Raw genomic sequence first — 45605 nt, forward strand, 5'->3', positions numbered from 1 at the left:
ACCCTCAGAGGTCATCACCGACCTCCTGTTGCACTGACCGCCCGAAAGCGCCCCGGTCAGCCGGGGAAACTCCGACTTGTCAGGCAATGCTTGCTGTGCCAAGCGGGAGTTTCCCCTGACCAGTCGGGCCGCCGGGGGACCGGATGGCCGCTGCTCGTGGCCCCGGGCGATGCCGTTGCACGGCATCGGGCACACTCGGCGGATGGACGCAGCCGCCGGAGTCGCCGAGACCGCCACCGCCGTCGCCTCGGGGGAGGTGAGCGCCGCCGCGGTCACCTCCGCCGCGCTCGATCGCATCGCGGCCCGCGACCGCGCGCTCAACGCCTTCACGGTCGTGCTCGATGCAGCTGCCCGCGCCGAGGCTGCTGCGGTCGACGAGGCGCTCGCCGACGGGGCGACGGCCGGACCGCTGGCGGGCGTCCCGATCGCGATCAAGGAGGAGCTCGCGGTCGCGGGCACCGTCACGACCTTCGGTGGTCGCGGCAACACGACGCCGGCCGGTACCGACTCCGAGGTCGTCCGGCGGCTGCGCGCGGCAGGTGCGGTCATCGTCGGCAAGACCACGATGCCTGAGTTCGGGGCCTGGCCCTTCACCGAGTCGCGCGCCCACGGCATCACCCGCAACCCGTGGGACGCCGACCGCACGCCGGGCGGCTCGAGCGGCGGGACGGCGTCCGCGGTCGCCGCCGGACTGGTGCCGGTCGCCATCGGCGGTGACGGCGGCGGGTCGATCCGCATCCCCAGCGCCTGCTGCGGACTCTTCGGCCTCAAGCCCCAGCGCGGACGCGTCACCAGTGCCCCCGAGCCGCACCTGTGGTGGTCGCTGGGCACCTGCGGTCCGCTGGCCCGCAGCGTCCTCGATGCGGCGCTGGTCTACGACGTGATCCGCGGCAGCACCACCGGCGATCTGTTCCAGGCCGGTGAGACGGGCTCGTTCGTCGAGGCAGCCGGACGCGAACCCGGGCGGCTGCGCATCGGCTGGTCGCTGAAGCCCGTCGCCCGCGGCGTCACCCCCGACCCGATCGACGTCGCCGCCGTGCGCGACACCGCCCGGCTGCTCGCCGACCTCGGACACGACGTCCGCGAGATCGACCCGCACTACCCCGACCCGACCGCGGCGTTCGTGCCCCAGTTCTTCGCGGGCATCCGCAGCGAGGCCGACGCCGTCGAGCACTTCGACCGGCTCGAGCGCACCACCCGGCAGACCTACCGCATGGGGTCGTGGGTGACGCCGAAGGTGCGCGACTGGGCTATCCGCCAGGGCGGCGCCATCGCGGTGAAGGCCAACCGGGTGTTCGACGCCGTCGACGTGCTGCTCACCCCGACCCTGGGCACCCGGCCGCCGCGGGTCGGCCAACTCGACGGACGCCTCTTCGGCGCCGGCACCCTGGCGATGAGCCTGCGCTCGATGCCGATGATCGCCTACGCCGCGCTGTGGAACGTGGCCGGCAACCCCGCCGCCGCCGTGCCGGTCGGCATCGGCCCCGACGGCCTGCCGCTCTCGGTGCAGTTCGTCGGCCCGACCGACGGCGAGCCGCTGCTGCTCTCGCTCTCCGCCCAGATCGAGGCGGCCCAGCCCTGGCAGAAGCTGGCGCCGGTCTGACCGGTGGTCGGCGTGGCCGGGCTGACCGGCGGTTGAGGTGCCCGAGCCCCTGGGCGAGGGCCGCAGAACACCCGGTGAGGCGGCAGGCGTTCCTGTGGTCTGGCCGTACCACCGGCATCACTGGTCACATCGGACAGGCGAACCTGCCCGATTCTGGCGCTTGGAGGCCGGATTTCGGCCAGTTTCCCCGGCCGGCCGGGGAAACTGGCCCCCGCCCCGGGCCACCCCAGCCCGCCCTGCCCCCGCGCACGCCCCGGTGCCACACTTCAGGGGTGTCGAGCCTCAAGTTGCCCTCCGTGCGTGCCGTCGTCGCCGCGCCGATCACCCTGAGCCGCACCACGCCGCTGCTGGCCGGGCCGCGGGCGCTGGCCCGCAGGGCCGTGGCCGGACCGCTCGGCCTGCCCAGTCCGTTGCACGGACGCGTCGTGGTGGTCACCGGTGCCTCCTCGGGCATCGGGGAGGCCACCGCGAAGGCGGTCGCGGCGGTGGGTGGCCGGGTCGTGCTGGTCGCCCGTCGCGCCGAGGAGCTGGAGCGGGTGGCGGGCGAGATCGAGGCCGCCGGCGGCGAGGTCACCTGGCACGCCTGCGACCTCACCGACGCCGAGGCGATCGACGCCCTCGTCGCCACGCTGCTCGCCGAGCACGGCACGGTCGACTACCTCGTCAACAACGCCGGTCGCTCGATCCGCCGCAGCCTCGCGCTCAGCACCGACCGCATGCACGACTTCGAGCGCACGATGGCGATCAACTACCTCGGCCCGGTGCGCCTGACCCTCGGCCTGCTGCCGGCGATGCGCGAGCAGCGGTTCGGGCACGTGGTCAACATCGTGTCGTGGGGTGTGCAGATCAAGGCGCCGAAGTTCTCCGCCTACCTGGCCTCCAAGACCGCGCTCGACACCTTCAGCCGCATCGCCGGCCGGGAGACGTTCGGTGAGAACGTCACCTTCACCAACGTGCGGGTCTCGCTGGTGCAGACCCCGATGACGGCGCCCACGGAGGCCTACGCGGGCCGCGGGGCGACGCCGGAATCGGCCGCCCGCCGCATCCTGCGGGCGCTCGAGGACCGCCCCATCACCCAGGACACCCTCGCCGGGCGGGTCGGCGAGATCGCCAACCTCGCCGCACCGCGCCTCATGGATGCGCTCTTCGCCGGCTTCGACGCCCTCTTCCCCGACTCGGCGGCCGCGAAGGCGACGGTCGCCCCAGCGACCGCCGACCCCGTGTCCGACCCCGCGGGCGAGGCCGCGCCTCAGGAGTCGGCCACCGCCTGGGCGAGCTTGAACTCCGCCCCGGCCGGGTCGAGCAGCACCGCCAACCGGCCGTAGGGGGTGTCGTGGGGCGGGTGCACCGCACTCGCCCCCGTCTCGAGCGCGTGGGCGAACGACGCGTCGACGTCCGCGACCATCCAGTAGACCTGCCAGGCCGACCGGGCGCCCTCCCACAGTGAGGCGTCCATGACGCCGGCGCGGACGTCGTCGGCGTCGCCCCCGGTGCCCAGCATCTGCGTGTAGCGGAACTCGGGGGTGTCGGACATCGTGGCCGTGCGCCAGCCGAAGACCTCGCGGTAGAACGGCAGCACGTCGTCGTAGTGAGCCGCCGCGTGCAGCTCGAACCAGTACGGCGCCCCGATCTCGCGGACGGCGGCGAACCCACGGTGGGTGCCCGGCTGCCAGGCGCCGACCGCGGCACCGCACGGGTCGATGAACTGCGCGAACCAGCCCAGGTCGCCGACCTCCGCCGGCGCGACGATCGTCGTGGCGCCGGCCGCCTCGGCCCGCTTCGCGAGCGCGTGGATGTCGTCGGTCTGGAGGTAGACGGTCCAGGACGCCGGGATGGCCGGGTCGACGGTGTTCTCCATCAGCCCGGCGATCCAGCCCTCGCCGCGGGTGAAGTTGGTGTAGCCGCCGAACTGCTCCTGGGGCTCGGTGCTGCCCCAGCCCAGCAGGCCGGTGTAGAACTCGCGGGCGCGCGGCGCCCCGACGGTGAACAACTCGGCCCAGACGGGCTGGCCGGTGACGAACTCGCTCATGGTGACTCTCCGGGAGGAACGGTGGCGGTGCCGACGTGGACGGCGTCCGCGTCGGTGATGGGTCGACACCACCACCGACCACCGACACTTCGCGGATTCATCGGTGGAGAGGTCAGCTGGCCTTCTTCTTCGCCGCCTTCTTGGCCGGCGCCTTCTTCGCGGCGGTCTTCGCGGCGGTCTTCTTCGCAGCCGCCTTCTTCGCGGCGGTCTTCTTCGCCGGCGTCGTGGCCGGTTCGTCGGCGCTCTCCCCGCGTGCCTCCTTGGCGGCCGCGACCGAGCGCTGGAGCGCGGCGAGCAGGTCGACGACCTCGCCGGAGCTCTTGGTCGAGGTCTCGGTGCGCTGCACCTCGCCGCCCTCCACCTTCGCCTTCACCAGGGCGTGGACGGCGTCGGCGTAGTCGTCCTCGAACTCGGCGGGGTCGAAGTCGCCGGCGAGGGTCTCGACCAGCATGCGGGCCATCGCCATCTCGGACTCCTTCAGTCCGCCGAGCTCGTCGAGGGAGACCGAGAAGTCGGGGGTGCGCACCTCGTCGGGCCACATCATCGTCTGCAGCACGATGACGTCGTCGCGCACCCGCAGCACCGCCACGGTCGTGCGCTGGCGCAGCGCCACGGTCACCACGGCCACCCGGTCGCTCTCGGCCAGCGCCTCGCGCAGCAGCGCGTAGGGCTTGGCGCCGGCGCCCTCGGGCTCGAGGTAGTAGGACTTCTCGAAGAGGAGCGGGTCGATCTGCTCGCTGGGCACGAACTTCTCCACCGCGATCTCCCGCGAGGACGCCGAGGGCAGCTCGGCCATGTCGTCGTCGGTGAGCACGACCATCTCGCCGTCCTCGGTCTCGAAGCCCTTGGCGATGTCGGCGTAGGGCACCTCCTCGCCGTCGATCGAGCAGATGCGCTGGTAACGGATGCGGCCGCCGTCCTTGGCGTGGACCTGCCGGAACGACACGTCGTGGGACTCCGTGGCGGCGTACAGCTTCACCGGCACGCTCACCAGACCGAAGGAGACGGCGCCTTTCCAGATGGCTCGCATGCCCCCAAGGATGGACCCATGCGTCCGATGCTGGCCACCAAGGGCACCCGCCCGCCCGAGGGGGAGGGGTGGTGGCACGAGGTGAAGTGGGACGGCGTCCGCGCCCTCGTCGAGGTCGATCGCACCGGCACCACCCGCATCACCAGCCGCAACGAGAACGCCATCACGCCCGCCTGGCCCGAGCTCGCCGACCCACCCACGGGCGCCCGCGACCTGCTGCTCGACGGCGAGATCATCGCCCTCAACGACGCAGGCGTGCCCGACTTCCGCACCCTCCAGGACCGCATGCACGTGCGCAACGCCGCCTCGGCCGCCCGCTGGTCGCAGCGTCGTCCGGCGCTGCTCATGGTCTTCGACCTGCTGCGTCTCGACGGTCGCGACCTCACCGGCCTCCCGCTGACCGAGCGCCGCGAACGGCTGGAGGCGCTGCGCGAGGAGGGCCTCGGCGGCGCCTGGCAGCTGCCCGAGGTGTACGCCGAGGGCGCGATGCTGTGGGAGGCCACCCTCCAGCAGGGCCTCGAGGGCGTGGTGAGCAAGCGGGTCGACTCCCGTTACCGCCCCGGCGAGCGCAGCCCGCACTGGTTGAAGATGCCGCACCGGCATCGGGCGTCGTACGTCGTGGGCGGCTGGCGTCCGCAGGAGGGCACCCGCGACCGGCTCGCCGCGCTCCTCGTGGGCGAACCCACCCCCGAGGGCCTGCTCTACCGTGGCCGCGTGGGCAGTGGCATCGGCGCGACGTGGAGCACCCGGTTGCGCGACCTGCTCGCGCCGCTGCACACGACCATCAGCCCCTTCGCGGACGACGTCCCCGCGGTCGACGCGCGCGGCACCACGTGGGTCGAGCCGGTGCTCGTGGTGGAGGTCGAGACCCACGGGCACGGCCATCGGCGGATGCGCCAACCCTCGTTCCAGGGTGTGCGCACCGACGTCACCGCGGGCGACCTGTGAGCCCCGCCGAGAGCAGCGAGGTGCGGGTCGAGGTCGAGGGCCGCACCCTCACCCTCACCAACCTCGACAAGGTGCTCTACCCGCGCACCGGCACCACCAAGGGCGAGGTGCTGCACTACTACGCCACCATCGCCCCGGTGCTGCTGCCGCATCTGGCCGACCGGGCGGTCACCCGCATCCGGTGGCCGCACGGTGTGGGCGGGGAGAGCTTCTTCGAGAAGAACGTGCCGGCCGGGACGCCGTCGTGGGTGCGCACCGTGGAGGTGCCGACCACCGGGTCGCGGGCCACGGGGGAGCGGCCCGGGAAGGCCGACACGCTGCGCTTCCCGATCGTGGAGGATCTCGCGACCCTCACCTGGCTGGCCAACCTCGCGGCCCTCGAGCTGCACGTGCACCAGTGGACCGTCACCCGCACCGGACGCCCGCGACACGCCGACCGGCTGGTCATCGACCTCGATCCCGGCGAGCCGGCCACCCTCCACGACTGCTGCCGCGTCGCCCTGCTGGTGCGCGACCGGCTGGCCGAGCACGGCCTGGCGGCGCGGCCGGTCACCAGCGGGTCCAAGGGCCTGCACCTGTACGCCGACCTGCCGCAGCGGCGTCCGGCCGAGGAGACCACGGCGCTGGCCAAGGACATCGCCGAGCAGCTCCAGCGCGAGGATCCCGCGCGTGTGACCGCCACGATGACCAAGCAGCGGCGCAGCGGGAAGGTCTTCTTGGACTGGTCGCAGAACGCCGCGTCGAAGACCACCGTGGCGCCGTACTCGCTGCGTGGCCGTGAGATCCCGACGGTCGCGACGCCGGTGACGTGGGCCGAGGTCGAGGCCGGCGCCGAGGACGAGATGGCGCTCGAGCAGTTCCGGTACGCCGCCGTCCTGGAGCGAGTCGCGGAACTCGGAGATCTCTTCCTGCCCTGACACGGGTCAACTTATGGATAGTCTCTGGCCCATGCCCACCGTCTTGGTCGTCGAGGATGAGGAGGACATCTCCTTCCCCCTCGTGCGCACGCTCGAGCGCGACGGCTACGAGGTGCGGTCGGTGGAGTCCGGTGCGGCGGCGCTGCGCGAGATCCAGCTGCAGCCCTCCGACCTCGTGATCCTCGACCTCGGCCTGCCCGACATGGACGGTCTCGACGTCTGCAAGCAGGCCCGCGAGAGCGGCTACGGCGGCGCGATCATGATCGTCACCGGCCGCTCGGCCGAGCTCGACCGCGTGGTCGGCCTCGACTACGGCGCCGACGACTACCTGGTCAAGCCGTTCGGGGTCGCCGAGCTCCAGGCCCGGGTGCGGGCACTGCTGCGTCGCGTCGGCGGGGCGGCCGCAGTGGAGAACCTCGACCCCGACGGCCTGCGCATCGACGTCGACGCCCGCCGGGTCTACTCCGGCGACCGCGAGGTGCCGCTGACCGGCAAGGAGTTCGACGTCCTGGCCATCCTGGCCTCCCACCGCGACAAGGTGGTCTCCCGCGGCCGGCTCATGGCCGACGTGTGGGACGAGAACTGGTACGGCTCCACCAAGACCCTCGACGTCACCATCGGCCGGCTGCGCCAGAAGCTCGAGAGCGTCGGGGTGCGCGAGAAGGTCGTGGCCGTGCGCGGCGTCGGGTTCCGGCTCGAGGGCGCGAACTCGGGAGCCAGCTCCGGGGCCAACTCGGGGGCCGATTCGCAGCCGTGACCGATCGCCGCCATGATGTGGCCGTGGTGATCCCCGTCACAGTGCGCGACGCCGTCGCGCCGCTGCTCGCCGAGCTCTCGCCCGACCGCCGGCGCACCTTCGGGCTGCGCCTGGAGCGGTGGTGGAGCGATCTGCGCACCGCGGTCGCCGCCGTCCACGCCGAGCCGGACGCCGTGGCGCAGCGCCTGGTCGAGATCGCCGCCGCGGGCTTCGCGGCCCGCCCCGAGGAGTTGCACGAGCTCGACGAGCGGCGGCTGCTCCAGCCCGACTGGCTGCTGCGCCCCGACCGGTTCGGCTACGCCTGCTACACCGAGCGCTTCGGCGACGACCTCGCCGGCGTCGCGAAGCGGCTGGACTACCTGCGCGAGCTCGGCGTCACCTACCTGCACCTCATGCCGCTGCTGAAGCCGCGCGAGGGCGACAACGACGGCGGCTACGCGGTGGCCGACTACCGCTCGGTGCGGCCCGATCTGGGCACCTTCGACGACCTCGCCGGCCTGGCGCGCCGGCTGCGCGAGCACGACATGAGCCTGGTCGTCGACCTCGTGCTCAACCACGTGGCCCGCGAGCACGCCTGGGCCGAGGCGGCCCGTGCCGGCGACGCCCGCTACCGCGACTACTTCCACGTGTTCGCCGACCGCACGCTGCCCGACGCCTACGACGCGACCGTCCCCGAGGTGTTCCCCGACTTCGCCCCCGGCAACTTCACCTTCGAGGAGTCCCTCGACGCCTGGGTCTGGACGACGTTCAACTCCTGGCAGTGGGACCTCAACTGGGCCAACCCGGCCGTGCTCGCGGAGTTCGCCGAGATCGTGCTGATGCTCGCCAACCAGGGCGTGGAGGTGCTGCGCCTGGACGCCATCGCCTTCTTGTGGAAGCGCCTGGGCACGCAGTGCCAGAACCAGCCCGAGGTGCACGCGCTCACCCAGGCGCTGCGTGCGGTGGCCCGCATCGCCGCGCCCGCGCTGGCCTTCAAGGCCGAGGCGATCGTCGGCCCTCGCGACCTCGTGGCCTACCTCGGCACCGCCGAGCACGCGGGCCGGGTCAGCGACCTGGCGTACCACAACTCGCTCATGGTGCAGGTGTGGTCGATGCTCGCGGCCCGCGACACCCGGCTGGCCCGGCAGGCGCTGGCCTCCTTGCCCGCGACACCGCAGGGCACCACCTGGATCACCTACGTGCGTTGCCACGACGACATCGGCTGGGCCATCGACGACCACGACGCCGCCGCGGTCGGCCTCTCCGGCCCGGCCCACCGCGCGTTCCTCTCCGACTGGTACGCCGGCGAGTTCCCCGGCACCTGGGCCGACGGCCTGGTCTTCCAGCACAACCCGGCCACGGGTGATCGCCGCATCAGCGGCACCTCGGCGTCCCTGGCGGGGTTGGGACGCCGTCGTCCCGACGCCGACGGCGCGTTCGCCCGCATGTTCCTCGCCCACGCCATCGTGGCCGCGTGGGGCGGCATCCCGGTGGTGTGGAGCGGCGACGAGCTCGCGCTGCCCAACGACCCCGACTGGGCCGAGGAACCCGGGCACGCCGACGACAACCGGTGGGCGCATCGTCCGCGGGTCACCGACGCCGATCGCGAGCGCCGCCTGCGCGCCGGCACCGACGCCCAGCGCGCCTTCGACGGCCTCGCCCACCTCGCGCGCACCCGGGCGGCGCTGCCGCAGCTCCACGGCGCGGCCACGACCGAGGTGCTGCTCGACACCGATCCCGGGGTGCTCGCCGTCGTCCGGCGGCATGCGGCGGGTTCGTTGGTCGGCCTCTACAACGTCACCCCCGAGCCGCGGCCCGTCACCCGGCACCGCCTCGAGCACCTGCTGCCGGGTGGGACCCGGGCGGGCCTGCGCGACGCGCTGAGCGACCACCCCGTCACCAGCGGTCCCGACGGGCTCGTCTGGCTGCCGCCCTACGCGGCCTGGTGGGTCGTGCGCGACCCCGAGCCGACGGCGCCGTCCGACTCGGCTGCCGCCGCTGTCGGCACCGTCATCGGCGGCTGAGCGCCAGCACCGCCGTGGCCACCGCCCCGGGGGTCATCGTGGTCGGCCCGACCAGGGCCTGGCTGGCGCCGAGGGCATAGAGCAGGGCGAAGGCGTCCTCGGCCCCGGCGGGGCTCGCCCCGAAGCGCCGCACCAGCCAGTCGACGACGACCGCCCGGATGCTCGCGGTCACCTCGGCGTTGCGCGCCTCGACGGCCGGGTCGTCGGCGACCTCGACGAGGAAGGCACGCAGGGCGGCGCGGTGGCGGCCGAAGATCGCCAGAGCGGCCTCGGCGAGGTGGCGCGCGGCCTCCTCGTCGTCGGTGAGGGCGTCGGCGTCGCGGAAGGCCGCCGCGGTCTCCTCGAGCATCGCGGTGAAGCTGCGCTCGTGCAGGGCGCGCACCAGGCCGGCGCGGTCGCCGAAGCGGTGGTAGAGCGAGCCGTTGGAGGTGCCCGCACGGTCGGCGACGGCGGCGACGGTGACGGCGGCGAGGCCGCCGTCCTCGAGCAGGGCCGCGGCGGCGTCGAGCATGCGCTCGGCCGACTGCTCGCTGCGGGACTGCTGGGGACGGCGCACGCGCACACCCTAGGGGCCGCGGCCCTTCCCGTATTGGAGGACTCGCTCTAGTATGCCGTCATGCGGAGCTTCAGCTGGCGGGGACACCGGTACGGCGGCGTCGGGCGCGACCACTGGTGGCGTGCCAACCTGGCCCTCGACCCCGAGACCGACTTCGTGGCGATGTACCGCCACCTGCTGCAGTACGAGTTCCCGTGGGACTACAACCAGGCGCTCTCCTTCGCGCTGTTCCGCACCTACGCCGTCCCCGGGGTGGGGCGGCTGCTCTTCGAGACCGGCGCGTTCACCGAGCAGGTGCAGAAGCGCTACGACGACACCACGCTGCTGCTCGAGCCGCCGCTCGTCCACGGCTTCGAGCACCCCGAGGCGCGCACCGCGATCCGCCGCATCAACCGGATGCACCGCAGCTACGACATCCCCAACCACGAGATGCTCTACGTGCTCTCGACCTTCGTCGTGGTGCCCACCCGCTGGATCGCCGACTACGGCAAGCGGCCGCTGACCGAGGCCGAGGTCGTGGCCTCGACGAACTACTACCGCACGCTGGGCAAGCACATGGGCATCGCCGACATCCCCGCCACCTACGCGGAGTTCGCGACCCTCATGGACGACTACGAGGCCGAGTACTTCGCCTACGACGAGGGCGGCCGCGCGGTCGCCGACGCCACCCTGGCGCTCATGCGCACCTTCTACCCGGCCGCCGCCGGCGACGCCGTCGAGCTGTTCGCCCGGGCCGTCATGGACGCCCCGCTGCGCCGCGCGCTGGGCTACCCGGCGCCGCCGGTCGCCGTCCAACGGGCCTCGCGGGCGGCGCTCAAGGCCCGGGCCCGGGTGCTGCGCGCCTTCCCGGCCCGCACCAGCCCGCTGCTGGTCGAGGACCTGCCCTGGATCCGCTCCTACCCCGACGGCTACCGCGTCGCCGACCTCGGCACGTTCCCGGTGCCGGGGGTGCGCGGCTGCCCGGTACGGCACGGTGCCGGGGACGCTGTGGAGCCCGGGGACGCTGTGGACGCCGTGGAGCCCGGGGACCTCGCGACCGCCGACCACCCGGCGGTACCGGCTGCGCCCTCGCCGGTCGGCTGACGGTGCGCGCCGGATCCCTCCGGAGCCGGCGCTGCCCGAGTTTTGCTGAGATTCCTCTCAGGTAGGGCATGTGGCCCCCGATTGCTCCTCCAACGTGATCGCGCCGTACCGACGGCGCGGGTTGAGCGCCAGGGGAGAAAGCGCGCATGACCGAACTCAGCGACCGTACCGACGCGCCTGCGGGCCGGGCGGCCACCACCGGGACGACGTCCCGTATCGAGCTGCGGCACCTGCCCGACGTGCTCGACCAACTGCCGACCCGCGTCATGCTGGCCGACCGCGACTTCGTCATCACCTACGTCAATCCCGCCTCCATCGAGGCGCTGACGGCGTTGGCCGACTGGCTGCCTGTTGCGCCCGACAAGGTCGTGGGGTCGAGCCTCGACATCTTCCACAAGAACCCGAACTACCAGCGCGGGCTGCTCAGCGACCCGGCCCGGCACCTGCCCCGCCAGGCGCACATCCAGCTCGGGCCGGAGACGCTCGACCTGCGCATCGGCGCCCTCTACGACGACGGCGAGTACGTCGGCGCGATGGCCACGTGGGACATCATCACCGAGAAGCTCGTGCTCGAGGCCGAGGTGGCCCGCATGACCTCGATGATGGAGCAGGCGCCGACGAACATGATGTTCGCCGACCGCGACTTCGTGATCACCTACATGAACCCGAAGTCGCTGGAGACCCTGCGCAGCCTGGAGGCCTACCTGCCGGTGCCGGCCGACAAGGTCGTCGGCTCCAGCCTGGACATCTTCCACAAGAACCCCGCCTACCAGCGCGGCCTGCTCAGCGACCCGCACCAGCACCTGCCGCGCCGGGCCAACATCCAGGTGGGGCCGGAGATCCTCGACCTCAACGTCTCCGCCATCACCGATGCGCGCGGCGAGTACGTCGGCGCGATGGCCACGTGGGAGGTCGTGACGAGCGCGGTCGCCCTCGAGCAGGACCGCGTCGAGGCCGAGGCCGACATGGTCGCCGCCAACCGGGTGGAGGCCGGCGTCGCCGCCGCCGACACCGAGGACGAGGCGATCATGACCGTGCTCGACCGCATCCGTGCCGAGTTCGGATGGGCCTACGGCTCGTTCTGGCGGGTCGACCCGGTCGACAACGTGCTGCGGTTCGCCGCCGAGTCCGGCGACGCCGGGCCGGAGTTCCGCCGGGTCACCCTGGAGGCGAGCTTCGCCGAGGGCGTCGGCCTGTCGGGCCGCGCCTGGAAGGCCCGCGACATCTTCTTCACCCGCGACCTCGGCGAGATGACCGACTGCGTGCGGGCCCCCGTCGCCCAGAAGGTCGGCGTGAAGTCCGGCCTGTGCTTCCCGATCATCGTGGGCGGCCAGGTCGTGGGCACCATGGACTTCTTCACGATGGAGACCATCGAGCTCTCCGAGCGCCGCCTCAGCGTGCTGCGGACGGTCGCCCGCCTGGTCAGCAACGCCTTCGAGCGCATCGCCCTGGAGACCGCCGACCGGTTGAAGCAGGAGGACCTACGCGACAAGGTCGGCCAGATCCTCGACGTCGTCCGGAAAGCCGCCGCGGGCGACCTCACGTGCAGCGTCCCCTTCGAGTCCGACGACTCCGCCGGCCAGGTCGCCGCGGGCCTCAACGCGCTGCTCGACCGGCAGCGGCACTCGATGGCCGAGATCGGCGCGACCGCGGCGCAGCTCGCGGTGGCCGCCGAGCAGTTGACGATCCTCGCCCAGGGGATGGACGAGGGCGCCGGGCAGACCGCCGGGCGCGCGGCGTCCGCCTCGGAGGCCTCGGGTCAGGTGAGCGCCTCGATCCAGACGGTCGCGGCGGCGGCGGAGGAGATGACCGCCCCGATCCGTGAGATCGCGCAGAACGCCACGGAGGCGGCCTCGGTCGCCACCGGCGCGGTCGCGGTCGCCGGGTCGGCGCAGGAGACGGTCTCGAGCCTGGGGGAGTCCTCGGCGGAGATCGGCCAGGTCATCAAGGTGATCACCTCGATCGCCCAGCAGACCAACCTGCTGGCGTTGAACGCCACCATCGAGGCCGCCCGCGCAGGCGATGCCGGCAAGGGCTTCGCCGTCGTCGCCGGCGAGGTGAAGGAGCTGGCGAAGGAGACCGCGAAGGCCACCGAGGACATCGGTCGCAAGATCGAGGCGATCCAGGGCGACACCCAGGGGGCGGTCACCGCGATCACCGAGATCACCGACGTCATCGCCCGCATCAACGACATCCAGACCACGATCGCCTCGGCGGTGGAGGAGCAGACCGCCACCACCAATGAGATCGCCCGCAACGTCACCGACGCCGCCTCGGGTGCGACCGGCATCGCCGACGACGTCGTCCAGGTCGCGAGCGCCGCCGACGACACCCGGCAGGGCGCGCAGAACACCCTGGAGTCGGCGACCGAGCTGTCGACCATGGCCGCCACGCTCCAGCGCCTGGTGGGTCAGTTCACCTTCTAGCGCCGTCCCCTCGGCCCGGCGTGTGCGCTACCGGGCCGGGGCGGCTCCAGAGGAGGAGTCATGCACAGCACCGTCGTCGTGGTCGCCCTGTGCGACCCGACCGCACTGCGTGACCTCGTCACGCTTGCCCTGGTGACGTGGGCGCGCTCCTTCGGCGAGCCGGCCCACGGGCATCGGCTCTACCTCGCCTGCGCCGAGCCGGGTGCCTGGCCGCGCGAGAAGTCCGCCGTGCTGGTCGAGGTCGACGGCCCAGGGCCCACCGGGCTCCCGGGCAGCGAGGCGGACGGCGACGCACCGGATGATCGGGTGAGCCTCATCGTCACCGAGGACCCCGGCTGCCAGACCCTCCACGGCTACCTCGGCCGGCTCACCTACGAGCCCGTGGCCTGAGGGACGGCGTCCCGGGTCAGCCCGCCGCGTCGGTCCCGGCGATGCGGGCGGCGAGGTAGGAGCGGGTCTCGTCGACGAGGAACATGCTGACGTCGTCGCGCGTGCTGCCCTCGGAGCGGAACGGCGTGCTGATCACCTGGAGCAACAGCACGAGGTAGACCAGGATGAAGGTGACCATCGCCGAGAGCAGCACCCCGCCGAGCAGCGGGCGCACGTCGGTGAGTACCAGCAGCGCCACGACGATCGGGATCACCGAGCGCACCAGCAGGGTCGCCGAGGGGATGAACCGGATGCGCTGGATGTAGGAGACCCGCATGAGCAGGCCGGCCAGGGTGGCCTGCTGCTGCTTGAGCTTGACCAGGAAGTTGGCCGGCGTCCCGGCCCGCTCCATCGCGACGAAGGTCGGCGTCAGGCCGTGCACGGCGATGCGTGTGGTGTGCGCCTCGGAGCGCACGTCGCGGGCGAAGGCGTCGACGACGTCGAGCAGGGCCCGGCCGAAGCCGGGCAGGTCGAAGTCGGCGTAGTTCTGGTGGATGCCGACGGCGTCCTCGTACATCGACTCGACCGTGGAGCAGAAGGTCGAGGGGATGCGCTCGCTCTCCTTGTAGTCGGCGATCGTGGCCGAGAGCAGGAAGCCGAGCACGAAGAAGACGCCCGAGATCGCGCCGGTGTGCAGCGAGCCGAGCTCGATGGGCGCGATGTCGGCGGCGTTGAGTCCGAGCTTGATCGCGACCGTCGCCGCGGTGGCCGCCAACGCCAGCCAGAGGATGCGGTAGCGGGAGGTCGGCACGTCGTCCTTCGGGCGGCTGGCGAGGGGAGGGATGCGGATGGTGGTGCGCGTGCGGGCCGCCCGAGCGCGACCGGCAGGACCGTAGCGACGCAGGCCCGGAGGCCGCCGGGTCTGCGGTGACGGGTGGGTGAACTCCGGGTGCACAGCGGGTCGGGGGTGTCGCCGCCCCGAGCCGCCGCCCCGCGCCGCGGATGAGCCCCGCAGCCGTCAGGGCGCCTCCGGACGGCGGGCCCGCGCGGCCAGGAAGGTGTAGCTGAAGACGCCGTCGGGCGCTGCGGTGCGGCGCAGCGCCGCGAGCCCCGCGTCGAAACGGACGTCGTCGGTGAGGCCGGCCGCGACGGCCGGCTCGCGGACGCCCGCGATCATCGCGGTGAAGGTGCGCAGGATGAAGCTCTGGGCCAGGTCGGGCCGGCTGCCGTCGACGTAGACGACGCGCGGCTCGACCCTCGTCCCGGTCCACCCGGCTTCGGTGAGGAGCGGGTAGAGGCGTCGGCCGATGAGTGCGTCGCCGCCGGCATGGCGCTGGAGTCGCACCTGGCAGTCGATGGCGGCCCGTGCCGCTGCGTCGTCGGGGTGGAAGTACGTCGAACCGTGGTCGCCCTCGACGACGGTGATCGTGCCGCCCGGTCGGACGAGGCGCAGGAGGCGGCGCAGCGCCTCGGCCGGCTCGGCGAGGTGTTCGAGCACGAAGCAGACGAAGACGTGGTCGAAGGACGATTCCGTCAGATCGCCGTCGTCGTGGGGGAGGGTGAAGACGTCGGCCTGGTGGAACGTCACGGTGTCGAGGCCGGTGTCGGCGCATCGCTGCGCCGCCCGGGCGAGGGACTCCGCTGAGATGTCGATGGACACGAACGCGGTCTCGGGGCTGTTGGTCGCGAGCGCGACGGTCTGCGCACCGACCCCGCAGCCGACCTCGAGCACCCGCTCGCCCGGCTCGTAGGCGATCCCGCGATGGAGGAGGTCGACGAGCGCCGTGGCCTGGTCGTCGAGGCGCGCGCTCTCGTCGGCGCGGTAGCCGTGCACGTACTGCTCGAACATCGTCATCGATTCGATCACTCTCATCAGCTGGTCGGGTGCGGGATGGTCGAGGGCCGCAGCCAGGCGGTCGCGCAACCGGCGCTGCCGTCGGAGGTCGGCCTCGACACGGTCGAGGTGGTCGCGCAGGGCGGTGATCGTGCCGCTGTCCGTGCCGGTGTCCGTGCCGGTGTCGTCGAGCAGGCCGGCGATGGCCTGCAGTCCCAGACCGGTGCGGCGCAGCGCGAGGGCCTGGTAGAGGCGGGTCACCTGGTCGGGCCCGTAGCGGCGGTGCCCGCCCTCGGTGCGCTCGGGCGTCACCACGCCCACGGCGTCCCAGTGCCGGAGCACGCGCACCGAGAGGCCGCACATGGCGGCCAGCTCGCCGACGGTCCACCCCGCCTCGTCGTCCATGCGTCGACGCTACGTCCTCACATCGTGTGAGGTTCAAGCCCTCGGTCCGGGCCAGGTCGGTTCTCCACAGATTGAGTCGGCCCTCTTCCGGGTAGGAGCCCGTGCGCCGTAGCTTGGCGGCAGGACTTCCAACTTCTCGGGACGGTGGTCGTATGGCGCTGACGCCTACCCAGGCGCGGGGCACCGGAGTGGCTCCGGGTGCTGTTCCCGGCCTGGCCGGGGTGTTGCCCTCCGGCGTGCTCGAGGAGCTCGATCGTGGTCTGCGCGCCCAGGTGCGGGCCGATGGCATCGATCCGCAGCGTGAGGCCGAGGCGGTGCGGCGGATGGCGCGGGCACTGGTCGAGGGCTACGACGCCCGGTCGTTGACCGGTGCGGTGGCGCCGGTGGTCGATGCGGGTGCGGTGGTGGAGGAGCTGGTGGCGCGGGTCGCCGGCTTCGGTCCGTTGCAGGCGCTGCTCGACGACCCTGCGGTCGAGGAGGTGTGGATCAACGCTCCCGACCGGGTCTTCGCCGCGCGGGAGGGTCGCCATGAGCTGACCAACGTGATCCTGACGCCGTCGCAGGTGCAGGAGCTGGTGGAGCGGATGCTGGCCTCGAGCGGACGCCGGGTCGATGTCTCGCGTCCCTTCGTCGACGCGATGCTGCCCGGGGGGCACCGGCTCCACGTCGTCCTGGAGGGGATCAGCCGGGGGTTCTCGGCGGTCAACATCCGCAAGTTCGCCGTGAAGGCCACCCGGCTCACCGATCTGGTGGCGCTGGGGTCGTTGACGCCGTCCGCGGCCGCCTTCCTCGACGCCGCGGTGCGGGCGGGCCTCAACATCCTCGTCGCGGGTGGAACCCAGGCCGGCAAGACCACCATGTTGAACTGCCTGTGCGCCGCGGTGCCCGGCGGTGAGCGGATCATCAGCGCCGAGGAGGTCTTCGAGCTGCGCTTCCCCCACCCCGACTGGGTGGCGTTGCAGTGCCGCCAGTCCGGGCTGGAGGGCACCGGCGAGATCACCCTGCGCGATCTGGTCAAGGAGAGCCTGCGTATGCGGCCCAACCGCATCGTCATCGGCGAGGTGCGGGCCGCCGAGGCGCTCGATCTGCTGCTCGCCCTCAATGCCGGCCTTCCGGGCATGGGCACCCTGCACGCCAACAGCGCCCGCGAGGCGCTGGTGAAGCTGTGCACCCTGCCGCTGCTGGCCGGTGAGAACATCTCGGCCGGCTTCGTGGTGCCGACCGTCGCCTCGTCGGTCGACGTCGTGGTGCATCTCGGCGTCGACGCCGCGGGCGTGCGCCGCGTGACCGAGATCGTCGGGGTGCCCGGGCGGGTCGAGGGCGGCGTCATCGAGGCCGAGCCGCTGTTCGTGCGCGACCGCCTCGACGGCGGGCTGCGGCGCACCGGCGGGTCCGCGCCGCGACCCGAGGCCTTCGCCCGGGTCGGCATCGACGTCCGGCGGCTGCTGCACGAGGTCCGCGACGATCCGGCCGCGGCGTCCGATCCGCTCCTGGACGGCGTCCGCTGATGGGCGTGCTCGTCGGCCTCCTGCTCGGGCTGGGCCTGCTCTCGATCTGGTCGGCGTCCACCGGCGAGTGGGTGCGGGTCGACCGCGGCCCGGGTCGGATCGCACGCACCCTCGACCAGGCCGGCATCGCGGGACTCTCCGCCTCGGGTCTGGGTGGGCTGAGCCTGGCCGTCGCGTTCGTCGCCGGGCTGGCTGCGCAGGCCATCTCGGGGACGGCGCCGGTCGCGGTCGCCTTCGCCGTCATCGCCGGCTACCTGCCCTACGCGGGCGTCGCCGGCCGGGCGCGGCGGCGTCGGCGCGAGCTCGCCGAGGTGTGGCCCGAGGCGATCGACCACCTGGCCTCCGGTGTGCGGGCCGGACTCTCCCTGCCCGACGCCCTGGCCGCACTCGCCCACCGCGGGCCCGAACCGCTGCGCGAGGCGTTCGCCGCCTTCGCCCTCGACTACCAGTCCAGCGGCCGGTTCGGCGATGCGCTCGACCGGCTCAAGGCCCGCCTCGCCGACCCGGTCGGCGACCGTGTCGTCGAGGGGCTGCGCGTGGCCCGCGAGGTCGGCGGGGGTGATCTCGGGCGGCTGCTGCGCAACCTGTCGGGCTACCTGCGCGACGACCTGCGCACCCGGTCGGAGATGGAGTCGCGGCAGAGCTGGACGGTCAACTCCGCCCGGCTGGCGGTCGCGGCGCCCTGGATCGTGCTGCTGCTCATGGCCTGGCAGTCCGATGTCATCCATCGCTATGCCTCGGCCACCGGCGCCTTCATCCTGCTCGCCGGCGGCGGATGTTGCGTGGTGGCCTACCGGCTGATGATCCGCATCGGGCGCCTGCCCGAAGAGCCCCGGGTGCTGTCGTGATCAGCGCCGCCTTCGGTGCCCTGCTGGGGCTGGTCGCCGGACTCGGGCTCGTGCTCGCGGTGGTGCGGGTGCGCGCCATCCTGCGCCCCTCGCTGACCGATCGGGTCGTGCCCTACCTGCGCGACCTGCCCGGCGCCGGGCGCTCGGCTGGGCCGGTGGGTCCGTCGGCCCGCCACACCCTGCTCGCGCTGGCTGCCGACCGCATCGACCGCACCCTCGGTGGCGCCTCCTCGGTGCGCCGTCGCCTCGACCGCTGCGGATCGCAGGCGAGCGTCCAGGACTTCCGGGTCCGCCAGGTGCAGTGGGGGCTGGTGGGCTTCGGGCTGGCGGCCGCCCTCTCGCTCACGCGGATGGCAGGAGGCGTGGACGCCGTCCTCCCCGCAGCCCTGCTGTCCCTCTCCGGTGCGCTCGCCGGCGTGCTGGCCTGCGACTGGCGCCTCGGGGTCGAGGCCCGCGACCGCGAGCGGCGCATCATGACGGAGTTCCCCACCATCGCCGAGCTGCTCGCGCTGGCCGTCGCCGCCGGCGAGGGTCCGGTCGCGGCGCTCGAACGCGTCGTCCGCCGCAGCAACGGGGCGTTGGCCGATGATCTGCGGCGCCTGCTGGCCGAGATCCGCACCGGTGAGCCGGTCGGGGCGGCCTTCGACCGATACGCCTCGCGCACCGGTCTGCCGACCGTCTCCCGCTTCGCCCAGGCCATCGCGGTGGCCATCGAACGTGGCACGCCGCTGGCCGACGTCCTGCACGCCCAGGCCGCCGACGTCCGCGAGGTCGCGCGCCGCGAGCTCATCGAGTCCGCGGCCCGCAAGGAGATCGCGATGATGGTCCCGGTCGTGTTCCTCGTGCTGCCAGTGACCGTGGTCTTCGCGTTCTATCCCGGGCTCGTCGGGCTCCATCTCTCCACCTCCTGATCGCATCGCACGTCAGAAAGGCACGACCATGACCGCTCCGCTCCCTCCGCTCCCTCCGCACCCGTCGGTACCGTCGGCCGGCTGCGACCGGCTCCTGCTCCTCCTCGTCCGGGCCCAGCTGCGGTTGCTCGCGCCGCGCGACGACCGCGGCGACGTGCCCGGCTGGGTGCTCGTCACGGTGATGACGGTCGGGCTGGTCGGGGCGATCTCGGGCATCGCGAAGGACCAGTTGAGCGGGATGCTGAGCGACGCCCTCGATTCGGTGAAGTGACCCCGATGTCCCGCGGACGGCGTCGCCCGTGCCGGGTGCGCGATGGTCGCGGGTCGGCGGTGGTCGACGTCGTCCTGGTGCTGGTGATCCTGGTGCCGCTGGTGCTCGGGATCCTGCAGATCGCGCTGGTGCTGTTCGTCCGCAACACCGCGGCTGCGGCCGCGTCGGAGGGGGCGCGCTACGCCGCCACCGCCGACCGCGACGGCACCGACGGGGTGCGTCGCACGCGTGAGTTGCTGCGGGGGGTGGTGGCGAGTCGGTTCGCCGAGCAGGTCTCGTTCCGTCGGGTTCTGGTCGATGGGGCGCCGGCCGCGGAGATCGTCGTCCACCTCTCGATCCCGGCGCTGGGGCTGGGCGGTCCGGCGTTCACCACCGATGTGGTCGGGCATGCGGTGGAGGAGGCGCCGTGATCGCGCCCGCTGGGGTTGCTGCGCGTCGTCGGCGCGATGAGCGGGGCAACGCGATCGTGGAGTTCTGTTGGTTGGCGATCCTGCTGCTGGTGCCGCTGGTGTGGATCGTGCTGAGCGTCTTCGAGGTGCAGCGGGGTGCGTTCGGTGTCTCGGCCGCGGCGCGGGCGGCGGGCCGGGCCTACGTGTTGGCCCCGGACGACGCCTCGGGTCGGGTGCGTGCGGAGGCGGCTGCGCGGCAGGCGTTGGCCGATCAGGGCATCGACGACGCGCCGTTGCGGCTGGTGGTGACCTGCACCCCGTTCCCGGCCGACTGCCACAGCGGCACCTCGGTGGTGACGGTGCGGGTGGAGTCGCGGGTCGATCTGCCGCTGCTGCCGAAAGTGCTCGGCGGTGGGGCGCCGTCCTTCGCGCTCGATGCCACCCATCGGGTGCCGGTGGGGCAGTACCAGGAGATCACCGGGGGTGCGGGGTGAGGCGCGATGAGCGGGGGACGATCACGCCGTTGATCATCGGGTTCGCGGTGGTGATCATCCTGGGCATCGTGCTGGTGGTCGACTCGACCGCCGCCTATCTGCAGCGGCAGAGTCTGGACAACCTCGCCGACGGCGCCGCGTTGCATGCGGCCGATCAGGGTGCGGCCGGGTTGGCCTACTCCGAGGGGGTGGCCGGGGAGGCGCTGCCGGTCGATGCCGGCAGCGCGCGGGCCGCGGTCACCGACTATCTGCGGCGCATCGGCGCCTTCCGTGACCATCCCGATCTGCGGGTCGAGGTGCAGGTCGATGCCACCAGCGTCACGGTCTCCCTCGATGCCCCTGCCGACCTGCCGCTGACCATGCCCGGCGCGCCGTCCTCGACCCGGGTGCGGGCCACCGGTGCGGCCGTCACCACCGTCGATCCGTGACCTATCTATTCGTCGAGGAGAGTCCATGAACGAGAACCTGTCGACCACCGATCAGCGGGAGCAGGCAACCGAGCGCCCGCCCTGGTACCGCCGCAGCTACCCCTCGAGCTGGTTCGGCTCCTTGGTGCTCCAACCGGTGGGAGCGGCGACCTTGGGCGTGTTGATTCTCCGGTTGCTCGACCGGTGGGTCGCCTGAACCTGCCGATGACGCCGACGCGGTCGGCGTCCTCGGCAGGGTGGTCGTCTGGCGTTGACGTCTACCCAGGCGCGGGGCACCGGAGTGGCTCCGGGTGCTCCGATGGCGCCGACGGCGTCAACCGGCTTCTGCTCGCCGCCGGCTTGTGCCCCCGCCCGGCCGAACGCCCCGCCATGGCCTTCACCCGCGCGCACCTGGTGCTCGGCACCCGGATCGTCGGCCCGGACGAGCACCTGCCCGACGCCCCCGAGATCTCCACCGTCCCGCTTCGCGAGAACTTGCCCGTCTCCCAGGAGATCGGATGACACCTCCTGCCCCGACCGACGCGCCCCGGCTGAGCTCGGCCGTCGCCTGGGAGTTCGTGATCATCTCGGAGGGGGCCCGCCACGGCGACCCCATGCTGCTCGGCGGCCATCTGATGCAGCGCGCTCGGGCCATCAGTGTGCTGGATGCAGAACTCGTCCAACCGCGCCGGCTCGCAGTCGCGCTCCTGGCCTGGGTCATGGCCATCGGCGCCGCCGCGCTGCTCACCGTCGTGGCGTGGGAGGGCGTCGCACTCCCCGTGCGGATCGTCGCCCTGGTCGGCGGGTCGGGTCTGCTCGCCATCGCCGCCGTCCTGGCCCGTCGCGTGCGGTACATCGGACGCCGCGTCGTCGAGGCCTACTGCTGGTGGAGCGTCCTGCCGCGGCTGATCGCTGGAGCCGAGGGCACGGCCGAGTCCTGGGGCGGCTCGGCGGTACGGAACGCTGTCGAGGCGAGGGCCTGGTACGTCCACCCGCGCCGCTACCTCTCCGCCGCTCTCGCCGCCGCCGGACTGCTCGCCCCCCTCATCCTCGTGCGGCTCGCCACCGCCGAACGGACGACCTCCGAGGTCCTGTGGCCTCCCGTACAGGGCCAGGCCCTGGCCGTCGCGTTCGTCGGGGTGGCCCTGCCGAGCTGGTACGCCGCCGGCGCGCTCTTCCGCGACATGTCGCGCGCTGGGTCGGCGCAGGCCCAGAAGGATCCGGTCACCCGTCGCTTCCTGCACCGGCGCTGAGCGCGACGCCCCGAGTGAGAGGCGAGGCCGTCAGCCGTGACGGCGATCCCGATGGTCCAGGTGGCGACCGGCCGTCGTCCTCGTGCTTAGTATCTGTACTGAATTACTACAGATTGGTTCGCACCGACTCGGCGGTGCCCCGGTACGAGGAGCTCCATGACCACGACCGCCGACGACCTGCGCGCACCCTGGCGAGGTCGGGCCGACGGAGCCGAGCGTGAGCGCTGGCAGGCGGTGGCCGACGACCTGGCCGCCCGCCTCGCCCCCGGCGCGGCCGATCGCGACCGCGAGAACGCCCTGCCGCTCGAAGCGCTGGAGGAGATCCGCCACAGCGGACTCGCCGAGCTCCTCGTGCCCGCCCGCCACGGCGGCCACGGCGCCCACTTCGAGACCGCGTTCCACGTCGTGCGCACCATCGCCCGCGCCGACGCCTCCCTCGGCCAGATCCTCGGCTACCACTACCTCAACCAGGCCTGCGTCGGCTTCTACGGCACCGACCCCGAGCGCGCCGCGCGCTGGTTCGCCGACTCCGCCGCCGGCCAGTGGATCTGGAGCGACGCCTTCAACCCCGTCAGCCCCGACCTCGAGCTCGTGCACGCGGGCGGGGACGCCGAGTACCGCCTCGGCGGCACCAAGCGGTTCGCCACCGGCGCCGCCGTCGCCGACATCGTCATCACCGGCGCCGTCGCCACCGGAGGCCCCTGGGACGGCGAGCTCGTGGTGCTCGCGCTGCCTACCGGCCGCGCCGGCATCGAGCACCTCGACGACTGGGACCATCTCGGCTACCGCGCCTCGGCCAGCGGCTCGGTGCGTTTCGACCAGGTGCGCATCACCGCCGACGACGTCATCGGCGTCGACACCGGGACGCCGTTCTCGACCGTCGTCACCCCCGGCGTCCAACTGCTCTTCGGCAACATCTACCTCGCCATCGCCCAGGCCGCCCTGGCCCAGGCGCGGGAGCTGACCCTGGCCCGCCGCGGCTCGTGGTTCCTCTCCGGGGTCGAGCGCTACGCCGACGACCCCGTCTTCGCCCGCGTCATCGGCGAGCTCCTCGCCCGCACCACCGCGGTCGAGGCGCTGGCCGACCGGCTCAACGCCCGCTACGACGAGGTCGTCGGCCTCGGCCACGCCACCACCGCCGACGACCGCGCCGAGCTCGAGATCGCCATCGCCCACCTGAAGGTGGTGGCCACCGAGGTCGCCCTCGACGTCACCTCCCGCGTCTTCGAGGTCACCGGCGCCAGCTCCACCGCCTCGCGCAACGCCCTCGACCTGCACTGGCGCAACGTGCGCACGCACAGCCTCCACGACCCGGTCGAGTACAAGAAGATCGAGGTCGGTGCGCACTTCCTGACCGGCGCCGTCCAGCCCATCTCGCTCTACACCTGAGCCCCGGCGCCCGATCCCACCCGGCGCCCGTCTACGCCCGGCGCCTGCTCCGACCCGGCCCCCCACTGCCCGCCCCGCCATCCGCCGCGTCCCACGCGCGCCGTCCTGCTGTGAGGTCCCCATGTCCCTCGAGACCACCCCCGTCCGCCCCGCCGAGGAGCCGCACGAGGACGCCGGCCGCCTGCGCGGCAGCCTCGGCGTCTGGAGCATCGTCTTCATGGTCACCGCCGCGGCCTCGCCGCTCGGCGTGATCGGCGGCCCCGTGCCCCTCGGCATCGCCGTGGGCAACGGCACCGGCTTCCCGGCCACCTACCTGATCGCCGGCGTCGTCCTGCTGCTCTTCGCGGTCGGCTTCACCGCCCTCACCCCGCACGTGCGCGACGCCGGCGCGTTCTGGTCCTACATCGGCGCCGGCATCGGTCGCAGCGTCGGTCTCGGCGCCGGCTTCGCGGCCCTGCTCTCCTACGTGACCCTGGAGGCCGGCGTCTTCGGACTCATCGGCCCCGGCCTCGACGCGCTGCTCGTCAGCTACGGCGTCCCCTCCCAGCCGTGGTGGCTCTACGCCGCGCTGACCTTCGCGATCGTCAGCTTCCTCGGCTACCGCAACATCGATCTCTCGGGGAAGGTGCTGGCCGTCGGACTGCTCGCCGAGGTCGCCATCGTGCTGGTGCTCGACCTCGTCATCGTGGTGCGCGGCGGCGCCGACGGCCTCTCCACCGGCATCGTCGACCCCTCGGCCATCACCTCGGGCGCACCCGGTCTGGGCATCCTCTTCGCGATCCTGAGCTTCCTCGGCTTCGAGGCCACCGCGGTGTTCCGTGACGAGGCCCGCGACCCCGAGCGCACCGTCGCCCGCGCCACCTCGATCTCGCTGGTGCTCATCACGCTCTTCTACGCCGTCTCCAGCTGGGCGCTCATCAGCGCGGTCGGCGACGACGACGCCGTCGCCCAGGCCACCGACAACGGCGCCACCCTGCTCGCCGACGTCACCCGCGACTACCTCGGCAGCGCCGGGGAGCACATCATCCAGGTGCTCTTCGTGACCAGCCTCTTCGCCTGCATCCTCTCCTTTCACAACATCGTGGCCCGCTACGTCTTCACCCTCGCCGGCGGTCGCGCCCTGCCCGGCCGGCTCGGGACGGCGCACGAGCGCCACGCCTCCCCGCACCTCGCCTCGGTGGTGACCTCCGCGGTCGTGGGCGTGCTGCTGGTGATCGGCGTGCTCGCCGACCTCGACCCGATCGCGGAGTTCTACACCTGGCTCGCCGGGTTCGCCTCCGTCGGCGTCGTCGTGCTCTACGGCCTCACCGGCGCGGCCGTCGTCACCTACTTCGCCCGGCGTCCGGAGCTGCGCACCCAGACCGGGGCCTGGCGCACCACGGTCGCCCCGGTGCTGGGCACGCTCGGCCTGATCGTCTTCCTCGGACTGATCCTGCAGAACCTCACCACGCTCGTGGGCGGCAGCACGCCGCTGGCGATCGGGGTCGTGGCGCTGCTCGCGCTCAGCTTCGCCCTCGGCCCGCTCGTGGCCCGCCGGCGTCCCGGCGTCCTCGACCTGGAGTGAGCCTGACCTGAGGTCGGGCGGAGGACCGACGAGCCTCACAGGATTCCCACAGGGGTGGGGCGGCGTCCTGAAAGCGTGGGCCACCACGCTGTCGGACGACCGCCCCACGTTCCTGGAGGGACCCCATGACCGAACCCACGCCCACCCGCCGCTCGCTGCTGCACGGTGGACTCGCCCTCGGCGTCAGCTCCGCCGCGCTGCTCTCGATCAAGGGCCTCGCGGACGCCGCCGTCGGCGCGGTGCCGACGACGTCGTCCCGGGCTGCGCTCACGGCCACGACCGGCTGCACGACGCTGACGCCGACCACCACCCAGGGCCCGTTCTGGGTCGACGAGAAGCTGAACCGCAGCGACATCCGCTTCGACACCGGGCCCTCCGGTGACGGCCAGGCGGTGGCCGGCGTGCCGCTCACCCTCACCATCCAGCTCCAGGACGCCGGCGCGAACTGCACGCCGCAGGTCGGCGCCTACGTCGACATCTGGCACGCCGACGCGCAGGGCGTCTACTCCGACGTCTCCGGCAGCGGCAACCCCAACGAGGTCGGTCACAACTTCCTGCGCGGCTACCAGGTCTCCGACGCCAACGGCCAGGTCACCTTCACCACGATCTGGCCCGGTTGGTACACCTCGCGCACCGTGCACATCCATTGCCGGGTGCGGCTCTCGCTCGACTCGAGCACGACGGTGAACTTCACGACCCAGATCTTCTTCCCCGACACCGTCAACAACACGGTGCTCGCCACCAGCACCTACACCAAGTCGCGCAGCCGCGACACGACCAACGCCACCGACTCGATCTACGAGTCCAGCATGGAGATCCCGGTCACCGGCTCGGTGTCGAGCGGCTACGCCGGCACCTTCACCGTCAACCTCGACTTCGGGGACGGCGCCCCCACCGCCACCGCGTCGCCGTCGGCCACCGTCACCGCCACCGCGACCGCGACTGCGACGCCGTCCAGCTCGCCCACGAGCTCGCCGACCAGCACCCCGACCACGCCCACCGACACCCTCGTCGACGCGACCTACGCCGGCCTCGAGCTGAAGCACCGCGGCAAGCGCCGCACCGTGCTGCTGAGCATCGACGCCGAGGAGAAGGTGACCGGCCGTCTGCGACTGCTCGACCACGACGACCTGCTGGCCAGTCGCACCACCGGCTGGCTGGCGGCCGGGCGTCGCACGATCAAGCTGAAGGTGCCGACCTCGGTGCCGGCCGGACGCTACGACGTCGTCCTGCTGCTCGCCGACGCCGCGGGCAACACCAAGCAGATCACCAAGCGACTGCGCCTGCCGGCGGCCTGACGCCGCGAAACCCGCGCTGGGACGGCGAAACGTCGCCGTCCCAGCGCACGGTTCTTCGGTCGACCGAAGAAACGTCTCAGACCGAGGCCCCCGCCCGGCCCTCCACCCAGCCCGCCACCCAGCCCGCCACGACGTCGGCGAACGCGCCGGGTGCCTCGAGCGCCACATGGTGGGCGACGCCGTCGAGGAGACGGGTCGCCGCGCCCAGCCCGGCGGCCGCCTCCGCGGCCCGCGCCCGCACCGGCAGCGAGCGCGCGCCGTGGGTCACCAGCACCCGCCCGGCCGATGCCGGCAGCGCGCCGGGTTCGAAGCCGCGGAACATCGCCAGCTCCCGGGTCGTGACGGCGTCGTCGGACGCCGCGCCCGGCTCGGCCCGCCACGCCGGTCCGTAGAGGGTCGCGCCCAACGCGGCGGTGCCGCCGTCGGCGAACGCCGCCGCGACCGGTGCCAGCAGATCGGGCACCAGCGAGCCGACCGCCGGCTCGTGCAGCACCGCACCCGCCAGGGGGACGCCGGTGCACGCGGCCGCCAGCCCCAGGGTCGCTCCGCCGCTCTGGCCGATCACCCAGCAGCCGGTCGCCTGCTCGGCCAGCCACACGAGCTCGCGGGCGAGATCGCCGGTGCGCGGCCGCTCGGGCGTGCGGACGTCGTACCCGCGCGCGGCCAGGTCGGCCGCGACGGCGTCCCAGATCGCCGGGGTGGTGGCGGTGCCGTGCACGAGCACGAGCGGCGCGATGCGGTCGAGCACGGGACTCCTGGTCGTCCGGGCGGCGTGGTGTGACGTACTGCAGGTTCCCGGGCCCGGAATGCCTGCACAGCGTCACACCAGCGCAAGTTTCGTCGGTCGACCGACGAAACTTCTCGGCCGCCGAGCCCGAGGTTAGGCCCCCGCAACACGAACCCGGGCCGGTGTCGAGCGTTCGTAACACAAGCGGACGAGCGGGCGAAACATCCGGTGTACAGCCTTGTATACAGCGCCGGATACACCCGCCGGCGTCGACCTCGGGACCCGAAGAGAGCCGCAACCGATGACGCCCACGGCACCGCCCCGCACCCGCTCCGCCGCCGCGCACCTGCTGCGCGAGCAGGCCTACACCCAGCTGAGGAGGATGGTCATGCTCGGCGAGATCCCGACCGGCCAGCGCCTCACCGAGGAGGCCATCGCCGAGCAGCTCCAGGTGTCGCGGACGCCGGTGCGCGAGGCGTTCGTGCGCCTGCACGCCGACCGGCTGCTCAAGCGCTTCACCGACGGCGGCTACTACGTCGCCGAGATCGACCTCTTCGACCTGCGCGACCTTTACGAGCTGCGCCTGACCCTCGAACTGCGGGGCATCGTGCGGGCGAGCGAGGACGGCATCGAGCACGACCGCGAGGCCCTGCTGGAGCTCCAGGAGGAGTGGGAGGCCATCCAGGCCGACCCGCCCGAGCCCGACGGCTCCTTCATCGAGCTCGACGAGAGCTTCCACCTCAGCCTGCTGCGCGCCTCGGGCAACCTCGCGCTGGCCGAGATGCTGGAGACCATCAACGTGCGCATCCGCCCCGTGCGCACCTACGACTTCCTCACCGCCGATCGCATCACCTCGAGCATCGGCGAGCACCTCGGCATCGTCGAGGCCCTGCTGGACGGCGCCATCGAGCTCGCCGCCGACCGGCTCCGTGACCACATCGGCGCCTCGCTCGACATCGTCGAGCAGCGCGCCGCCGACGCCATGCGCCAGCGATCGCTGCGCAGCCGCCGCGCCAGGGAGGCCTGATGACGCTCCACCACGAGGAACCGCTGCTGGAGGTGCTCGGTCTCACCAAGCACTTCGGCGAGGTGAAGGCCAACACCGACGTCAGCCTGCGCATCTGGCCCGGCGAGGTGCACGCGCTGGTCGGCGAGAACGGCGCCGGCAAGTCGACGCTGCTCAAGATGATCTACGGCGTCTACCACCCTGATTCCGGCCAGCTGATGGTCGACGGCAAGGAGGTGGAGATCGCCAGCCCCGCCGATGCCCGCGCGCACGGCATCGGCATGGTCTTCCAGGACCTGCGCCTCGTGCCGGCACTCACGGTCGCCGAGAACGTGGCGCTGGCCCTGCCCGAGGGCATGACGCTCAAGCTCGGCAGCCTCGCCGAGCGCATCGCCCAGGCCAGCGACGACTTCGGTCTCGCCGTCCACCCCACCGCCAAGGTCGGCCAGCTCTCCATCGGCGAGCGCCAGCGGGTGGAGATCCTCAAGGTGCTCATGACCGGCGCCCGCCTGGTGATCCTCGACGAGCCCACCAGCGTGCTCGCCCCGCAGGAGGTCGAGTCGCTGTTCAAGGTCGTCGACCACCTGCGTGGCCAGGGCTTCGGCGTCGTCATCGTCACCCACAAGCTCGACGAGGTGCGCACCATCGCCGACCGCGCCACTGTGCTGCGCGGGGGCCGCACGGTGCTCTCGAACATCACGCCGGGCGACTACACCAACCCCGAGCTCATCGAGGCGATGGTCGGACGCAGCGTCGCCGACCTCGCCCGCACCGTCGCCGAGCCGGTGCAGGACGACGCCATCGCGCCCGCCCTGGAGCTGCGCGGCGTCGACTGCATCGGCGACAAGGGCAACCTGGCCCTGGTCGGCATCGACCTCGTGGTGCGCCCCGGCGAGCTCGTCGGCATCGCCGGGGTCGCCGGCAGCGGTCAGCGCGAACTGTGCGAGGTCGCGCTCGGCCTGCGGCGTCCGACCACCGGCACGGTCACGGTCTCCGGGGTCGAGGTGCGCACCCCTGCGCAGGCGCTGGGCGCGGGCGCGGTGAGCATCCCCGAGGACCCGGTCGCCGACTCGGTCGTCGGCCGCCTCGACGTCACCCAGCACATGGTGCTCGACGGACGCCGTTTCCCCGCCCGCCGCCTGGGCATCGACTGGCGCAGCGTGCGCCGGCGCACCGAGAAGGCCGACGAGCGACTCGGGCTGAAGATCGCCGCCCAGCACCGCAAGGTCTCCGAGCTCTCAGGCGGCAACATCCAGCGCGTCGTGCTGACCCGCGAACTGGCCATCGACTCCTCCCTGGTCGTCGCGGCCTATCCGAGCCGCGGTCTGGACATCGCCAACGTGCGCCGCACCCAGGAGCTGCTGCTCGAGCGGCGCGACGCCGGCGCCGGCGTGCTGATGGTGAGCGAGGACCTCGACGAGCTGATGAGCATCGCCGACCGCATCGTCGTCATGCACAACGGCCACATCGCCGGCGAGGTCGCGGTCGGCGACTTCGACCGCCAGTCGATCGGAGAGCTGATGATCGGAGGTGCGGCATGACCGCCACCGTCGTCCCCGCCGGAGACCTCGGCCTGCGCGAGCGGCTGCGTCCGCTGCTGCCGGTGCTGCGCTGGGTGCTCGCCCTGCTCGGCGCGCTCGGCATCTTCAGCGTGCTGCTGGCCATGAAGGGCGCCGACCCGCTGTCGACCTACCAGGGCATGTGGCAGTCGACCTTCCAGCGGCAGCGCTCACTGGAGGAGATCGTCATTCAGATGACGCCGCTCATCCTCGGCGCGTTGGCGGTCGCCGTCCCGGCGCGGGCGGGCCTGACCAACGTCGGCGGCGAGGGGCAGATCCTCATCGGCGCCGTCGCCGCCTGCGGCATCTACCTGGCCCTCGGGGACGGCGCAGCACCCGGCCTGGTGCTCGTCGCGATGATCCTCGCCAGCGCTCTGGCCGGTGCGGCCTGGGCCGGCCTGGCCGCCGCGATGCGCCTGATCACCGGCGTCAACGAGGCGATCAGCACGCTGCTGCTGAACTTCGTCGCCCTCGACGTGCTGCTCTTCCTCATCTACCAGCCCTGGCGCGAGGACCCGGTCGGGCAGCCGACCACCAAGGAGCTCGCCGACCTCGACAAGCTGCCCGTCCTCACCGGCACCCGCATCAACGTCGGTATCGTGCTGGCGCTGGTCGCCGTCGTCCTGGTCGCCTACCTGCTCAACCGCACCCGCTGGGGCTTCCGGATGTCGGTGGCCGGCGGCAACGCCGAGGCCGCCCGTCGCTCCGGCCTCAAGGTGTGGGTGCTCGTGCTCTCCGCGCTCATGATCGGCGGGGCGCTGGCCGGGCTCGCCGGGATGATCCAGTTCGCCGGCGTCGAGTACAAGCTGCGGCCCGGATTCGGCAGCCAGCTCGGCTACACCGCCTTCCTGGCCTGCTGGCTGGCCCGGCACCGGCCCTCGATGATCGTCATCGCCGCCTTCGTCTTCGCCGCGCTCTCGGTGGCCGGCGACTCCCTGCAGCTCGACTCCGGGCTGCCCGCGGCGTCGGTCAACGTGCTGACCGCGCTCATCCTCATCGCCGTCCTCGGCTTCACCGCGACCCGGAAGAAGGCAGGATCATGAGCCTGGCAGTCGACGTCCTCGCCGGCGGTGTCGCCGGCGGCACCAGCATCATGTACGCCGCGCTCGGCGAGACCGTGAGCGAGCGCTCGGGCATCATCAACCTCGGCGTGGAGGGCTCCATGCTGGTCGGCGCCCTGTCGGCGTACGCGATCGGCGTCGAGAGCGGCAACCCCTGGACCGGCGCGCTGGCCGGCGCGCTCGCCGGCGGCCTGCTCGCCTCCGTGCACGCCTACCTCGTCGTCTACCGCGGCGCCTCGCAGATGGCCTCGGGCCTCAGCCTGCTGTTCCTGGCGCTGGGCCTCACCTCGCTGTTCGGCTCCTCCTACGTCGGCCAGGCCGTCGTCGGCTTCGACACCTGGGACGTGCCCGGCCTCTCCTCCATCCCCGTCATCGGGCAGGTGCTCTTCCAGCACGATCCGCTGCTCTACCTGTCCTACGTGCTGGTGCCGGCCGTCTGGTTCGTGCTGTTCAAGACCCGCGTCGGCCTGCTGGTGCGGACGGCGGGGGAGCGGGCCGACTCCCTGGTCGTGCACGGGTACGACGTCCGCCGCACCCGGCTGGCCGCCGTCACGGTCGGCGGCATGCTCGCCGGCCTCGGCGGCGCCCACCTCTCGACCGCCTACGCCAACGCCTGGTTCGAGAACATGGTCTCCGGGCGCGGCTTCATCGCCGTGGCGTTGGTGATCTTCGCGGTCTGGAGTCCGTGGCGCGTCATGGGCGGCGCCTACCTCTTCGGCTGCGCGATCGCCCTCGGCCCGGCCCTCCAGGCCCGCGGCTACGGCATCAACCAGTTCCTGCTCGACGCGGTGCCCTTCGTGCTCACCCTCGTCGTGCTCACCGTTCTCGGCCGCCGGACGCTGTCGTCCTCGCCGGCCGAGCTCAAGCGGGTCTTCGAGAACGCGCCCTCCACGGGCTGATCGCCCGCGCAGCACCCCCCAGAACTCCCGAGCACCACCCAGGAGAACCCCACACAACGCACCGCGCCCCGCCGGAGCTGGCACTCGATACGGGACGCGGTGGGTGACACGAAAGGAAATCCATGTCGATTCGCCACAGTACCGGGCGCGCGGTCATCGCGACCTTCGCCCTCGCCCTCGCCCTGGCGGGGTGCTCCTCGGCCACGGAGTCCTCCGGCTCCTCCGACACGGCGTCCTCCAGCAGCGACGCCCCCGGCAAGGACACCCCGGCCGTCGGCTTCATCATGGTCGGCCCCAAGGACGACTACGGCTACAACCAGGCCGTCTACGAGGGCAGCGAGGAGATCAAGAAGGAGTTCCCCGACCTCGAGGTGCTCACCGCCGAGAACGTCCCGGAGGACGACACGGCCGCCACCACGATGGAGCAGATGATCGACAAGGGCGCCAAGCTCATCTTCGCCACGAGCTACGGCCACCTCGACGCCGCGATGAAGGTCGCCGCCGAGCACCCCGACGTCGTCGTCGTCCAGCAGGGCAACACGATCACCGGCGACATCCCCGAGAACGCCGGCACCTACTTCGGCACCGTGTACGAGCCGATGTACCTGGCGGGCATCGCGGCCGGTGCGTCGACGAAGACCAACAAGCTGGGCTACGTCTACGCCTTCCCGATCCCGCAGACGATCGCGAACATCAACGCCTTCGAGCGCGGTGCGCAGTCGGTCAACCCGAAGGCCGAGACCATCACGGTGAGCACCTCCTCCTGGTGCGACCCGGGCAAGCAGCAGGCCGCCGCCGACAGCCTCCTCTCGCAGGGCGTCGACGTGCTGACCCAGCACCAGGACTGCACGGCGACGGTCATCCAGGCAGCGGAGAAGGCCGGCGCCATGACGGTCGGCTACCACGCCGACGCCTCCTCGCTCGCGCCGAACGGCTGGCTCACCGGCGCGGTCTGGAACTGGGGCCCGCTCTACACCGACATCGTCAAGACGGTCATCGCCGGCGACTTCGTGGGCAGCCAGTACAACGCCAACTACCGGGTCGGCTACAAGACCGGCACGAACCCGTTCGTGCTCGCGCCCTTCGGCCCCGACGTCTCCGCCGACACCCAGGCCAAGATCGCCGAGGCCCAGAAGTTCCTGGCCACCGAGGACGGCTCGCCCTTCGTCGGCCCCGTCTACGACCAGGCCGGCGACATCAAGGTCGAGGACGGCGTCGTGCCCACCTACGCCGAGAACGACGCGGTGGACTACTTCGTCCAGGGCGTCGTCGGCAAGCTCGCCCAGTAGGGCCGTCCAGGAGCACTCGAGTAGCACTGCGGGAAGGATCGAGACGATGACGACCGTGGCCGGCACCACGCCGTACGCCTGGCCGTACGACGCCGGATTCGCCCCCGACCGCACCGCCCTGCTGGTGGTGCTCGGGGACGACGCACCGGGGGTGCCGGTCGCGGTCGCCTCGCTCGCCGACCGCCTCCGCGCCGAGGGTGGGGTGGTCGTCTCCGTGACGACCGCCCCGCCCCGGCGCGGTGCCCCGAGCGCCGTGGCCGGCGACGGCGTCCTGACCGACATCGCCGCCGACCACCTCGTCGTCGCCGCCGGCATCGACGGCTTCTACGGCAGCCCGCTCGACGCCCTGCTGCGTCGCCTGGGCCGCGACCAGCTGCTGCTGGTCGGCTCCTGGCTGGAGACGAGCGTGCACTCCACGCTGCGCTCGGCCAACGACCGCGGCTTCGAGTGCCTGCTGGTGCTCGACGGCTGCCTGCCCTACGACCCCGCGCTGCTGACCGCAGCGCGCTCCCAGATCGAGATGTCGGGCGGCATCTTCGGTGCCGTCGGCCTGCTGGCCGACGTGCTCGACGTGCTCGGCGACCCCGCCGACCTGACGTCCTGACGCCCGCCCCACCCCGACCGAACCCCGCCCCACCGCCGAGAGGAACCCCGATGACCACCTTCGGACCTGTCGAGGCCGAGCCCTACGCCTGGCCCTACGACGGCGGCTTCCGCCCCGAGACGACCGCCCTGATCAACATCGACTGGCAGGTCGACTTCTGCGGACCCGGCGGCTACGTCGACCGCATGGGCTACGACCTCAGCCTCACCCGCGCCGGCCTCCCGGCCACCCAGGAGGTGCTCGCCGCGGCCCGCGCGGCCGGCCTGTTCGTCGTCCACACCCGCGAGGGCCACCGCCCCGACCTCGCCGACTGCCCGCCCAACAAGCTGTGGCGCAGCCAGCAGATCGGCGCCGGCATCGGCTCCGACGGCCCGTGCGGCCGCATCCTCACCCGCGGCGAGCCCGGGTGGGAGATCGTTCCGGAGGTCGCGCCGATCGAGGGCGAGCTGGTGATCGACAAGCCCGGCAAGGGGTCCTTCTACGCCACCGACCTCGACCTGCTGCTGCGCACCCGCGGCATCACGCACCTCATCTTCACCGGCATCACCACCGACGTGTGCGTGCACACGACGATGCGCGACGCCAACGACCGCGGCTACGAGTGCCTGCTGCTCACCGACTGCACCGGCGCCACCGACAAGGGCAATTACGAGGCGGCGTTGAAGATGGTGACGATGCAGGGCGGCGTCTTCGGCGCCATCGCGCCGTCGTCCGCGCTGCTGGCCTCCATGGCGGCACCGGTCGCATGACGGACGCGACCCTCACGCTGGGGTCGCTGCGGGAGCGCTACGCGGCCGGGGTGTCGCCGGTCGAGGTCGTCGACGAGGTCTACGCGCGGATCGCCGCGCGCGGCGACGACCACGTGTGGATCACGCTGCTCCCGCAGGAGACCCTCCGGGCCGCGGCCGCTGCCCTCGACCCCGCCGACCGCGACCGCCTGCCGCTGTGGGGGGTGCCGTACGCGTTGAAGGACAACCTCGACGTCGCCGGCCTGCCCACCACCGCCGCCTGCCCGGCCTTCGCCTACGAGCCGCAGGCCTCCGCGGAGGTCGTGGAGCGGCTGGCGGCCGCCGGGGCGCTGCTGGTCGGCAAGACGAACCTCGACCAGTTCGCCACCGGTCTCAACGGCACCCGCAGCCCCTACGGCGTCCCGGTCTCGGTGGGCGACCCCGAGCTCATCTCCGGCGGATCCAGCTCCGGCTCGGCGGTCGCCGTGGCGGCCGGCCTGGTGCCCTTCTCGATCGGCACCGACACCGCCGGATCGGGCCGGGTGCCGGCGGCGCTCAACGGGATCGTCGGGCTCAAGCCCTCGGTCGGCCTGGTCTCCGGGCGCGGCATGCTGCCGGCCTGCCGCTCGCTCGACTGCGCCTCGGTCTTCGCCCACGACGTCGCCGACGCCGCCGCCGTGCTCGCCGTCATCGCGGGCCCCGACCCGGACGACGCGTGGTCGCGCACGCTCCCGGTACCGGACGCCGTCCCGACGCCCGCGCCGCCCGCCGGACTGCGGCTGGCCGTGCCGGCCCGCATCGACCGGTGGGGATCGCGCGGCGAGCAGGCCGCGTGGGAGCAGACCCTGGGCCGCATCGCTGCCGCCGGCGTCGACCTGGTGCCGGTGCCGATGGAGGCGTTCTTCGAGGCCGGCGACCAGCTCTACTCCGGGGCCTGGCTCGCCGAACGCCTCGACGGCCTCGAGGGCTTCGTCGCGACCTCGGGGGACGCCGTGTGGCCGGCCGTGCGCGACGTCCTCGCCGGCGCCGCCGCCGTGCGCGGCGTCGACACCTTCGCCGCCCTCGACCGCATGCAGGAGCTGCGTCGGCGCACCCACCGGCTGCTCGACGGCGTCGACGCGCTGCTCGCCCCGACGGTCACCGAGACCTTCACGGTGGCCGAGATGCAGGCCGATCCGGTGGCCCTCAACAGCCGCCTGGGCCGCTTCACGACCTTCACCAACCTCCTGGATCTGTGTGCGATCGCCCTGCCCGGGCTGCCGGGGCGGGTGCCATTCGGCGTCACCGTCCAGGCCCCGGCCGGCCGCGATGCGGAGCTGGCCGGTATCGCCGCCACGCTCGAGGCGATCCTGGCGGGCCGTGACGTCGCGGCGGCCCGGGCGGCCCCGTCGGCCCCGTTGCCGGGGGAGCTTCCGGGGGAGGGGTTCGACCTTGCGGTCGTCGGCGCTCACCTCGAAGGCATGCCCCTGCACGGCGACCTCCTGAGCCGCGGCGCCCGCCTGGTCGCCCGCACCACCACGGCGCCGTCCTACCGGTTCTACGCGTTGCGCGGCACGACCCCGCCCAAGCCCGGTCTGCGCCGGGTCCGTGAGGGCGGGGCCGCGATCGAGGTGGAGGTCTACCGGCTCCCGATCGCCGAGGTCGGCGGGTTCCTCGCCACCGTGGTGGCCCCCCTCGGCATCGGCCAGGTGACGCTGGCCGACGGCGGCGTCGTCCACGGGTTCATCTGCGAACCGTGGGCGCTGGAGGACGCCGAGGACATCACCGCGACCCGGGGCTGGAGACCCTACTTGGCACGAATCGCGGCGCCCGGCGCCCGACCTTCGTAGGGTGGCGGGATGCATTTCCTCTCCCCACGTTCGTCCGCCGCGGTCGCCGCGGCGTGCTCCGTCCTCGTCGTCGGCCTCGCCGGCCCGGCTGCGGCCGCCACCTCGGCCGAGTACCAGAAGGACGGCATCGCCGCGACGAACCACGAGCGCACCAGCCGCAGCATCAAGGCGCTGACCAAGGACTCCTGCCTGCAGAAGATGGCCGTCAAGCAGGCCCGCAAGGAGGCCAAGGCGAACTCGATGTTTCACCAGTCGATGAACCCGATCATGCAGAAGTGCGGCATGAACCTGGTCGGCGAGAACGTCGCCTACGGCTTCTCCAGCGGCCAGGCCGTCGTCAACGCCTGGATGAACTCGCCCGAGCACAAGGCCAACATCCTGGAGTCCCGCTTCACCCGGATCGGCTTCGGTGCCCGCCAGAGCGCGAGCGGCGTCTGGTTCGTCTCGGAGGTCTTCGGCCGTCCGGAGTGACACGGACGCGGGTGGTGCGCACTCTCAGCAACCCCTGCCGGAATCGCCCCGGCGGGGGGTCGCCCCGTAGGGTGGAGGATTGTGGCAGGCCCTGATTACGACGTCGAGATCAAGCAACTCCAGGCGACGATGAAGACCATCGGCCAGGTGCTCGACCTGGACGCGATGCGCGCGGAGATCGCCGACCTCGGCGTCCAGGTCGCCGCCCCCGACCTGTGGGACGACCAGGCGAACGCCACCCGCGTCACCGGCCGGCTCTCCGACCTCCAGGGTCAGCTCGAGCGCTACGAGGCGCTGCTGGGTCGCATCGAGGACCTCGGCGTCCTCGTCGAGCTCGGCACCGAGGAGGGGGACGCCGACTCCCTCGCCGAGGCCGAGCGCGAGCTGGGCTCGATCAAGACCGCGGTGGAGTCCCTCGAGGTGCGCACGCTGCTCTCCGGCGAGTACGACGCCCGCGAGGCGCTCGTGACGATCCGCGCCGGCGCCGGCGGCGTCGACGCCGCCGACTTCGCCGAGATGCTCATGCGCATGTACGTGCGGTGGGCCGAGCAGCACAAGTACTCCGTCGAGGTCTTCGACACCTCCTACGCGGAGGAGGCCGGCCTGAAGTCGGCCACCTTCGCCATCCACGCGCCCTACGCCTACGGCACGCTCAGCGTCGAGGCCGGCACGCACCGCCTGGTGCGCATCAGCCCCTTCGACAACCAGGGACGCCGCCAGACCTCCTTCGCCGCCGTCGAGGTCGTGCCGGTGCTGGAGCAGACCGACGAGATCGAGATCCCCGACGAGGAGATCCGCGTCGACGTCTTCCGTTCCGGCGGCCCCGGCGGCCAGTCGGTCAACACCACCGACTCCGCCGTCCGCCTGACCCACATCCCGACCGGCACGGTCGTCAGCTGCCAGAACGAGAAGTCGCAGCTGCAGAACAAGGCCAGCGCCATGGTCGTGCTGAAAGCGAAGCTCCTCGCGCTGAAGAAGGCCGAGGAGAAGGCCCAGCTCGACGGCCTGCGCGGCGACGTCGCGGCGTCGTGGGGCGACCAGATGCGCAACTACGTGCTCAACCCGTACCAGATCGTGAAGGACCTGCGCACCGGCTACGAGTCGGGCAACCCCAGCTCGGTCTTCGACGGCGAGATCGACGACTTCCTCGAGGCCGGCATCCGCTGGCGTCGGGGGCAGGAGAAGGCCGAGGCCTGAGCCGGCGGCAGGTTTCCCCGGTCAGCCGGGGAAACCTGATGTTGATGGGCGAAGTTTCGCCCCACAACATCAGGTTTCGCCCCTCACCTGTGACGGGAGTGACGCCGATCCCGGCCGACCCGCGGGCGGACGACGCCGCGGCGCCGACCCGGAGGCCGACGCCGCGGTGTGCCTGACGGTCGCGACGGGCGCGACCGGGCGCGATCAGCGCGGGGTCGCGAGGTTGGAGAACTCGCTGATCTCGCTCTCGCCGATCGCGTTCACGGCGAGGACGGCGAACGCCCACCGCCCGGCGGGCAGCTTGACGCTGACCTTCGTGACGTCCGGCGGGACCTGGTAGGAGATCGTGCGGGTGATCTCGAAGGCGCTGTTGACCTTGTAGGCGTACAGCACGTAGCCGGTGAGGTCCGAGCCGCCGTCGTCCGCGGGGGCGTACCAGCCGACGGTGACCGTCTTCGGTCCGCCGCGCGAACCCGACTTCGCCCGGCCGATGGTCGGCGCGCCCGGCACGGTCGCGGTCGGACCGGTCGGGGTGGACGTGGGCGTCGAGGTCGGCGTCGAGGTCGGCGTCGAGGTGGGCGTCGCCGTGGGGCTCGTCGTCGCGCTCGGGCTCGCCGACGGGCTGGCCGACGGACTGGCCGACGGGCTCGGGCTCGCGGTCGCCCCGCTGCCGCAGCCGGTGACGCTGAGCGTGTAGCGCCCCAGGCTGGCGTAATCGGTGTAGCCGGTCGTGAGCACGTTGCCGGCGCCCACGCCGTCGACGGCGGCGTAGAGCGGGGCTCCGGTGCCGGTCGTCGACACCGAGGCGTCCATGCCGGAGGCGAGGTCGCTGGAGACCGTCGCGCTCAGCGGGTCGGCGCTGGTCACCACCGCGCCGGTGGCGTCGAGGAGCGAGAGCTTGATGTCGAGGTCGGGGCTCACCGGAGCGGGGCTGGCCTGCACCTGCACCGGCCCCGAGCAGGTGCCCAGGGCGTAGACGTCGACGTCGGTGCGGGTGCCGATGAGCGCCGGGGTGGTGGTGGGCAGGGTGGTGGACGCCGTCCCGACCGTGCCGCCCGCGTCGTCCGCGACGAGCGGCGCGTTGCGGGCGATGATGGCGAGGTCGTCCTCCTTGTTGTCGGCGTTGGCGTACTCGCCCTTGCTCCACTGGATGATCGGTCGGGTGCCCGAGCCCATGATCGGCACCCAGCTGCCCTGGCCGCCGTAGTAGGCGTCGCCGCCGGTGACGCCGTCGTGGGCCAGGCCGAAGTTGTGGCCGACCTCGTGGGTGACGGTCTCGGCCACCGAGGCGACGTCGTTGTAGTAGGCCGAGAACGCCCACGCCGGCTGGTAGGCCTGGTGCGCGGAGTAGTCGCCGAAGACGTCGGTGAAGGCGATGCCGGTGCAGCCCTGCTCGCCCTCGCAGGTCGCCGAGGAGCCGTGGGCGGCCTTGGAGTCGGTGACGACCGCGCGGGTCCCGTAGACCTGGTCGCTCGCACTCGAACGGTCGATGGCCGCGGTGCCCGGGTCGGCGGTGGTGACATCGACGTCGAAGGGCGCGTAGTCCTCGCTGACCCGCTGCCACACGGTCTGGATGAAGGTGCGCTCGGCGTCGTTGAAGGTGGCGTAGTCGGCGTCCTGGGAGAAGCCCTGGTAGGTGCCGGTGGCCATGCCGTTGTCGGCCCAGGCCGAGCTCGAGGTGACGGTGTAGCCGTCGACGTCGATGTAGATGGTGCGCTGTGAGCCGGGGCGGCTGTGCAGGCTGAAGGTCTGGCTCAGCGGGTAGGGGGCCACCCGCGGCGCCACGTCGGGCTGCGACCGGTCGAGCACGTCGCGGAAGACGAGGTGGCCGCTGCGGCTCACCCGGGCCGAGGGGTCCTCGGCGAGGATCCGCCGGAACTGCGCGGTGCGCATGCCGTTCACCCGTGCGAGCGCGTCGAGCCGGTCGGCGTGGCGGGCGAGCACGCGGCGTCCGGCCAGCTGGCGGCCGAGCAGGTTGACGGCATGCGCGGCCGGTCCGTCGGGTGCGGGGCGCTCGGCGTCGGCCGTGGGGACGACGACGGTGGCGAGGCCGGCGGTGAGCAGGGCTGCCAGGACGCCGCCGATGCCGGCGAGACGTCGGCCGGAACGTCGGCCGGGACGGTGGAACGGATGTGCGGACATGCTTCTCCCTCGGTTCGGTCGCCGACACGCTAGGGCCGCGGTGCACCGGTCGGCAGCGGTTCGCCGACTGGTCTGGAGGGGTGAACGGCCGGCGCCGGGTCCCGGACGCCGCGGCACGGCGGGTGTGACGTGTCCCATCGCCTCGCCACACGCCCGGGCGACGTCCCGGGAACGTTCAGGGTGCTCACGTACCCTCGCTCGGGTGATTCGCTTCGAGAAGGTCACCAAGACCTACCCCGGCACGAGCCAGCCTGCGCTCGACCAGGTCTCGGTCGACGTCGAGAAGGGCGAGTTCGTCTTCCTCGTCGGCACCTCCGGCTCCGGCAAGTCGACCGCGCTGCGGCTCGTCCTGCGCGAGACCCGGCCCACGGCCGGACGCGTCTACGTGGCCGGCAAGGAGATCAACCGGCTCGCCGGCTGGAAGGTGCCGCGGCTGCGCCGCCAGATCGGCACGGTCTTCCAGGACTTCCGTCTGCTCCAGACCAAGACGGTCGCCGAGAACGTCGCCTTCGCGATGGAGGTGACCGGCCACTCCCCGAAGGAGATCCGGCGCACCGTGCCGGCCACGCTCGAGCTCGTCGGTCTCTCCGACAAGGGCGACCGCATGCCCGACGAGCTCTCCGGCGGCGAGCAGCAGCGGGTGGCGATCGCCCGCGCGTTCGTCAACCGGCCGATGATCCTCATCGCCGACGAGCCCACTGGCAACCTCGACCCGGCCACCTCGGTCGACATCATGAAGCTGCTCGACCGCATCAACGCCACCGGCACGACCGTGGTGATGGCCACCCACGACCACGGCATCGTCGACCAGATGCGCAAGCGCGTCATCGAGCTCGACACCGGCCGCGTCGTCCGGGATGAGGCGCGCGGCGTCTACGGCTTCCAGCACTGACCCTCACCAGAGAGCTCCCATGCGCTACGTCTTCTCCAACCTCAGCCAGGGCCTGCGCCGCAACCTGTCGATGCACCTGGCGGTGATCCTCACCCTGTTCGTCTCGCTGACCCTGGTCGGCGCCGGCGTCCTGGTGAAGCGGCAGTCGGACGCCGCGGCGCTGCAATGGGGCAACGAACTGCAGATCACCGCCCAGCTGTGCCGCGACGACGACCCCAACCCGGCCTGCCTGGGTGCGGTGAACCCGCAGCAGCTCAAGGCCATCGAGAAGGTCGTGCAGAGCAACCCCCAGGTGGCCTCCTACTACCTGGAGTCGCAGCAGACCGCCTATGAGAAGGCGCAGAAGCTCTTCGACCCCAAGCTGTTCGAGGGCGACACCCCGGTGCTGACGCCCTCGGCGTTCCGGCAGTCGATCTGGATCACCTTGAAGGACCCCAACGAGTACGAGGGCATCGAGAGCGCCGTGCAGGGTCTGGACGGCGTGGCCGGCATCAAGGACCAGCGCGAGACGGTCGCGCCGATCCTGCGCAGCATGGAGGTCATGCAGTGGGCCTCCCTCGGCGTCGCGATCTTCCTCGTCGTCGCCGCGCTGCTGCTGGTGGCCAACACGATCCGGCTCGCGGCCTTCGCCCGCCGCAAGGAGATCGCGATCATGCGTCTCGTCGGCGCCTCGACGGTCTACATCGCGCTGCCGTTCCTCCTCGAGGCGCTGGTGACCGCGGTGATCGGCGTCGTCCTGGCCGGCGGTGCGCTGGCGGCGTCCATGCAGTTCGGCGTCCAGGACCGTCTGCGCGACTTCCTCGGCTTCATCCCGTGGATCGGCTGGGAGGACTACCTCTACTCCCTCGCGATCGTGGCTGTGCTCGGCCCGGTGATCGCGCTGCTGCCGACACTCCTGCTGACCCGCAAATACATCAAAGTCTGAGTCGCGGCGGTTACCGTCGGGGGGTTCACTTCCCCGAACACCTGATGGGCTGACATGCGCTACTTCCCCGGCGCGCTGCTGTTCTGCGCCACCCGCCGACGCCTCGTGGCGCTCGCCGCGACCCTCGTCGTCGCGACGGGTGCGGTCGCCGTCCCGCTCGCGAACGCCGACGACCTGCACGACAAGCAGAGCCAGGTGCGCCGTGACATCAAGCACGCGGAGTCCGACCTCGACGAGGCCAGCGCCGGCATGCGCCGCGCGGCCGCCCGACTGGCCGCCGCCAAGGCCGAGTTGTCGACGGCCCGCGCGCACCTCGACGACGTCCGTGCCCGCCTGAAGACGGCGAAGGAGCGCGACGCCGAGATGGCCCAGCGTCTCGTCGAGGCCCAGCAGCGCCTGGACGCCGCGCAGGTCGCCCTCGCCGAGGGTCAGGCCCGCGCCGAGGCCCAGCGCACGATGGTGCGCGACACCGTCAGCTCGCTCTACGAGCAGGGCGACCCGCAGCTCATCGCCTTCTCCAACCTGCTCCAGGCCGGCTCCACCGAGGAGCTCACCCGCCGCGAGGCGCTCAACGAGAGCATCGTGGGCCGTGAGGCGCAGGTCTACGGCGAGCTCGAGGACGCCGAGCAGGAGCTCGCCGCCCGCGAGAACGAGGTGCAGGCCGCCACCGACCAGGTCGCCGCCGAGCGCCAGGCCGCGGCCGACAACCTCGCCGAGATGAAGAAGCTCACCCGCGAGGCGGAAGCCGCCGAGCGCTCGGTGCGCGCGCTCGTCGCCGACCGCGAGGACGCCCAGCGCCAGGCCAAGGCCGAGAGCAAGCGGGCCAAGGCCACGCTCGCCAAGCTGCGCGATCGCGAGGAGCGGATCCGCCAGCAGATCATCGAGGAGCAGCGCCGTGCCGGCGGCGGCATCACCGCCGACCCCGGCGGCTTCCTGCTGCCGCCCGTCACCGGCCCGGTCACCTCGCCCTACGGCTACCGCATCCACCCGATCTACGGGTACTGGGGCCTGCACAACGGCACCGATTTCGGCGTCTCGTGCGGCGAGGGCATGCGCGCCGCCGGCACCGGCGTCGTCACCCAGCGCTACTGGAGCGACGTCTACGGCAACCGCCTCTACGTCAGCCTCGGCTCGGTCAACGGCAAGAACCTCACCGTCGTCTACAACCACGCCTCGGGCTACCGGGTCGACGTCGGCGACCGCGTGCAGCGCGGCGACATCGTCGGGTACGTCGGCGACACGGGCTGGTCGACCGGCTGCCACCTGCACTTCATGGTGCTGGTCAACGGCACCCCGGTCGACCCCGAGAACTGGCTGTAGCCGGAGCGCGGCTCCCCGGCGAACTCCGTTGACCCGACCTGGGAGGATGGGGGGATGCCGAAGGAGCAGGGCCGCAAGATGATCGCGCAGAACAAGAAGGCGCGACACGACTACCACATCGAGGACACCTACGAGGCCGGGCTGGTGCTCATGGGTACCGAGGTGAAGTCGCTGCGGCAGGGGCGCGCCTCGCTGGTCGACGGGTTCGTCGACATCGACGGCCACGAGGCGTGGCTGCACGGCGTCCACATCCCCGAGTACTCCAACGGCACCTGGACCAACCACTCCGCACGGCGCAAGCGCAAGCTGCTGCTGCACCGCGAGGAGATCGACAAGATCGAGCGCCGCGTCAGCGAGAAGGGCCTGACCGTCGTCCCGCTGTCGCTGTACTTCAACGACGGCCGCGCCAAGGTCGAGATCGCCCTGGCGAAGGGCAAGAAGTCGTGGGACAAGCGCAACGCGATCGCCGAGCGCACCGCGCAGCGCGAGATCCAGGTCGAGGTCGGACGCCGCATGAAGGGCATGCGTGACTGAGCCGGCCTGGGCCGACGACGCCGCCGACGTCCGGGCGTTCGCTGCGCGGCTGGGGCTGCGCGGGATCTTCGACGCGCACACCCACTTCCTGCCCGAGCGGCTCCAGGCCAAGGTGTGGGCGCAGTTCGACGCAGCCGGCCCGCTCATCGGGCGGCCGTGGCCGATCCGCTACCGACAGAGCACCGAGGAGCGCGTCGAGTTCCTGCGGGCCTGCGGTGTCCTCCGGTTCCCCTCGCTGCCCTACGCGCACCGGCCGGGGATCGCCGAGGGCCTCAACGAGTGGTCGGCGCGGTTCGCCGACGGCGTCCCCGAAGCGATCCGGTCGGCCACCCTCTACCCGGAGCCGGACGTCGTCGCCTACCTCGCGGCGGCGATCGACGACGGCGTCGAGGTGGTGAAGGTGCACGTGCAGGTCGGCGCGTTCGACCTCCTCGACCCGCTGCTCGATGACGCGTGGGGGCTGCTGACCGAGGCGCGTGTGCCGGTGCTCATCCACGCCGGACACGCGCCCGTGGGCACCGACCTGACCGGACCCGAGCCGATGGCGCGGCTGATGGCCGCCCACCCGCGGCTGACCGTGATCGCCGCGCACCTGGGGGCGCCGGACTACCTCGACTTCTGCGACCTCGCCGACCGCTACGAGCGCTTCCACCTCGACACCACGATGGTCTTCACCGACTTCTGGGAGACCACCTACCCGGCGTCGCTGACCGCGCGGCTGCGCGACCTCGCGCCGAAGGTGCTCTTCGGCAGCGACTTCCCGACCATCCCCTACCCCTACGTGCACCAGCTCGAGGCGCTCGAGCGGCTGGAGCTGGGGGAGGAGTGGCTGCGGGCCGTCTGTCTGGACAACGGGGAACGGCTGTTCCGCGGGCGCTAGCCTGCCGCGCGTGGAACTCCCCTTCGCCGTCATCGCGGACGAACGACGAGCGATCGCCGACCTGATCGCCACCCTCACCCCCGCGCAGCTCTCGACCCCCAGCCTCTGCGGAGCCTGGACCGTCCAGGACGTCGCCACCCACCTGCTCGTGGGCCCCACCGCCTCGATCGGGGAGTTCCTCGGCGTCATGGTGCGCGCCCGGGGCCGCTTCCCCCGCGCCAACGATCTGATGGTCGACAACCGGCGCCACCTCGACCGCGACGCGCTCGCCGCCGAGCTGCGACGCGTCGCTCAGAGTCGCTTCACCCCGCCCGGCTTCGACTGGCACGCGCCGCTCGCCGACCTGCGGGTGCACGCCCTCGACATCACCGTCCCGCTCGGCCTCACCCTCGGCGTCCCGCGGGAGCCGTGGGGCGAGGTGCTGGAGTTCCTGCTGACCCGCAAGGCGGTCGGCGCCTTCGTGCCCAAGGGGCGCCCACCGCTCGCCGTCCGGGCCACCGACCTGGGATGGAGCGGCGGCGAGGCCGGCGCCACCGAGGTGGCCGGGCCGGCCGCCGCGCTCGGCGCCGCCCTCTGCGGCCGCACCGCGCTGCTCGACGACCTGGAGGGCCCGGGCGCCGAGGCGATATCGAGGTGGCTGCGCGCCTGAGCCTGCATCCACCGGTGCGCCGCGTAACGAGCGGCGCCAGGCGGGTGTCCTGGCAAGGCGCCGGCGCGACGGCGGTCTGGGTGCACCATCGAGCGTCGGTAACGAAGCCAGGGCGCCCGGATGGTGTCGCGCAGTAGCGGGCAACCGGTGGATTCAGGCTGAGGCGCGCTAGGCTGGAGTCACAACTCAACAGGGGGCTGATCGGTTTCGACTTGGGACGTTAGTTCCAGGGGAAGCGGGTCGAGGAGCCAGCGACATCTCGTAAACGACCGCTGGAAACCCATAACTGCCAACGCTAAGCGCAGTTCCTTCGCTCTCGCCGCCTGAGCGGTGATCGAAGCGTCCAACCGAGTATCCGTCTCCGGCTCGGACCTGGGCGTCATCTAGGAGACTCGCCGATCACCTGCCGTCGGGGTGGGTGATCGGGACTCAAACCCGACTGAGCCTGTCGGTGACGCGTCTGTGCGAGCACCGGGGCCGAGAAAAGCGCTAGCGCAGACTGCACCCGGAGAAGACCTGGTTCGGCGCTCGAGGACCGGGGTTCGATTCCCCGCAGCTCCACGTTGCACAGCCCCTGTGACTCCGAAGGCCGCCCCGTTGT

General features: G+C 72.3%; 45 protein-coding genes and 1 other RNA gene. 39 read left to right on the forward strand and 7 right to left on the reverse strand.

From position 1 onward, the window contains the following. Window positions 1–202: 202 nt before the first annotated feature. On the forward strand, window positions 203–1603 hold the full coding sequence (locus ABD671_RS09580; protein WP_344733110.1) for an amidase: 1401 nt from the start codon (window positions 203–205) through the stop codon (window positions 1601–1603). Between the two features lie 272 nt (window positions 1604–1875). After that, window positions 1876–2928, forward strand: a complete 1053-nt coding sequence (locus ABD671_RS09585) for an SDR family NAD(P)-dependent oxidoreductase (protein WP_344733111.1) — start codon at window positions 1876–1878, stop codon at window positions 2926–2928. On the opposite strand, the gene ABD671_RS09590 is transcribed toward ABD671_RS09585, so the two are convergent. Beyond that, window positions 2853–3632, reverse strand: coding sequence for a VOC family protein (locus ABD671_RS09590; protein ID WP_344733112.1), 780 nt, complete (start codon window positions 3630–3632; stop codon window positions 2853–2855). The genes ABD671_RS09585 and ABD671_RS09590 overlap by 76 nt on opposite strands. Window positions 3633–3744: 112 nt before the next feature. Then, window positions 3745–4662: a non-homologous end joining protein Ku gene (ku, locus tag ABD671_RS09595; protein ID WP_344733113.1), complete on the reverse strand. Its 918-nt coding sequence runs from the start codon at window positions 4660–4662 to the stop codon at window positions 3745–3747. Between the two features lie 18 nt (window positions 4663–4680). On the opposite strand from ku, the gene ligD (ABD671_RS09600) reads away from it, so the two are divergent. From ligD (ABD671_RS09600) to ABD671_RS09615, 4 genes are read left to right on the forward strand one after another with little or no spacing between them, the layout of a single operon-like run. Then, complete coding sequence (gene ligD / locus ABD671_RS09600) at window positions 4681–5610, forward strand: non-homologous end-joining DNA ligase (protein WP_344733114.1); 930 nt, start codon at window positions 4681–4683, stop codon at window positions 5608–5610. Continuing rightward, entirely contained in the window at window positions 5607–6527 is a 921-nt protein-coding gene (gene ligD, locus ABD671_RS09605; RefSeq protein ID WP_344733116.1) for a non-homologous end-joining DNA ligase, read from the forward strand. Before ligD (ABD671_RS09600) ends, ligD (ABD671_RS09605) begins: the two co-directional genes overlap by 4 nt. 31 nt (window positions 6528–6558) lie before the next feature. Continuing rightward, window positions 6559–7284, forward strand: a complete 726-nt coding sequence (locus tag ABD671_RS09610) for a response regulator transcription factor (RefSeq protein ID WP_344733117.1) — start codon at window positions 6559–6561, stop codon at window positions 7282–7284. Window positions 7285–7307: 23 nt separating this feature from the next. Next, window positions 7308–9287, forward strand: coding sequence for an alpha-amylase family protein (locus ABD671_RS09615; RefSeq protein WP_344733118.1), 1980 nt, complete (start codon window positions 7308–7310; stop codon window positions 9285–9287). Here the strand turns inward: ABD671_RS09615 and ABD671_RS09620 are convergent. Next, window positions 9274–9843: a TetR/AcrR family transcriptional regulator gene (locus ABD671_RS09620; protein WP_344733119.1), complete on the reverse strand. Its 570-nt coding sequence runs from the start codon at window positions 9841–9843 to the stop codon at window positions 9274–9276. The two genes, ABD671_RS09615 and ABD671_RS09620, sit on opposite strands and share 14 nt — an antisense overlap. Window positions 9844–9903: 60 nt before the next feature. Between ABD671_RS09620 and ABD671_RS09625 the strand changes: the two genes are divergently transcribed. The 3 genes from ABD671_RS09625 (at window position 9904) to ABD671_RS09635 (ending at window position 13742) form a co-directional block, all read left to right on the forward strand. After that, window positions 9904–10926, forward strand: a complete 1023-nt coding sequence (locus tag ABD671_RS09625) for an oxygenase MpaB family protein (protein WP_344733120.1) — start codon at window positions 9904–9906, stop codon at window positions 10924–10926. Window positions 10927–11072: 146 nt separating this feature from the next. After that, entirely contained in the window at window positions 11073–13352 is a 2280-nt protein-coding gene (locus tag ABD671_RS09630) for a methyl-accepting chemotaxis protein (RefSeq protein ID WP_344733121.1), read from the forward strand. A gap of 60 nt (window positions 13353–13412) precedes the next feature. Continuing rightward, on the forward strand, window positions 13413–13742 hold the full coding sequence (locus ABD671_RS09635) for a hypothetical protein (protein WP_344733122.1): 330 nt from the start codon (window positions 13413–13415) through the stop codon (window positions 13740–13742). 16 nt (window positions 13743–13758) lie between these two features. Here ABD671_RS09635 and ABD671_RS09640 read toward each other — a convergent pair whose 3' ends face one another. After that, window positions 13759–14532 (reverse strand): hypothetical protein, encoded by a 774-nt coding sequence (locus ABD671_RS09640; protein WP_344733123.1) that lies wholly within the window; start codon window positions 14530–14532, stop codon window positions 13759–13761. A 207-nt stretch (window positions 14533–14739) separates the two neighbouring features. Next, the gene (locus ABD671_RS09645; protein WP_344733124.1) at window positions 14740–15960 is read right to left on the reverse strand and encodes a methyltransferase domain-containing protein; all 1221 of its coding nucleotides are present in this window, start codon (window positions 15958–15960) and stop codon (window positions 14740–14742) included. A 152-nt stretch (window positions 15961–16112) separates the two neighbouring features. On the opposite strand from ABD671_RS09645, the gene ABD671_RS09650 reads away from it, so the two are divergent. The 13 genes from ABD671_RS09650 to ABD671_RS09710 all read left to right on the forward strand — a co-directional run bounded on the left by ABD671_RS09650 (window position 16113) and on the right by ABD671_RS09710 (window position 26292). Further along, window positions 16113–17468 (forward strand): TadA family conjugal transfer-associated ATPase, encoded by a 1356-nt coding sequence (locus tag ABD671_RS09650; RefSeq protein ID WP_344733125.1) that lies wholly within the window; start codon window positions 16113–16115, stop codon window positions 17466–17468. Further along, window positions 17468–18316 carry a type II secretion system F family protein gene (locus tag ABD671_RS09655; RefSeq protein WP_344733126.1) on the forward strand — a complete coding sequence of 283 codons (849 nt, stop codon included), beginning with the start codon at window positions 17468–17470 and terminating at the stop codon, window positions 18314–18316. The genes ABD671_RS09650 and ABD671_RS09655 overlap by 1 nt, the downstream gene beginning before the upstream one ends. After that, complete coding sequence (locus ABD671_RS09660) at window positions 18313–19227, forward strand: type II secretion system F family protein (protein WP_344733127.1); 915 nt, start codon at window positions 18313–18315, stop codon at window positions 19225–19227. Before ABD671_RS09655 ends, ABD671_RS09660 begins: the two co-directional genes overlap by 4 nt. Window positions 19228–19255: 28 nt before the next feature. Continuing rightward, window positions 19256–19498 carry a hypothetical protein gene (locus ABD671_RS09665; RefSeq protein WP_344733128.1) on the forward strand — a complete coding sequence of 81 codons (243 nt, stop codon included), beginning with the start codon at window positions 19256–19258 and terminating at the stop codon, window positions 19496–19498. Window positions 19499–19503: 5 nt separating this feature from the next. Next, window positions 19504–19908, forward strand: coding sequence for a TadE/TadG family type IV pilus assembly protein (locus ABD671_RS09670; protein WP_344733333.1), 405 nt, complete (start codon window positions 19504–19506; stop codon window positions 19906–19908). Continuing rightward, window positions 19905–20381 carry a hypothetical protein gene (locus ABD671_RS09675; protein ID WP_344733129.1) on the forward strand — a complete coding sequence of 159 codons (477 nt, stop codon included), beginning with the start codon at window positions 19905–19907 and terminating at the stop codon, window positions 20379–20381. The genes ABD671_RS09670 and ABD671_RS09675 overlap by 4 nt, the downstream gene beginning before the upstream one ends. Next, window positions 20378–20809, forward strand: a complete 432-nt coding sequence (locus ABD671_RS09680; RefSeq protein ID WP_344733130.1) for a pilus assembly protein TadG-related protein — start codon at window positions 20378–20380, stop codon at window positions 20807–20809. Before ABD671_RS09675 ends, ABD671_RS09680 begins: the two co-directional genes overlap by 4 nt. Window positions 20810–20834: 25 nt before the next feature. Further along, window positions 20835–21005 (forward strand): hypothetical protein, encoded by a 171-nt coding sequence (locus ABD671_RS09685; protein ID WP_344733131.1) that lies wholly within the window; start codon window positions 20835–20837, stop codon window positions 21003–21005. 173 nt (window positions 21006–21178) lie between these two features. Continuing rightward, entirely contained in the window at window positions 21179–21310 is a 132-nt protein-coding gene (locus tag ABD671_RS09690) for a hypothetical protein (RefSeq protein WP_344733132.1), read from the forward strand. Continuing rightward, window positions 21307–22041, forward strand: coding sequence for a hypothetical protein (locus ABD671_RS09695; protein WP_344733133.1), 735 nt, complete (start codon window positions 21307–21309; stop codon window positions 22039–22041). The genes ABD671_RS09690 and ABD671_RS09695 overlap by 4 nt, the downstream gene beginning before the upstream one ends. Before the next feature lie 156 nt (window positions 22042–22197). Continuing rightward, window positions 22198–23430, forward strand: coding sequence for an acyl-CoA dehydrogenase family protein (locus tag ABD671_RS09700; RefSeq protein WP_344733134.1), 1233 nt, complete (start codon window positions 22198–22200; stop codon window positions 23428–23430). Window positions 23431–23551: 121 nt separating this feature from the next. Then, window positions 23552–24994: an APC family permease gene (locus tag ABD671_RS09705; RefSeq protein ID WP_344733135.1), complete on the forward strand. Its 1443-nt coding sequence runs from the start codon at window positions 23552–23554 to the stop codon at window positions 24992–24994. Between the two features lie 125 nt (window positions 24995–25119). After that, the gene (locus tag ABD671_RS09710) at window positions 25120–26292 is read left to right on the forward strand and encodes an intradiol ring-cleavage dioxygenase (protein WP_344733136.1); all 1173 of its coding nucleotides are present in this window, start codon (window positions 25120–25122) and stop codon (window positions 26290–26292) included. 76 nt (window positions 26293–26368) lie between these two features. On the opposite strand, the gene ABD671_RS09715 is transcribed toward ABD671_RS09710, so the two are convergent. Next, complete coding sequence (locus ABD671_RS09715) at window positions 26369–27040, reverse strand: alpha/beta fold hydrolase (protein WP_344733137.1); 672 nt, start codon at window positions 27038–27040, stop codon at window positions 26369–26371. 280 nt (window positions 27041–27320) lie between these two features. On the opposite strand from ABD671_RS09715, the gene ABD671_RS09720 reads away from it, so the two are divergent. The 10 genes from ABD671_RS09720 (at window position 27321) to prfB (ending at window position 37662) form a co-directional block, all read left to right on the forward strand. After that, the gene (locus ABD671_RS09720; RefSeq protein WP_344733138.1) at window positions 27321–28046 is read left to right on the forward strand and encodes a GntR family transcriptional regulator; all 726 of its coding nucleotides are present in this window, start codon (window positions 27321–27323) and stop codon (window positions 28044–28046) included. Continuing rightward, the gene (locus tag ABD671_RS09725) at window positions 28046–29566 is read left to right on the forward strand and encodes an ABC transporter ATP-binding protein (protein ID WP_344733139.1); all 1521 of its coding nucleotides are present in this window, start codon (window positions 28046–28048) and stop codon (window positions 29564–29566) included. Before ABD671_RS09720 ends, ABD671_RS09725 begins: the two co-directional genes overlap by 1 nt. Beyond that, complete coding sequence (locus tag ABD671_RS09730) at window positions 29563–30627, forward strand: ABC transporter permease (RefSeq protein ID WP_344733141.1); 1065 nt, start codon at window positions 29563–29565, stop codon at window positions 30625–30627. Before ABD671_RS09725 ends, ABD671_RS09730 begins: the two co-directional genes overlap by 4 nt. Beyond that, window positions 30624–31544 (forward strand): ABC transporter permease, encoded by a 921-nt coding sequence (locus ABD671_RS09735; RefSeq protein ID WP_344733143.1) that lies wholly within the window; start codon window positions 30624–30626, stop codon window positions 31542–31544. The genes ABD671_RS09730 and ABD671_RS09735 overlap by 4 nt, the downstream gene beginning before the upstream one ends. A 122-nt stretch (window positions 31545–31666) precedes the next feature. Next, the gene (locus tag ABD671_RS09740; protein WP_344733144.1) at window positions 31667–32833 is read left to right on the forward strand and encodes a BMP family ABC transporter substrate-binding protein; all 1167 of its coding nucleotides are present in this window, start codon (window positions 31667–31669) and stop codon (window positions 32831–32833) included. 46 nt (window positions 32834–32879) lie between these two features. Continuing rightward, the gene (locus ABD671_RS09745; RefSeq protein WP_344733145.1) at window positions 32880–33437 is read left to right on the forward strand and encodes a cysteine hydrolase family protein; all 558 of its coding nucleotides are present in this window, start codon (window positions 32880–32882) and stop codon (window positions 33435–33437) included. 50 nt (window positions 33438–33487) lie between these two features. Continuing rightward, window positions 33488–34186 carry a biuret amidohydrolase gene (gene biuH / locus ABD671_RS09750; protein WP_344733146.1) on the forward strand — a complete coding sequence of 233 codons (699 nt, stop codon included), beginning with the start codon at window positions 33488–33490 and terminating at the stop codon, window positions 34184–34186. After that, on the forward strand, window positions 34183–35994 hold the full coding sequence (gene atzF, locus ABD671_RS09755; RefSeq protein ID WP_344733147.1) for an allophanate hydrolase: 1812 nt from the start codon (window positions 34183–34185) through the stop codon (window positions 35992–35994). The genes biuH and atzF overlap by 4 nt, the downstream gene beginning before the upstream one ends. A 9-nt stretch (window positions 35995–36003) precedes the next feature. Then, the gene (locus ABD671_RS09760; RefSeq protein ID WP_344733148.1) at window positions 36004–36465 is read left to right on the forward strand and encodes a CAP domain-containing protein; all 462 of its coding nucleotides are present in this window, start codon (window positions 36004–36006) and stop codon (window positions 36463–36465) included. Between the two features lie 81 nt (window positions 36466–36546). Further along, window positions 36547–37662, forward strand: coding sequence for a peptide chain release factor 2 (gene prfB / locus ABD671_RS09765; RefSeq protein WP_344733149.1), 1116 nt, complete (start codon window positions 36547–36549; stop codon window positions 37660–37662). A gap of 204 nt (window positions 37663–37866) precedes the next feature. Here the strand turns inward: prfB and ABD671_RS09770 are convergent, their stop codons facing one another. Beyond that, a complete protein-coding gene (locus tag ABD671_RS09770; RefSeq protein ID WP_344733150.1) occupies window positions 37867–39804 on the reverse strand; it encodes a zinc-dependent metalloprotease family protein in 1938 nt (645 codons plus the stop codon). Between the two features lie 202 nt (window positions 39805–40006). On the opposite strand from ABD671_RS09770, the gene ftsE reads away from it, so the two are divergent. From ftsE to ssrA, 7 genes are all read left to right on the forward strand, one after another. After that, a complete protein-coding gene (ftsE, locus tag ABD671_RS09775) occupies window positions 40007–40696 on the forward strand; it encodes a cell division ATP-binding protein FtsE (protein WP_344733151.1) in 690 nt (229 codons plus the stop codon). Between the two features lie 19 nt (window positions 40697–40715). Continuing rightward, the gene (gene ftsX, locus ABD671_RS09780) at window positions 40716–41621 is read left to right on the forward strand and encodes a permease-like cell division protein FtsX (RefSeq protein ID WP_344733152.1); all 906 of its coding nucleotides are present in this window, start codon (window positions 40716–40718) and stop codon (window positions 41619–41621) included. A gap of 54 nt (window positions 41622–41675) precedes the next feature. Beyond that, a complete protein-coding gene (locus ABD671_RS09785) occupies window positions 41676–42941 on the forward strand; it encodes a peptidoglycan DD-metalloendopeptidase family protein (RefSeq protein WP_344733153.1) in 1266 nt (421 codons plus the stop codon). A 54-nt stretch (window positions 42942–42995) separates the two neighbouring features. Further along, window positions 42996–43475: an SsrA-binding protein SmpB gene (gene smpB, locus ABD671_RS09790; protein ID WP_344733154.1), complete on the forward strand. Its 480-nt coding sequence runs from the start codon at window positions 42996–42998 to the stop codon at window positions 43473–43475. Further along, complete coding sequence (locus ABD671_RS09795) at window positions 43468–44355, forward strand: amidohydrolase family protein (RefSeq protein WP_344733155.1); 888 nt, start codon at window positions 43468–43470, stop codon at window positions 44353–44355. The genes smpB and ABD671_RS09795 overlap by 8 nt, the downstream gene beginning before the upstream one ends. Before the next feature lie 10 nt (window positions 44356–44365). Beyond that, entirely contained in the window at window positions 44366–45004 is a 639-nt protein-coding gene (locus ABD671_RS09800) for a maleylpyruvate isomerase family mycothiol-dependent enzyme (protein ID WP_344733156.1), read from the forward strand. Between the two features lie 193 nt (window positions 45005–45197). Next, window positions 45198–45568: a transfer-messenger RNA gene (gene ssrA / locus ABD671_RS09805) on the forward strand. Window positions 45569–45605: the final 37 nt, after the last annotated feature.

Source organism: Nocardioides fonticola (assembly GCF_039536805.1).
GTDB lineage: Bacteria > Actinomycetota > Actinomycetes > Propionibacteriales > Nocardioidaceae > Nocardioides > Nocardioides fonticola.

Coding starts and splice junctions, on each gene's coding strand:
- ABD671_RS09735 (WP_344733143.1), top strand. CDS start 30,624: ATGAGCCTGGCAGTCGACGTCCTCGCCGGCGGTGTCGCCGGCGGCACC.
- ABD671_RS09645 (WP_344733124.1), bottom strand. CDS start 15,960: ATGGACGACGAGGCGGGGTGGACCGTCGGCGAGCTGGCCGCCATGTGC.
- smpB (WP_344733154.1), top strand. CDS start 42,996: ATGCCGAAGGAGCAGGGCCGCAAGATGATCGCGCAGAACAAGAAGGCG.
- ABD671_RS09770 (WP_344733150.1), bottom strand. CDS start 39,804: ATGTCCGCACATCCGTTCCACCGTCCCGGCCGACGTTCCGGCCGACGT.
- ABD671_RS09685 (WP_344733131.1), top strand. CDS start 20,835: ATGAACGAGAACCTGTCGACCACCGATCAGCGGGAGCAGGCAACCGAG.
- ligD (WP_344733114.1), top strand. CDS start 4,681: ATGCGTCCGATGCTGGCCACCAAGGGCACCCGCCCGCCCGAGGGGGAG.
- ABD671_RS09760 (WP_344733148.1), top strand. CDS start 36,004: ATGCATTTCCTCTCCCCACGTTCGTCCGCCGCGGTCGCCGCGGCGTGC.
- ABD671_RS09655 (WP_344733126.1), top strand. CDS start 17,468: ATGGGCGTGCTCGTCGGCCTCCTGCTCGGGCTGGGCCTGCTCTCGATC.
- biuH (WP_344733146.1), top strand. CDS start 33,488: ATGACCACCTTCGGACCTGTCGAGGCCGAGCCCTACGCCTGGCCCTAC.
- atzF (WP_344733147.1), top strand. CDS start 34,183: ATGACGGACGCGACCCTCACGCTGGGGTCGCTGCGGGAGCGCTACGCG.
- ABD671_RS09710 (WP_344733136.1), top strand. CDS start 25,120: ATGACCGAACCCACGCCCACCCGCCGCTCGCTGCTGCACGGTGGACTC.
- ABD671_RS09695 (WP_344733133.1), top strand. CDS start 21,307: ATGACACCTCCTGCCCCGACCGACGCGCCCCGGCTGAGCTCGGCCGTC.
- ABD671_RS09670 (WP_344733333.1), top strand. CDS start 19,504: ATGTCCCGCGGACGGCGTCGCCCGTGCCGGGTGCGCGATGGTCGCGGG.
- ABD671_RS09700 (WP_344733134.1), top strand. CDS start 22,198: ATGACCACGACCGCCGACGACCTGCGCGCACCCTGGCGAGGTCGGGCC.
- ABD671_RS09630 (WP_344733121.1), top strand. CDS start 11,073: ATGACCGAACTCAGCGACCGTACCGACGCGCCTGCGGGCCGGGCGGCC.
- ABD671_RS09625 (WP_344733120.1), top strand. CDS start 9,904: ATGCGGAGCTTCAGCTGGCGGGGACACCGGTACGGCGGCGTCGGGCGC.
- ABD671_RS09725 (WP_344733139.1), top strand. CDS start 28,046: ATGACGCTCCACCACGAGGAACCGCTGCTGGAGGTGCTCGGTCTCACC.
- ABD671_RS09590 (WP_344733112.1), bottom strand. CDS start 3,632: ATGAGCGAGTTCGTCACCGGCCAGCCCGTCTGGGCCGAGTTGTTCACC.
- ABD671_RS09665 (WP_344733128.1), top strand. CDS start 19,256: ATGACCGCTCCGCTCCCTCCGCTCCCTCCGCACCCGTCGGTACCGTCG.
- ABD671_RS09745 (WP_344733145.1), top strand. CDS start 32,880: ATGACGACCGTGGCCGGCACCACGCCGTACGCCTGGCCGTACGACGCC.
- ABD671_RS09650 (WP_344733125.1), top strand. CDS start 16,113: ATGGCGCTGACGCCTACCCAGGCGCGGGGCACCGGAGTGGCTCCGGGT.
- ABD671_RS09730 (WP_344733141.1), top strand. CDS start 29,563: ATGACCGCCACCGTCGTCCCCGCCGGAGACCTCGGCCTGCGCGAGCGG.
- ABD671_RS09580 (WP_344733110.1), top strand. CDS start 203: ATGGACGCAGCCGCCGGAGTCGCCGAGACCGCCACCGCCGTCGCCTCG.
- ABD671_RS09785 (WP_344733153.1), top strand. CDS start 41,676: ATGCGCTACTTCCCCGGCGCGCTGCTGTTCTGCGCCACCCGCCGACGC.
- ftsX (WP_344733152.1), top strand. CDS start 40,716: ATGCGCTACGTCTTCTCCAACCTCAGCCAGGGCCTGCGCCGCAACCTG.
- ABD671_RS09720 (WP_344733138.1), top strand. CDS start 27,321: ATGACGCCCACGGCACCGCCCCGCACCCGCTCCGCCGCCGCGCACCTG.
- ABD671_RS09635 (WP_344733122.1), top strand. CDS start 13,413: ATGCACAGCACCGTCGTCGTGGTCGCCCTGTGCGACCCGACCGCACTG.
- ABD671_RS09705 (WP_344733135.1), top strand. CDS start 23,552: ATGTCCCTCGAGACCACCCCCGTCCGCCCCGCCGAGGAGCCGCACGAG.
- ABD671_RS09690 (WP_344733132.1), top strand. CDS start 21,179: ATGGCCTTCACCCGCGCGCACCTGGTGCTCGGCACCCGGATCGTCGGC.
- ABD671_RS09740 (WP_344733144.1), top strand. CDS start 31,667: ATGTCGATTCGCCACAGTACCGGGCGCGCGGTCATCGCGACCTTCGCC.
- ABD671_RS09610 (WP_344733117.1), top strand. CDS start 6,559: ATGCCCACCGTCTTGGTCGTCGAGGATGAGGAGGACATCTCCTTCCCC.
- ku (WP_344733113.1), bottom strand. CDS start 4,662: ATGCGAGCCATCTGGAAAGGCGCCGTCTCCTTCGGTCTGGTGAGCGTG.